This window comes from Alphaproteobacteria bacterium (genome assembly GCA_017302575.1).
GTDB lineage: Bacteria > Pseudomonadota > Alphaproteobacteria > Rickettsiales > UBA3002 > JAFLDD01.
This window is the reverse complement of sequence record JAFLDD010000001.1, coordinates 287,721-345,391: the sequence shown is the minus strand read 5'-3', so window position 1 is coordinate 345,391 and position 57,671 is coordinate 287,721. Positions and strand designations below refer to the sequence as shown.

Sequence of the window (57,671 nt, the reverse complement as noted above, 5' to 3'; positions counted from 1 at the left end):
CACTAGCCCATATGGCCCATCATCAGCATCAACCATTAATCGACTTATCCCCATAAATGGACGTTCGGATAATTCCAATAAACTATTTATATTATTAATTTTTATTGAAACATACTGAATGGACGTTTGGAAAGAAAACAGCTCCATTTCACCCGAGGAACGCACCAGTAAATACGAAAGCAAAAGCGGGTTAAACGGAATATCCGAACCGCGAATATTCAGTAGCCAGCAGACCGCGTCTGGCTGCGTGATTAACAATCCATCCGCACCCACTTCTTTGATGCTTGTCACAATAGCATTTAATTTCTCATTTGTGCTTTGCCCCGCCAATGTCAACGGATGCGCGCACACTTTACCCTGTGGCGGCAATGGCCTATCCGTCCAAGCGGTATCGATAACGTTTGCAGGCACAAAGGTAACCCCAGCAAGTGCCGCTTTCTGCCATGCGCGAATCTGCCGCGCTGTGTGCAGCCACGGGTCAAACCCAACGCGCAGCGGTGATGCGGCATGAGGTTTCAGCCACGTGCTGAATGGTGTATCGCCACTATTGATGACATCAATGGCTTGCGTATCCACTTCCTGCAGGGCTTGAAGCGTGTAACGCCCATCAACAAATAAGGTGTGTTTCTTGGAAGGTTCCGCCCAAAATGCGCCCATGCCCGCCGAACCTGAAAAACCACACAGCCATGGCAATCGTTGGGCATAAGCTGCGACATATTCGCCCTGAAACTCGTCCGCGACAGGCTGCAGCCACATATCCAGTTGCTGCGCGCGCATTACCGCCTGTAATGCCGCCACCCGCTTTCCATGTTCATGCTTATTCATAATTTCTTGCGAATCTGTGTTCTGTCGCTATGGTGCATCGCTAAAACCATAGAAGCAAGCATCGAATGACGCACAGAATAGTAAGTTTGCTCACCTGCATGATTCTTTGTATCACGGCCACAACACCAGCGTGGGCGAAAGACGGCTTTGCGGCGAGTAAAGAAAAGAATTTCAAGCCAGCACTCATTTACGTATTGGGTGACAAAGACTCTGACCGCGCCTTTGTCGATGCGGCACGCGCAGGCGCTGAGCGCGCCGAAGATGAGTTGGGCGTTACCTTCACACAATATCGTATGCACGCGGGCGAGGATGTAACCGCACGTATCAAAACAGCTGCCGATAGCGGCGCCAACCCGATCATCGCCGTTGGCTTTCAAAACGTCATGCCCGTGCTGAGCTTGGCAGAGCGTTACCCCAACACACATTTCACCGTGATTGACGGGCTAGTGCCACCACTTTTCCCCAATGTTCAGTCGGTGATCTTCAAAGACCATGAAGGCGCGTTTCTCGTTGGCATCATCGCGGCTATCACCAGTAAAACCAAACATATCGGATTTATCGGTGGCATGGACGTTCCCATCATCCGCAACTTCGCGCTTGGCTTTGCGCAAGGCGTTCGCCACGCCGACCCACAAGCCAAAGTGGATATTGAAATGATCGGCAACACCACCAAAGCATGGAGCGACCCTGGCAAAGCGCGTGAGATTGCCTTGACCCAATACGCCTCTGGCATCGACGTAATATTTGCTGCCGCTGGTGGTTCTGGCGTCGGCGCACTCGAAGCCGCTAAAGAGACCGACAATTTTGCCATCGGTGTAGACATTAATCAGAACGCGCTATTTCCAGGCAACGTTCTAACATCACTCATCAAGCGCGTAGACATCGCCGTCTATGATGCGCTCAAAACCTCCAAGGACGGCAAATGGAGCCCAGGCATCAAATATCTTGGCTTGAAAGAGGGTGCGCTAGATTATGCGGTCGACGAGTATAATCGTCACCTCATGAACGAAGAAATGATTGATAAAGTGGCTACCGCCAAGGAGCGCATCATCAACGGCCTCATCACCGTTCAGATGTATAGCCCTAAGTAACTATCGCCTTCGCCAGATCTTTTGCCGCGTAGGTCAAAATCCCAGTCGCACCCGCACGCTTGAACGCTATCATCGTTTCCATAAGCGCCGCTTGCTCGTCGAGCATACCCGCCTCTGCGGCGGCTTTGAGCATCGCATACTCTCCGCTCACATGATAGGCAAACACTGGCACATTACATTCAGCACGCACCCGCGCAATGATATCGAGATACAGCGTGCCTGGCTTCACCATCACCATATCGGCACCCTCAGCGATATCTTGCGCGACTTCACGCAATGCTTCGTCGGAATTGGCAGGGTTCATTTGATAGGTGCGCTTGTCCGCCTTGCCGAGATTGGATTTAGAACCAACCGCCTCACGGAACGGTCCATAGAATGCCGAGGCATATTTCGCCGCATAAGCCAGAATAGGCGTATGTGGCAACTCAGTGCGGATCGCTTTCACTCGACCATCCATCATGTCCGACGGCGCCAGCACATCACACCCCGCCGAAGCCAAGGTGAGGGCTTGTTTTACCAGCTTTTCGACCGTCGCATCATTATCGACATCACCCGCCTTATTCAGAACACCATCATGGCCATGGGTGGTGTAGGGATCGAGCGCCACATCCGCAATCACACCGATTTCTGGAACCGCACTTTTCACTTCTTCAATCGCACGACACACCAGATTTTTTTTGTTCCACGCTTCACGACCATCTGCGGTTTTGAGTTTCGGGTCCGTCACAGGGAATAGCGCAATAGCTGGAATACCAAGCTTCGCCGCCTCTTTCGCTTCTTTGACGAGTTGGTCGATGGAAAGGCGCTCCACCCCCGCCAGCCCCTTCACAGAAGTGCGCTTATTTTTACCTTCTTGCACAAAGAGCGGCCAAATCAAATCGGATGCATGCAAGCGATGCTCCTGCACCATATCGCGCAGCCACGCAGACGAACGCAAACGGCGCAAACGAACATCAGGAAATGTGCCTTGAATTTTCATGGCGCGGAACTTAGCGGGATTTAAGGGATTTGCAAGCTTCAGGCAGCAACGCCGCCATGGCCTTTTTCTTTTTCATTTAGCCGAGCAAGCAGCTTTGCATGATTATTGGATTGAGCTTCATTAAGCGGTGTTGGTTCTTTTTTGTTAAATTGCTCAAAAAATTTATCGTACCACGTGCCCCATGAGTCCGTAGACATCCACAATGCACCAAACATTGCCGTTGCAGCACCTTCACGCCAAGCATTGGTAACGAATGTTTGAAATTGTTTACCAGCACCCATATTGGCAATTTCATGAGTGATCGGCTTCATTTGCCCACCCGCCATCACATAACCCGCGCGTTTAAGTACAGCATAAGCAGAAATACCAACCGCTACTGGTAAAACGCGTCGGAATATCAGGCGCGGCAATCCTGGATCATGCGTAAAGAATTCTGTGGCCTTGTTATCTTCTTTTTTCTGAAAGGATTCCTTTTCCTTGATGGGCGGCTCGCCAGTCGATTGATTAGGCGTATTCAGCAAACTATTGGAGGGGCCTTTCCACGTACCTTGACGCAGCTTCACATCTTTCTGAATACGCTCATCCACTTCAAAGAAAGCACTATAAGAAAGCGCCCAGATCGCACAGTTCTGCAATAATTTCGACGGGCCGCTCCATACGCGTCCAAAAGCCTGACCCAGCCCTTCTTTTGCACCAGTCGTTGCATCAGCAATGCGCATGTAAGGCGTTGATTGCTTGAAATTTGCGCCAATAAACCCAAGGGTAATAGCAGCCCAGAATGTCCCTACAGCCTCTGCCTTCCAGTTGACATTGGAAAGGTCGGTCACTGTGCTCCACCAGTTTTTCGTTTCCCGCTCAGTGTCTGCCGCACTGTTGTTTTCATCCATAATTTTGTCGCGCGTGCCTTTAATAAGGCTGCCGACAAATCGGAACATCGAGAACGCCAAGCCAATCTGCAATGCTGCGTTGAGCGGCGAATTCGCAACGCGAATCATATTGCGCCCAAGCTTACCTTTCCATCCTGCTTTGTGGAAATCGTGCGCAGCATCGCCAGTTTTATCAACGACATCGGTGATGGCTTTCGCAAAGCCACCCTTCATGCCTTCTTTGGCACCAGAAAGAGGATTATTAACGGGCGTATCAAAGGCAGCCTTGAATGCCTTGTTGCCTTCTTCGGTAAGACCTAAATCTTGCCCTTTCGCGCTCACCCAACCAAAAAGATGGTGAATCGCAGCCATGCCAAAACCGTAAGGAATGGTAGCCATCGCTGAGCGGAAAAATTGGTATGCAGTGTAACTGACGGGTTCTTTGGTGAACCAGCGATTGCGATGGAACCAATTACCTTGTGATGGCGACGCAGCTTGCTGCTGTGCCGACACACTGGTGCTGTCGTGCTGTTCCTGCTCAGATTGCATTGGTCGTTGGTTCATGGTTTTTCTCACCTTGAAATCTATCACAAAGCGACCTTTCCAAATGTGACAGTTCCATGAATTTGCTCGATTTTATTGCGGTGCAAAAAAGCGTGACAAATGGCAAAACCTCCGCCAAAACAACCCCACAAGAGGACATCATGACCACACAGCGCGTTTTCTCGGGCGTACAGCCCACTGGCAACCTTCACCTTGGTAACTATTTGGGTGCCATCAAGAATTGGGTGAAGATGCAGGACGAAATGGAATGCATTTTTGGCATCATGAATTTGCATGCCATCACCGTGCCGCAAGACCCCGCAGCTCTGCGCCAATCAACGCGTGAAGTGACTGCGGCGCTCATCGCTAGTGGCATCGACCCGAATAAATCGATTATCATGGTGCAATCCACCGTTAGCGCCCATGCAGAACTTGCGTGGATTTTAAACTGCCACACGCCCCTCGGCTGGCTCAACCGCATGACGCAATTTAAGGAAAAAGCAGGCACGCAAAAAGACAATGCGGTGTTGGGTCTTTACGCCTATCCCGTGCTCATGGCCGCAGATATTTTGGCCTATAAGGCAACGCATGTTCCCGTGGGTGAAGACCAGAAACAGCACCTTGAGTTAGCGCGTGATATTGCGGGCGCGTTCAACCGCTTCGTGGGCGAGGAATTCTTCCCACTTCCTGAGCCTAAAATCATGCCGCAAGCCGCACGTATCATGAGCTTGAACGACGGCACGCGTAAAATGAGCAAGTCTGAAGAATCCGAATATTCACGCATTAATTTGACCGACGATGCAGACGCCATCGCCAATAAATTCAAAAAAGCACAGACCGATTCGGAAGCTTCGCTCTCCTACGACAAAGAAAACCGCCCATCCGTATCGAACCTGATCACGATTTACGCCGCACTCGCTGATACAACGCCAGAAAAGGTCGTCGAACAATTTTCGACGCTCAAAACCGGTCAATTCAAAGCACAACTGGCTGACCTCGCCGTTGCCAAACTCTCGCCCATCACCGCGCGTATGCGTGAATTGATGAAAGAGGAAGCAGAGCTCGACGCGCTACTAAAGCGTGGCACCGAAAGCGCAGCCGCGATTGCTCAACCTATCCTCAAGCAAACCATGGAGAAGATTGGGTTGCTGGCGAGTTAGTCACCCGCTAAACTTGCCCAATGATTATCTTTCGCATCATCCGCAACTTGATTCGTTTAGCGCTGAATTTGCTGTGGCTGCCGTTTAGTCTGATTGGCCGCAACTTGTTTGGGTTGATATTGCTGGTAAGCGTCATCGCGTTCTTTGTCATGCTGAATAACGATAATTCTGGCGACACGAACCAGATAAACGTGCCCGCAGGTACGGTGCAAACGGGCGCAGTGAAAGTGCAGCCACCTGCCCCACCCACCCTCGATAAGAACGCGCCACCTGTGCTGCTCGAACCTGTTCGCAAAGTGGAGGACGGCAATAGCAGTTTCGCCCAAGACCTCATGAAAATGATGACGGACGATGAGCGCGCCTATTACAGCCAAATGTTCTATTGGACGATGAATAACGCCAGCGCAGGCAAAACGACCCATTGGAAAAACGCTAATACCTATGGCAGCATTTCACCACAGGCCATTTTCTTGAATAGCAAAGGCCATGCCTGCCGCAAATTCACGGAAGTGCTCAAGGTAAAAGACATTAAGCAGAATATTCGTGGGCTAGCATGTCAGCGTGGCGGCGGCGCGTGGTGCAAGCTCTCCCCCAATGCCACACCTTCGTGCGGCTTAGGGCAAGAGCCTTCCCTTTTACGGAATTTGGGTCGCTCAATCGGCTTCTAGTGCACCGACACCATCGTATCGACGGCATTGAGCGCACTTTCACGCAGGTGCTCACCCTGCGTGAAAAGCTGCCGTGCGAGGAGCTCGCTGCGTTGTGCTTCGCGCACATACGGCTCGGTACCCGAGCGGGCAAGCGTTTCTTTCGCATTACCCAGCGATGCTTCTATTTCTTTCACATATGCCATACGCTGTGCAGCAGCCTTCATTTCATTACTGGCAATCCACGTCGCACGCTTCCAGTGGGCAATGCCTAGCAGCACCTCTGGTGGCAATTCGCTGACCGTACCGTCTTGGCACAGCAACTTACCCGTGACACGAAAATCCTTGTAATCAATATGGCCCATAATCGTATGGCCTGCTGGAGTCATCAGCGTAAACTGATCGTCACCCTGCTTGTCATACCATTGCGTTGTCATATGCATCTCCTGTTTCCCTAGGCTCAGAATAGCAAACACGCTTTAATGATTTATTAAGGATTAACGGCCTTTAGCGAAAATTGTAGCTATTGTGCGCAGTGATTAATGAATTCTTAATTTCCTCAACATATCATCAAAAAATAGCCAAAAAACTACAGGGGTCGGTATGGGTGAAGCTGAAGATAGACAAAGAGCAGCAAACGAAGAGGCCTTGCGGGCATTAGGCATAGACACCGAAAGCTTGACACCAGAGGCTTCTCGTGCGCGGCTTAATGCAGAAAATGAAGTACAGGTAGCACGAGAAAGCCGCATGTACGAAGCATGGCGAGATGCGCCTTCGGTAACAGCGCCCTATCCTCAAAATGAAGTAGAATTGAATATTATGCCACCAGGTCGTTTGCCTGGTGGGTTTCAAGTGAGTGCAACCAATACAGTACGATTTGGAAACATTGACGGCACAATAACTGGTGGGCTAGCGAGTATTACTGTAGTTAATGGTGATACGGGCGTACCGACATCAAGCAATCTTGGGGTTGGTTTTAGACTTACAGCACGCATAAGAGTTCCTGGAGAATAATTAGACGCTAACGTTTCACGCGCTCCGTTAACTTCAGCACACTTTATTAACCATCGCCTATGTCAGGCGGCCTTTAGCGAAAATTGTAGCTATTGTGCGGGTGCGCAATCTTTTTTAGAACTCGGCCATAATCAATATTCTGTTCTTAATAATATATTAAGGACTGCTATAGTAATGTGTCGTTATGACAGGCACAACTACAGACACAGTTAAAGCCAACGACGATACTTCGTATGCGGACATCTTATCCAACGATAGTGGCGTCGCTACGATTGTTCCAAATCTGTTAGCACCAATAGGCCCAGCCACTCAAGACCGCGGTGATGTCGTTGTCGTGAGAGCGCCTAAATCACTAGGATCAACGTCATATGTACCAGATTACCGTTCTCCTGCCTTGGGCGGTATATTTGCTGCGATCGATAAAGATAATGCGACATACGACCGCCAACAAGCCCAACTTGCCTCATGGCGTGATGGCAATGACGACCCTTCCAATGGCCTGCCAAGTTACGGCGCCACAGCAAGCGTGACGCATGATTTGATACCCGATTCCGTGAAAGCAGCTTTGGCCGTAAGCGGCGTAACACTCTCGGCTGGCCTAGGAAATATCGACCAGTTCTCGTTAGATGGTCAGGGCAATAAAATTCAGAACGAGACCGACCGCGCCGCTGTTATCACGGGCGGCGTTACCTTCTAAAGCGTTGCCTTTATTACCATCAACACCTCATCGAACATTGCCTGCGTTAAGCGGCCTGTTGAAATATTGTAACGCGACGTATGGTAACTATCGGCAAGGATAATGCCGTTGGGCAAGCGGTGAACTGCTCCATGCGCAAATTTATAATCCACTTGTCTGCCACCCAAATTCTTCACTACGCTTTGGTGCGAAGTGAGCCCTAAACTCAGAATCACTTTTAAATTCGGCATCGCCGCCAATTCTTGTTTCAAAAAATTCCCACACATTTTCACTTCTGCGGGCGTTGGTTTATTTTCAGGCGGTACACAGCGCGCCGAATTGGTGATGCGCACACCCTTCAACGTCAATCCATCGTCTGGTCGCTCTTCATACGCGCCTTCGGCCAGCCCAACATTCAAAAGCCCACGATATAATATGAGCCCCGCATAATCCCCTGTGAATGGCCTGCCCGTTCGGTTCGCCCCTTTAAGCCCAGGCGCCAAACCCACCACTAAAAGTGAAGCCGAAAGCTCACCAAACGAGGGCACAGCCCCATTATAAAAAGAAGGGTAAGCGGCTTGATTTGCCTCACGAAAAGCAACAAGCCGTGGGCATAAGTTGCACGTGGGAGGCGGTGGAGTAAAAGCAGATGTCGTCATGGATTGGAACGTAGCGGCGCGGCTATCCATAGGCAAGTTGCATTCCTTCGCACAGGCTCGGGATGTTAAAATTTACCAACCACCCCTTGACGCGGGAACATAACCCCCCTATATCCCACCAGCAATCACGGTGAACCCCGCAGAATCACTGGGGTTTTCTGAAATGATTAGAAAAATTCTAAGGAGAGCATTATGACCAATATTCGTCCCCTACATGATCGCGTCATTGTACGTCGTATCGAACAAGAAGAAAAAACCGCAGGTGGAATCATCATTCCTGATACCGCGAAAGAAAAACCTATCCAAGGCGAAGTCATTGCAGTTGGCCCAGGCGTTCGCGATGAGAACGGCAAACAACACGCGCTCGACGTGAAAGTGGGTGATGTAGTGTTGTTCGGCAAATGGGGTGGCACGGAAGTGAAGCTCGATGGCGAGGACTTCCTCGTGCTGAAAGAAACCGACATCATCGGTGTCGTTGAAGGTAAATCGGCGAAGAAAAAAGCCGCATAACTGAAATCTAATTGAAGGAGATTACTATGGGTAAAATGATTAGCTTCAGCAGCAATGCTCGCGAAGAAATCCTCAAAGGCGCAGATATCCTCGCCAATGCGGTAAAAGTAACCTTGGGCCCTAAAGGCCGCAACGTGGTGATTGAAAAATCCTACGGCGCTCCACGCATCACCAAAGACGGTGTGTCAGTTGCAAAAGAAATTAACCTCAGCAACAAGTTCCAGAACATGGGCGCACAGATGCTTCGTGAAGTAGCATCACGCACCAATGACATGGCTGGTGACGGCACGACAACGGCAACTGTTCTCGCACAAGCAATCGTGCGTGAAGGTAGCAAAGCGGTTGCTGCTGGCCTCAACCCAATGGACCTCAAGCGCGGCATCGACAAAGCAGTGGATGCAGTGGTTGAAGCTGTAAAAGCAAAATCGAAGACTATCAAAAGCCAAGCTGAGATTGCTCAAGTTGGTACCATTTCAGCAAACGGTGACAAAGAAATCGGCACCAAAATCGCTGAAGCAATGGAGAAAGTTGGTAAAGAAGGCGTTATCACCGTTGAAGAAGCAAAAGGCTTCGACTTCGAACTCGACGTGGTAGAAGGTATGAACTTCGACCGTGGTTACCTCTCACCTTATTTCGTAACCAACGCTGAGAAAATGTCAGTTGAGCTTGATAACCCACTCATCCTGATTTTTGAAAAGAAACTCTCAAGCCTTCAGCCTCTGCTGCCAGTGCTTGAAGCAGTAGTTCAGTCACAACGCCCACTCCTCATCATCGCAGAAGATGTTGAAGGTGAAGCACTCGCAACCCTCGTGGTGAACAAACTGCGTGGTGGCTTGAAAGTGGCTGCTGTTAAGGCTCCTGGCTTCGGTGACCGCCGCAAGTCGATGCTCGAAGATATCGCTATCCTCACCAAAGGTGAAGTCATCAGCGAAGATCTCGGCATTAAACTTGAGACCGTGAACCTTGAAATGCTGGGTCGTGCGAAGAAAGTGACCATCACCAAAGACGATACGACCATCGTTGACGGTGCAGGTGACAAGAAAGCAATCGAAGCACGTTGCGCTCAGATTAAAGCACAAGTCGAAGAAACCACCTCGGACTACGATAAAGAGAAACTGCAGGAGCGCCTCGCGAAATTGAGCGGCGGCGTTGCTGTTCTCAAAGTAGGCGGTGCTTCGGAAGTAGAAGTAAAAGAGCGCAAAGACCGCGTTGATGATGCGTTGCATGCAACCCGTGCAGCCGTTGAAGAAGGTATCGTACCAGGCGGTGGCGTAACCTTGCTCTACGCTTCACGCGCACTCGATAAAGTGAAATCAGTGAACGACGATGAGCGTGCGGGTATCAACATCATCCGCCGTGCATTGCAGGCTCCAATTCGCCAAATCGTTGAGAACTCAGGTCTCGACGGTGCAGTAGTTGCGGGCAAACTGCTTGAGTCTGACGACACTAACCATGGCTTCGATGCTCAGAACCTCGAGTACACCGACATGATTAAAGCGGGTATCATCGACCCAACGAAAGTGGTTCGTACTGCATTGCAGGACGCAGCATCGGTCGCTGGCCTGATGATCACCACCGAAGCCCTCATTGCTGACGAACCAGAAGACGCAAAACCTGCGGCTGCTGGTGGCGGCATGGGTGGTATGGGCGGCATGGGCGACATGGGCTTCTAAGCCACTGTTACTTAAGCTTAAACAACCAAGGGCGCTGAGCAATCAGCGCCCTTTTTTGCACCCGCGAAAGGAATGGGAAAAAACCGTTCAATAACAGGCATATCTTCATAAAACCGTCACATTAGTCATAGGCAGTCTGTGGTATTCTCTCAAGTGGAGGATACCGTCTCTTGAACGTCGAAGAAGAACAGAAAACGAATAAAAATGGTTTAGCCCCCGCGGATTTCAAAACCCACGGCGAGAAGACGCATCACGCGATTTTCAATTCTGCGCTTAATTTCTGGCTCAATCTTACTGCATCGGCTGCCTTCTCTTATTGGGCGGCACATTCGCACAACAAGATCAAATTGAATATCGGCCCAATCAAGCCCATCAATTTTAAGGGCCTGAATGTTAACCACAGCCCATCTGAAATTCAGACAAATCTGGGTAACTGGCTACTGACGAAGACACCTTTATTCAAAGGGCTCTCCAATAAAAATTATGAGGAAGCCCGCAAGCGCTCACACGCGGTTGCGGAAGTTGTAACACTTCTGATGCCTGGATTTGCCATCATGGTTCCCTCGGTGTGGTTGGGCGAAAAATACAAATCATCGATCGTGCGCTACTTCGATAAACAGAAATACGGCGAACATCCCGAAGATAATCCCGTTATCGCCGAACGCTATGCAATCCTAGACGCTCAAAAAAGACCAACGCTTTTAGGTGCTGTGACTGCACGCTTTGGTACAATGGCACTGACTATGGGCACAAGCCGACTCATCGGCAGTGAAGGCAATTTTATTCATGGCTTTGGTAAAGCGATTAAGGCTGGCGATATAAAGCCTTTAGCGGGCAGCAAAGCAGCAAATTATGTGGGTAACGCATTAGAACAGTTCCCCGGCGTTAATCCGATTGCAGGCAACATCGGTACAGAAATAGGCACTGTCATCAATAGAATGCTTCCGCAATCTTGGAGCAAAGGCATTGTCAAATTCTTCTCGAAGCATGATTACAGTTGGTCAAATGACCAAATGAAACGCGCTGCGCACGATCTCGCAGATACTAACCTAGTCGCCAAAGCTCAAGCTGGGAGTGAGTCAGCTAAAGCAACGCTAGTGGAAGCGGAAAAGACCTTAATTGGCAAACCATTCCTCGAGGCAGCGAAACACGGAAAACCTAGCAAGGACGTTATCAACAATTACGATCAACCCCTGCAGAACTTTTCAAAATACATCTCGATGGATGTACTTTACACCCTCATCACGGCAACCGCCGTTCACCCCGTGCTAAACTTATTAGGCTTCATTCCAGGGATGAAATACACCCCCAAAAATGCTGAGCCACACCCAGAAATCGAGAAAAAGCGCATTCCGCGCGTCAATTATGGCTATGACAAGGCCGAGATGCCTGCTGAACGCCAGAATGAGCCAAGCACACGCATTGAACAAGCTTCGTATCACGACCGCGTTGCCGCCCATGAATTACGGGCAGCGCGCTCTAACTAGTGGCTTAAATCTCCGTTCATAAAACGGGGCTAAACCACTCAAAACCTTCACACAACCTTCACATTCGCACTTGCAAAAACATGGTAAATTCAAGGCTGGAGACGTGCGTGTTGCGCGTGGCCGAAAGTAATGGACTGAATGAAAGAAGTAGAAAAAACAACGCAAGATAAGCAGACAGACGCTGACGCGCACGAGAGCGCGCGCACGTCGAATGAAAAGCTTGTCGTGCCATCTACTCGCAACGAATATAATTTCGTTGCGCGCGGCCCCATCACGCATGATGCAGACGGTAAACGCCGCAAAACCAAAGGTGAGAAAACATTCGATTGGTTGACCTATGGCGGCTTTGGTTGGATCGCGAATGAATTTGTTTCTGGTGAAATCGCTGATCAGATGCTTGAGAAAGGCGGAAAACTAAACCGCTTATACGAACCTACTGTCAGAAAGCTGCACGAAACATTCAACGTTGCGCAGAAAAATATCAAAGGTAAATCATCGTGGATTACAACCGCAGCCACAATGTTCGTGATGACGTTGGGCGGACACACGATGGTCGGCCCTATTCGCTATCTCGAAGACCGTAAAGCTAAAGTCGTGCGTGGGCTAGACGTCATGATTGATGGTAGCCAAGCACTCGATAACCCAGAGACATCCGCCAAGCACGCTGCGATGGATAAAGAGCCACAACAATCATGGGGCTCACTGTGGCAAGGCCGCCTGGTAACTGTGATATCCGCCATCGCTATGCATTTTGCGATTGGTGAAAAAGACGCGTGGAGCACCAAGCTATTCTCCAAAGGCAACCCACTCAATAATTGGTCAAGCCTTGAGCGCATCAACACCAGCGTCTTCAGGAAGCTTGCTGTCTTCTCCGAAAATGTTTTGAAATATGATGTTGGCGCAGGGGAACGCATTGCTGCCGCAAAAGCATTCGAGACAGTGGATGATGTCGGTAACACCTACAAGCCATATGAATTCGATGTACTGAGCTCGAATGCTGTAAAACGAGGCCATGGCTACGGATTACAGCATGAAGGAAAAATCGCCAGCTTTGGTAAGAAATACGGCCTGATCTTCATGGTAAGCGGCGTGCTGGCAGGACTATTCTACGTAACATCCAAAGTATTTGCGAGCGACCGTGATAAGCAAAATCCCGATGCCCCTCGCCCATCGCACCATCCCGCTAATCCTGTATTGCCAGAGCGCTACAATGACCAACTGGATGCAGCACCTGAAGCAGAAACAGAAAAACCAAAGAACCGCGTTGAAAATGTTCAACCATATGCACGCTTAGAACAACAGCAGTCGGAGGTCGCACACGTCTAATGGCTGAGAACGCAACAGTGAAAAGCCGCATTGAATCAGAAGCCGAGAAAGAGGTTTCCAAGGCTCGTGAACGCGCGCTCAAAAAGGCGAAAGAGCGTAACGCTGTAAGCGAAGGCTTCAAAACCCACACTAAAGGCGAAAAACTATTCAATGACCTGACCTACACAGGCTTGGGCTACTTCGGCGTCACGGGCCTTAGCGTCTTCATGACATGGCTCATCCGCGACACTAAGCCGCTCAGCAACTACTTTGATAAAGCCGTCGAAGCCGTCTCAAAACTACCATACATGAAGAATGGTGCTCGCTCGATATTGAATATCGGCACGCTATTCCTTGGTGGATCGTTGATGACGGTGACGGGTGTCAAGATACTTGAGGATAATAAAGCACCCATCGTAAAATACTTGGATGCCAACATCTATTATGGGAAAGATGCGGTTGAGCATGATCCCGAAATAGTCGAAGCGCATAAAATTATCGACTCACAACCTAAGCAGACATGGGCTTCCGTGGGCTATAGCCGAGTGGTTGCGTTTGTTGCCACGATTTCGTCGTGGTTGCTGATTGGGCAAAACAAGGGATGGATATCCCAAAAGCTGAATACTTCAATTGATACCATGGGCACTATGTTTGGCCGTTGGAGTAGCCGCACACTCAAGCCAAGCCTAACCGAAAGCGTTGATAACGCAGTTGCATTAGACAAACAAATTGCCAAGGAAAAAGGCCTCGGCAATAACATGCGCGACCTCAATACCGAGGATAAACACTGGTCAACACGTGTGCTATCTTACCTCGGAACAGACGCTATCTACACCGTCATCACTTCGGTAGGCCTCTTTATTTCGACGCGTGTTTTAGCGCCTATATTTGATAAGCAAGGCACTGAGAAACTCACGGCAGCAGCCTATGAGAAAGAAGCACCTAAAGCCCTAGCACAGCAAACCGCTACACTTACCAGCGATGTACAGCGCGAGGACGAGCCCAAACTTCCGCGCGTCAAGGTCGAGAGCGTCTCAAGCGTTGAGCGTTTAAGCACACAGGCCGCAGAACAAACCGTATTACGCCCAGCCAATTAACGTCGGGCTTGGCATAACCACCTAAAAAACCTATAGATAGCTCATGCTAGGCATTCGTACACAACCTTCGCTACATCGCGACTTTACGCTGCTATCGCTATTCATTGTCTTTATTTTTATTCTAGTTTCGGCGTGGGTAGCCTACGAGACCTTCGAAGAACATGTCGAAAAAACAGCGCAGGAGCTGGAAAGCGAAGCACTCCGCATTGATCGCGCCTTGATTGTAGAAATCGAGAATGGCTCCTACATTCTTGAATCCATGGCACGGCAGATTTTAGCAAATGACGCAGAAAGCCTTGAAGCCATCAACCAGCTATTTAGCTCATTTGGTAAGCGCGGCTACACACGCAACAACGTCTTCAGTTGGGCGGATGATACGCAGGGCATGCGCGTCTCCAGCAATTTGGGCATACTCAAAAAAGCAATCGACGTCTCCGACCGCGATTACATTAAAAAAGCGATTTCGGAACCTTGGAAAGTCCATGTCGGAAGGCCTGTTGAAGGGCGCGTCTCACAAAAATGGGTGCTGCCATTAAGTATCGGCATTACCAATCAGACTGGCGAATTCATGGGCACAGTCACCCTCGCGCTGGACGTAAAACAACTTACCCACTCCGTTAGCAGTGCCGTACGCGTTGCCAGCATTGAATACGCGATTACCAATCTCACGCTATCCCTCATTACCCAAGTATCAGACGACGAGGCATTCTTCAGCAAGCGCTTCGATCTGGAAAAACTCACGCACATTGACTTCAAGAATGAAAAAAGTGGGCTGCTTTCGCGCCCAACCCTCATGGATTCAGGCACGCCATTTCGTTATTTCGAGGTTTCCAGCCAATTCCCGTTCATTATTTTTCTATCACAGAATCCTGAGGCAAAAGGCGGCATTTGGGGCGTAGTGCTACCCCGTTTGACGCAGTTGCTGGTCATCGCATTATTCTTACTATTCGTTCTCTACACTGTGCGTAAACGCGTTATTCAGCCCGTCATTCAATTAACTGAAGATACAGCAAGCATCGTTCGTGGTGAGGCTTTCAGCGCAGAATTACAATCTGGGCCTCTGGAGATTTACCAACTCGCCCTCGAGATCAAGCGTATGCACGACTACATCGAAGAACGTAAGCGCATCGAAAGCGAGCTGCGCCTTAAGAATCTTGAGCTCATCAAAATCAAGGAATCAGCGACACTAACCAATCAAGTGAAAGCCGACTTCTTCTCGCATGTTGGCCAAGAATTGAGCGAACCAGTGCAACTGATTCTGGAAGAAATCGAAACCATCAAAGACCAGCATTTTGGCCCTATCAACAACCCTCGCTACCAGCAGCACGCCGCCGATATTTACGAGCAAGCCCAGCAGTTATTGGCCATGTTGCAGGATATTAAAGCCATCTCCGAAGCAGAGACAGGGCTTATCGCGCTTAACGAAGCAGAGATTGATATCCAATTTGCCCTTCAAAAATGCGTGCGTATCTTCAAAGAGCGCAGCACCTACGGTATCGACGCAACGATCGATATCAACAATGTGCTCCCCAAAATCCGCGCCGATGAATTGCGCATCAAGCAGCTTATCTTAAACATTCTGAATTTCGCAGCACCACAACTAAGCTCAGGCGATGTGATTCGCATCAGCACCACCATGAAGGGTGGCGATATGCTGGTCGTACTTGCGTATTCCTCAAATGCCCGTGAGCGCCGCAAGAACCGCGCGGCCAGCAGCTTCATCCCAATTGATGCAACACCTCAGAACACACAATTAGGCCTTGGCATGGCCTTGGCGCGACTTTTGATTGCACTTCACCAAGGAACGATGGAAATTAAGACATTGCCTGACCAGACCACCACTATCACTGTGCGTTTCCCTGGTTCGCGCATAGCCTAATAGGAGATGTTATGCCACTTACCCTTCCCGTTCGCGTTGTATCACCGCAAGGTACTGCCGAAAAAGGCACCATCATCATCGACCCGCGCATTTTAAGCGCGATTGAGTCTGTTCAAGATAAGTTTCGCGCTAATGGTTTGGAAGAAGTGGTCATCAGCAACGATAATGTATTGCCCTATACCGACGCCTACACCTTCGACGCGATTGAGATTCATCTAAACCCGTCTGACCCACGCGCAGGCGCGCTACGCATGGCGATTTACGAATTGGCCGAAACGGTATCAGGATTTGATGGCGCAGCTAATTTGGTAACGTCAGGCAATCACTATTCGATTCGCATGTCGAAAGACGCCGTCACCGTTCAAGCAGCTTAACCAAAAACCGACGCATCGAAGCCCGTTGAGGGCGTAAGCCTCAGCGGCGCTTGAGCGAACTCAATTATTCTCCGAAGGAGTTACTACGCGGAAACCCCGTTGGCGGAATTTTGCCTTGGCCTGCGCGTTGTGCCAACCATGGCTTCATGTTTGATTCTGAATATTCACGCTTACCAGATTGCCAGCTTAGGCCTTCCTTCATGGTGAATACTTTCGCGTCACTCAGCTTCGAGCCTTTATATTTCTGAAGTGCCACACCCTGCCCGCGCTTCATCACTGGCACTTGATCAAGCGGGAATACCAGCATTTTGCGGTTCGTGCCGATAACAGCAACATGGTCGCCTTTGGCTTCGGCACATACAATCGCCTTCGAACCATCCGGTAACTGCATGACGGACTTACCACCGCGCGTTTGTGCTAGCATGTCTTTTTCTTCGACCAAGAAGCCCTTACCAATATCCGAAGCCAGCAACAGCTTACGCTCTGGCTCATGCACCATCATGGTGACGATATCTTGATTTGCTTCCAAATCCACCATCAGGCGCACAGGCTCGCCATGGCCTTTGCCACCTGGCAGATTGTTGCAGCCGAGCGTGTAGAACTTACCATCGGTTGCGAAGATGAGCAGCTTGTCGGTGGTTTTAGCCTTCAGCTCAAAACGTGCCTCATCGCCCTCTTTGAATTTCACTTCGCCCAGATCATCGTGGCCTTTGAATGCGCGGATCCAGCCCAGCTTCGAGCACACGATCGTGATTGGCTCTTTTTCGATGAATGCTTCGACCGAAATCACGGCAGCCGAAGGTGGCGCGGTGAATTCCGAACGGCGACCAGCGAGCTTTTTGTCCGAAGCAAAACGCTTCTTAAGCGCTTTCACTTCGTCGCCAATGGTCTGCCAGCGCAAATCTTCGTCTTTCAAGAGCGCTTTTAAGCTGCGCTGTTCTTCCTTCAGCGCTTTGTGCTCTTTCTTGATTTCGATTTCTTCAAGCTTACGCAGTTGGCGCAGACGCATGTTCAGAATCGATTCAGCCTGTAACTCCGTAAGGTCGAATTTCTTCATCAGCACAGGCTTAGGTTCGTCTTCCTCGCGGATAATTTTGATAACCTTGTCGAGGTTCAGGTAACAAATCAGCAAGCCTTCGAGAATCTCAAGACGGCGCGAAATCTGGTCGAGGCGGAACTCGCTCTTGCGCACCAATACTTCATGGCGATGGTCAAGATAGGCCTGCAACAGCTCGCGCAGGTTCATCACCTTCGGCACACCGTCTTTGGTAATGACGTTCAGGTTCAGACCATAACGAATCTCTAAATCGGTCACACGATAAAGCGACTCCATGAGCAATGCTGGGTCGATGTTTTTTGATTTCGGCTCCAATACAATGCGCACCGTATCGGTCGATTCATCTTGGATATTACCAAGCAGAGGCAGCTTCTTCTCGCGGAACAAATCAGCGATTTTCTCTATGAGCTTCGATTTCTGAACCTGATACGGAATCTCGGTAATCACGACCTGCCATAACCCATGGCTCAGCACTTCCTTGTTCCACTTCGCCCTTACGCGCAGCGAACCACGACCTGTGTTATAGGCATTGGCAATGGTTTCTGTCGCTTCAGCAATCCAACCGCCTGTTGGGAAATCAGGGCCTTGAATATGCTTGAGCAGCGTTTCAATCCGCGCTTCAGGGCTTTTGATAAGGTGCGAGAGCGCGTCACAAATTTCCAAGATATTATGTGGCGGAATGGATGTCGCCATACCCACGGCAATACCCTCAGCACCGTTGGCAAGCAGGTTAGGGAAGCCCGCAGGCATCACGATGGGTTCTTTATCCTCACCATCATAAGTCGGGCGGAAATCAACGGTGTCCGAATCCAGATCTTCCATCAGCGCGATGGCAACATCGGTCATGCGCGCTTCGGTATAACGCATTGCGGCCGCATTATCGCCGTCGATCGAACCAAAGTTCCCCTGACCATCGACGAGCGGATAGCGCACGCTGAATGTCTGCGCCAAGCGCACCATGGTGTCATAGACAGCCGTGTCACCATGCGGGTGGTATTTACCAATCACATCACCCACCACACGGGCGCATTTTTTATAGCCTTGCGAAGGGTCGAGGCGTAGCTGCATCATCGCGTAAAGCAGGCGGCGGTGAACAGGCTTCAGGCCGTCACGCACATCCGGCAGCGAACGTGCCGTAATCGTCGAAAGCGCATAGGCAAGGTAACGCTCGCCAAGCGCGTCTTTGAATTCGACATTCTCGATATGTTCAGGTGTTTGCGGTTTCGCCATAGGGGCGGGAAACTAGCGGAAATCCTAGTGAATGCAAGAAAAACTATCGTTAAGTTTGTACAACTGTATTGCCAATTTCGGTCACAGAACGCACTAAAGCTAACCGAGTTGGGCCTTCAGGCAGAGGGGCCTCTAGGCCCTCCGTGACAGGGGTATCTGGCCGTGCGTCACGTGCACGTTCCAATGCTTCAATGCTTGGTGCAGCTAGGGCTGCCGCAATTTGGGCATTATCTACGCGTGGGGGCACACCACCTGATGACGCAGAAACACTAGGGGAACCGCTATCACCGTCCCTACCCCAATCTCTGCCCATGTTAGCGCCCATGAAAAAGCCCAAAATTGCCAGTGGCCACTGGGCAAACTGCCCCATAGGACCGAACGCACCCGCGACAAAAAACAGTAACGCACCAATAACGCCACCACCCGCGATCGAGCCCATGTTCAGCCCTTCGCCGTCTTCACCACTGAACATGCCAGTGATGCTTTCCCATATACCACCAAAGAACTCAGAAATGCCCTGCAAGATGTCGTTGTTTTGCGATGGGGTATTAGCTGGCGGATTAGGTGGCGAACCACCAGTAAGACCCGCAATCGCGCTGCCAGCACTATCAATGAGGCCACGGCTAGTGGGGCCAAAACCTTGGATACCTGCAAGCAAATTATTCGTAAATTGGTTAGCCGCAACTTCTGAATTCGTGCGCTCGGCGCGCAGTCTGAGTACAGTCTCATTGTTACGTGTGCCGTCTGTTACTGTGAGGCTATTGACGGTTTGGAACAGCTTAATCGCATCCGTGAGATTCGCGCTCGTAACCGTAAATGCATCCAATGAACCAAGATTAAGACGCGCAAGTACTTCAGTAATTTGGCCACTTAATACGCTATTCGCAGGTAATTTTGCTCTAGTGATCCAGCCATTCAAAATGGCAATTGCGTCGGCATCTGGTATCGTCTCCGATGACAATTCGTGCAAACGCTCTGCCGCGAGAACCATATGGTTACGCTCAACGTTGGCCGAGTCATAGGTACCAATGCGATCACCAGGGGTAACAATTGCACCCTCAAGATTCAGAATTCGCTCACGTGCGTTGGCGCTCAATACTGAAATAATCGTTTCAGCCGAATCAGGATTCGCCGTTTCAAGCGCTGCTTCTGCAGCAACCAAATCGCGGCGCGCTCTAATCACATTATTCAACGCTTGAAGCTCTGTCATCGGTGGATTTACAAGTAGTTTGCCAGCAAATTCTGGCGGAACTTCTGTTAAATCAGCCGAACCAGCAGGCAACGTATAATTGTCTAAGACACCATCTAGGGCATCAAACATCTGACGGTTAGCAACGTCTCTAGCTGGATTATCAGCAGTATTCGTAATGGTAGCTGCCACCTCAGGAGAATTGACATAAACAGCACGGTTATATGCCATTAAGGCATCTACATAAGCCTCAATAGCGCTTGGCGCTGCTGACTCTGTAGTTGTTGGTGCTGGTTCAGTCATAAAACGTAATTTTCCCTACCCTCATCATAGCAAAAACTACGCTTAGGAATGTGACAGTCTTATGAAGATTATGCCTCAGTAAGGCGCGCCACCTGCTGCCCCAGACGGGCGCGGACAGGGGATAAGGGCTTATCCACCGCACTCAGCAGCCAGTGCTCAATAAAATGGCCGCTCAGCCGCAATCCGTCAGCCACTTCTGCCCAGCTAGACCCCGTCATTTCGTCCTTCAGGAACTCGGGCAAGGGCAATAATTTATCTACATAAGGGGCGGCAGCAGTGGCACTTACTGCCCTGCCCGATTTGGGCGATACATGGGTCAAATCCTCGCGCACCCCCGTTGCCGCACATTCGGATAAGTCGAGGCCAAACCCCAACTCCTCCAACAAGCGCACTTCCAACGCTATATAATGCGAAAGCCATTCAAACGGCTCAGCAGCTTCGGCCATGTGATTTAAGAATCCCTCGACCGCATCATAGAGTTGCGGGTGCGGGTCATGTTCAGGCAGCGTCGATTTCAATAACGAGCAAAGCGCACCAAGCGTAGTGAGTTTGAGCCTATCGGCCATCACCCGCGCCACAATCGCTGTTTCGATGTGTAGCTGCAACTTGCCCAGATGCTCCTGCAAACGCGCATTCCAATGCACCTCGGCGATATTCCCGCACTCCATATCCGCACGGTTACGCTTACTGAGCGCACCTTTGCAGATACCTTTATAAATACCATGTGTGCGCGAGAGCACCGTTACAATCGCGTCGTTATCAGCGAATTTCACTGCCTCTAATACAATTGCTCTGTCACGCCATTCAACCATGACTCAGGCCTAATAATCGGTAGGTTTCAGGATTGTCTTTCCAGTCCTCGCGCACCTTCACAAACAGGAAGAGATGCACCTTCTGCTCCAATGCTCTGCTGATTTGCTGACGCGCTGCCGCGCCGATTTCTTTTATCTGCGCACCACCTTTGCCCAACACAATCATCTTTTGCCGTTCATTCTGCACCACGATGATCTGGCGAATCTCCACCGAACCATCGGCACGCTCTTTATATTCCTCTGTATCCACAAACAACGTATAGGGCAGCTCTTCACGCAGACGCAGGAAGCACTGCTCACGCGTAAATTCCGCCGCCATGAAGCGCACGGGAATATCGGTCAACTCGTCCTCAGGGAACAGCCACGGGCCAACGGGCACCTCGCGCGCCATGACCTCTAGCACATCAATAATGCCGTCTTTTTTCAGCGCCGATATCATAAAAATATCTTTGAACGGCGCGCGCGCATTAAACCACGTGCCAAGTTCCAAAAGCTTCGCCTTATCTTCCAGAATATCGACCTTATTCAGCACCAGATAAAGCGGCTTGCCAGAGTTTTTCACCTGCTCCAACATTTGCTCGGTCTCATCATCGGGCGGGCGCTTCACGTCATGCATGAACAGGACAATGTCCGACTCCCCTGCGCTGCCCCATGCGCGCTCTACCATCGCTTTTTCAAGCTTCTGCTTGGCGCGGAACACTCCCGGAACATCGACGAGAATTAATTGCGCGTTGTTATGAATGCACACACCCGTGATGCGCGAACGCGTCGTCTGCGCCTTGGGCGTGACGATAGAGATTTTCGCACCAACAAGCGTGTTGAGCAGTGTTGATTTACCGGCATTTGGCGCGCCAATCAGCGCCACAAATCCGCATCGTGTTTCTGGTTTCATACGCCAACTATAAGGGAATTGCCCACATCGGCAACGTAAATGCTTGTAATTGAGGCTCATACACCTATGTTTGATGCGCAACTGATGTAATCTTCACAGGAGGTAGGCCATCGTAACGAAGCCATGGGAGCATATGTGGGACGTCGTCTCCCCACTCATGCAGAAATTCTCAACCAAGACAGACGAGATCAGTTTCATCAGTAACGGCATACTGACCTTGGGAGTCGAAATAGAACTCCAACTGATTGACCCAACCACGCATAATCTCTCTTCCCGTGCCGAGGAATTACTGACCGCTACGGCGGCAATCAAGAAGGTGAAGCCTGAATTTTATCTTAGCACGATTGAGATAAACACCGACAAGTGCAACGACGTTCATGAAGCTGAAGAAGATTTACGCGATACGCTGCGACAGCTCGTACCGATTGCAGAAAGCATGGGCATCCATCTTTCAAGCACTGGCTCGCACCCTTTTGCGAAATATTCCGATTGTATCATTGCGGCTGGGGAGCGCTATCAAAGCCTGATTGACCGCAACCAATGGCTTACCCGCCGTATGACGGTCTACGGCCTGCACGTGCATATTGGCATGGAATCAGGGGATGATTGTATCCGCTACAATAATTTCTTCATGAATTTCCTACCGCACTTATTGGCGCTTTCTGCCAGTTCTCCCTTCTGGCAAGGCACCGATACGGGCTTGGCAAGCTGCCGCCCCACGACCTACGAAGCATTGCCGACGGCTGGCCAACCCTATCACGTACGCAATTGGCGCGAATTCGAACATCTCTATCATACACTCAAGGCGTGCGGCTCCATCGAATCGATGAAGGATTTGTGGTGGGACATGCGCCCTAGCCCGAATTTTGGAACACTCGAGATTCGCGTATGCGACGGCCCCGCCACCTTGCGTGAAGCCCTAGCGATTGTAGCGTTCATCCATAGCCTTTCTCACTGGTTTAAAGATAACGGCAGCTGGCTGGAGTCGGTGAATTACCCGCCGCGCTGGCTAAGCCGTGAAAATAAATGGCGCGTCATGCGCCACGGGCTCGAGGCACAGCTTGTAATGAATAGCGAAGGTAAATTGAAACACGTGCGCGAAGACATCGCTGAGTGGGTCGAGCGCGTAAAACCCTACGCTGAAAAGCTCGGCTATGAGGAGTATCTGAAAGACGTTCTGGCCATCAGCCAGCACGGCAACAGTTCTTCGCGTCAGCGTAAGAAATTCCAAGAGACCCAATTGCTTGAAGAAGTGGTCAAGCTCACGGTAGATGAATTTATGAACCGCCAACCCCCATGGACAGACACATGATTACTCGTTTTGCACCCAACGTTTTACGCGAATTCCTGAAACTCGAATCCGCAGGTGGCATCATCATGCTCGCCGCGACCGCACTGGCACTGTTCTCGGCCAATAGCTTCCTCGCCGAGGGCTACCAAGGCCTCATCCATTACCACATCAACATCGGGTATGACTGGCCGCTCAGCCATTGGGTCAGCGAAGTGTTGATGGTGATATTCTTCCTCGTTGTCGGGTTGGAACTGAAACGCGAAATGGCCGAGGGGTTTTTGAGCAAACGCGAGCAAATCGCCCTGCCCCTGCTCGCTGCATTGGGCGGCATGGCAATCCCCGCCCTGATTTTCGTTGGCATCAATGCGGGCACCCCCGAAAATCTACATGGCTGGGCAATCCCCGCCGCCACCGATATTGCCTTCGCCATCTGCGTACTCACGCTCGTGGGGCGCGGCGTGCCGCCTTCGGTCAAAATCTTCCTGCTCGCCATTGCGATATTTGACGATCTGGGCGCGATTCTGATTATCGCCTTTTTCTATAGCGGCATTAAAAGTGTGGTGGCGCTCGGCCTCGTCGCGCTTGGTATTGCTATTCTCGCGCTACTCAACCGCGCCAAGGTCAACGCCATTGCGCCCTATATCCTCACCTGCGTTTATCTCTGGTTCTGTTTGCATGAAGCAGGGGTGCACACCACCATCGCAGGCGTGCTGACGGGTCTATTCATGCCCACCAAGGGGGCGGAGGGGAAATCCGCAGTCGATACGTTGCTCCACACGCTCCACCCCTATGTCGCCTTTGGCATCATGCCGCTTTTCGCATTCGTCAGTGCGGGTGTTGCGCTGCAAGGCCTGTCGCTGCAAGACGCACTCTCGCCCTTACCGCTTGGCATTGCGGCGGGGTTATTCTTCGGCAAACAGATTGGTATTTTCGGCGTCACATGGCTGGTGATTAAAAGCGGCCTAGCATCCATGCCAGAAGGCGCTACGTGGAAACATATTTACGGCGTGTCGATATTAGCGGGCATTGGTTTCACCATGAGCCTGTTCATCGGCCTGCTCGCCTTCACCGACCCCACGCTGCAAGACGAAGTGAAAATCGGTGTTCTCACCGGCTCGCTGCTTTCAACCATTTGGGGTGCTGTGGTGCTCAAATGGGCGCGGGGATAGTTGGGGGTTGTTATAGTTTCTTTCGCCGACTTACGGGCGACCGAGGAAGCCTCTTAGGTTTGCCCCTCTTACTTTTCTTCTTTGCTAAATTAGGAAAGAAACTTTCTGCGATTTGTTTGTATTCATCAAAATCTATAATAAAACATTCTTTAAAATCTCTATGATGATAAGACCTTTTCAGAAAATCGTCCCAAGTTACATTATTAGTCTTATTGAATTCTTCTTTAGTGAGACCAGCGTTAAGAAGACCTCCCCACCCCAAGCTTTGAAAAACATAATTTCTAGTTATAACCTTAATGGCCGCAGCACCAGAAACACCATTAGCATTACTCACCAGCAACCTTAAAATATGCCGTAATAATCTTTGATTTTCGTCAGTCCTGTCTTCTACTTCGCTCAAAGTTCTAAATGTTATATCATTATCGTAATTTGGAGTTGGTTGACTCTCAACGGTGCTTTGTACATCAAGAAGACTGGCAATGATTTCCTCGGTTGCTGTGGTTTGTTCATCAATAATTGCATGAGCAGTGTTTAAAATTTCCTGATTTAATGCTACAACTTGCTCTGACAGAGATTGCGTTGCTGCCTGAAAGTTAGAGAGAAATTTTGATTGCTCCTGCGCAAGAAAAATTAATAGCAATTCAGAAGGATCTAGACCTCTTGTAATAATGCCATCTCTAACCACGTACTCACCGCTTGGAGCGCTGTGAGGTCTTTTTGAACTTGGTGGAATGGTTATTTTAATTACAGCCTCACCAGCAGTATTCTCAAAGCTAATATCCAAATCAATCGCAGGTTTTGCTTCTTTTGCTTTATTGCGCAATGATTCTTCTGGCTGATTCCCAAGATTACAACCAACAACTTTTCCTACTTTTAAGCCGTCTTTATCTACTTCATCTACTCCAACTAATATTGTACCGCCCGCGGGAGTGTTTGCTATGGCTGTTAGGGTTCTAACCTTTACTGCTTCTAAGTTACGCTTGAACTCAACAGTCTGTGATTCGCCCTCCGCAAGTAAGCGTTTTGTTTCTACTGTTAGGGTCTGACTTCGTTTTATCATGGGCGATAAATTAATTTGTTTTTATGCGTAAAGCAACCGCCTCGGCTACTTTAATCCCATCCACGCCTGCGCTGAGAATTCCGCCTGCATAGCCTGCGCCTTCGCCTGCGGGATAAAGGCCGCGCGTGTTGATGCTTTGATAGGTTTCATGATCGCGCTTAATGCGTATCGGCGCGCTGGTGCGGGTTTCCACGCCTGTCAAAACCGCGTCCGCCATATCGTAGCCCTTTATCTGGCGGCCAAACACGGGCAGCGCTTCGCGAAATGCCTCCATCACAAAATCGGGCAGGCATTTTGCCAAATCCGTGGGCGTAACGGCGGGTTTATAAGACGGTATCACTTCACCAAGCTTCGTCGAAGCTCGCCCTGCGAGCAAATCACCCACCAATTGCGCGGGCGCGTTGTAATTACTGCCACCGGCGACAAACGCCGCCGACTCCCACTTGCGCTGGAAGTCGATACCCGCGAGGGGGTGGTCGGGGTAGTCCACCTCCGGCGTAATGCCCACCACGAGGCCGGAGTTTGCATTGCGCTCATTGCGTGAATACTGGCTCATGCCGTTGGTCACTACGCGCCCCTCCTCACTCGTCGCCGCGACCACGGTTCCGCCAGGGCACATGCAAAAACTATACACATCGCGGCCATTTTTGGCGTGGTGCACCAGCTTATAATCCGCCGCACCCAATATCGGGTTGCCCTTGCACGCACCATAGCGCGCTTCATCAATAATACTTTGCGGGTGCTCAATCCGCACGCCGATGCTGAAAGGCTTCGCCTCGACATACACACCGCGATCATACAGCATCTGGAACGTGTCGCGCGAGCTATGGCCAATCGCCAGCACTACATGGTTTGCAGCAATACGTTCACCATTCTCTAGAATCACCGCCTGCACTTGGCGCTGCGCATCTATCTCGATATCCGTGACTTTGCTCTGCCAGCGATATTCGCCGCCCAGTTCCTCAATCGTTGCGCGCATATTCTCGACCATTTTCACCAAACGGAACGTGCCGATATGCGGGTGCGCTTCGTACAGAATATCTTCGGGCGCTTCGGCCTTGACGAACTCATGCAACACTTTGCGCCCCAAATAGCGCGGGTCTTTGATTTGGCTGTAGAGCTTGCCGTCGCTGAAGGTGCCTGCCCCGCCCTCGCCGAACTGCACGTTGGATTCAGTGGTGAGCACCGATTTGCGCCACAGCCCCCATGTGTCCTTCGTGCGCTCGCGCACGACTTTGCCGCGCTCCAATATAATCGGCTTGAAACCCATTTGCGCCAATATCAGCGCGGCGAATAATCCGCATGGCCCCGCGCCAATCACAATCGGGCGCAGCTTCAGATTTTCGGGCGCTTTGGTGACATGGCGATATTCCATGTCGGGCGTGGGTTTTACGTTCTGGTCTTTGGCGAACTTTTTGAGCAGCGCGGCTTCGTTCTTCACTTCGCAATCGAGCGTGTAGACGAGCAAAATATTCGGCTTCTTGCGCGCGTCATTGCCGCGCTTGAACATGGTGAAGGAAAGCAAATCCGATTTCGCAATACCCAGCTTCGCCAGAATGGCTTTTTCAATAGCCTCGGGCGGGTGGTCGAGCGGCAGCTTTATCTCGGTCAGACGAATCATGCCTGTTTATAGTGGCAATCTTTTGGCAGAATCAATGTTCTTCACGCGGGCGACGCGAAATCCATGGTGCGTGTGCTAAGTCTGGCACTTTACTTATTGTTCCAGCTTACGTAACATCACCAAAGAAAGTAGGTGCTTCATGATTCAACTCGACAGCCACGCCTTCAAAGGTTTTGACGAATCCCTCCATAAGCTGGTGGACTTGTTATCCAACATGTCGAAGCAGGTGGAATCACTGATTACACTATTGCCCGCAGGCCTTGAAGCCGCCGATAGCCGCGCACATGCGGAAGCAAAGAATATCGATAAGCTGATTAATGACGCTGAAATCAACACCGACAAAGCGGTGGCTGAGATTGTCGGCAAGTTTAATCTCGTAGGTGAAGAATTGCGCTTCGTACTTGGCTCCGTAAAAGCCGCAGGTGCATTGGAACGCCTCGCTGATCGCATGAAAAATTGTAGCAAGCGCCTCGCGAAGATTCCTCACCCGATGGACGATGAGATCAAGCATATCCTCAGCAAAAGCATCAGCTCACTTAAAGCGATGATTCCATTAAGCCTGCAGCAGCTTTTTGATTACAAGCCTGAGGTCAGCAAAGAGCTGCTCAATCTAGGTGCTGAAGTGCAGCGCGCCTATCGCCATACCTTGCTGCGCCTGAACGCGCTTAAGCTTACCGCAGAGGATACGCACCATATTCTGCTGGTCGCGAAAAACCTTGACCAAGCCTCCGATATGGCGATTGAGATCATGAAAATCGGCCACTATGTGAATCTCGGCACGAAGTACGAGAAAGCTTCGTAAAATCAGAGCGTTCTAGAAAATCCTTGTCACTCGCGGGCATTCTGGTAATCAGCGCACTTCAATGGTGCGGACAGGTGACCGAGTGGTTGAAGGTACCAGTCTCGAAAACTGGCATAGGGGCAACTCTATCGAGGGTTCGAATCCCTCTCTGTCCGCCATTCATTAGAAGCGTCATCAGCACACCTCGCACAAGGCGGCTTTCATGCAATCATCGCGCTCTTTCAAACTGATTCTTGCACTTTTTGTAGTGATGCTGGGTGGGTTCTTGCTTCACCAAAAATACAATGCACAGCGCGATGACGCGACCAGTCTATGGTTTCAGCAGCCAGAATCTCAGCAGGCAACCAATCTTGCTAGCACGCCAGTCAAAGAATGGCGCGTAACCGTTGAAAACACCCCGCACCCTGATGAACCTCGCGGCACGATGTTCGAATGGAAGAGCAAGGACGGCGCGCTGAAGTGCGCTGCAGGGTTTGTGTACAGCATTGGCAGCCATGCGTTCTCTAACCAGAATCAGTTGGAATTCTGGTGCCGTGATGCCAAACTCAAACCACTTACATTCACTGCACTCGCTCGCCCTAAATCTGATTTTCCACAAAGCTATATCGGCAATATTAACGGTGAACTTTATGATTACACCACCTATCGCGTGTATGATTTTGATTGGAATGTCTGGCGCGAAATCAGCGACCGTGATTGGGCAGATCTAGGCGGCGCATTGCCTGACATCTTCCAATACACCAATGATACGCCAGTGGTGATTACCACGGATTACAAACACTGTGCAGGCGTATCACTATTCTCGCCAAAGGGCTATCTAGGCACCGTTGATACTGGCAGTAACATTAATAGCGTTTTTATCTGGCGCGGCGCCGTGTATCTTAACGCTAATCGCCAAGTGTGGCGCGCTACGCTACCACAGCAAGTACAAGTAGGTGATGGCACATGCCAAAAGCTGGATTACGAAGTGGTAAGCGACCACTCTGATTGGATTTATACATTTTTCCCATTTGCCGATTCGCTCTATTACGGCGGATCGTTGGATTTCAGCGCCGATGTTAGCGATAAAAACTGCGCACAACTCTATCGCTGGGATGATACGCAGGGCCGTTTTGTTGGTAATAGCATCGCGCATCTAGATGGATCATGCGGCAACCACAATATCACGGAAATTTACAGCTTTACGCCTGCCAACCAGAAAGCGTGGGTCGGTAATTTCCCACACGCAGGAATCGTGGAGCTTAACGAGGCAAATGCCACGCTAACCAATATCGCCGCCCCCACCAAAGACGATTACGGCTTCAAACAAGGGCAGAACTTCTACCGCGAATCACAAACCGTAAGCTCAAGTTACGGCCAGTTATTCATAGGCATGTTCCCGTGGGCAGAGTTTTATCAAATCAATCCAAAGACTGGCGAGGAGCTCATTCAACGCCTCATCGCTCACCCTAAAAAAGAACCTATTGAATCGCCTTATAATAAAGACGGCATCACAGAAGGTAGTGAAACCGATCACACGCATTGGGGCCAACGCATCACGCGTATTGCTGTACTGAATGGTAAGCTATGCGCAGGAACAGGCAATAAACGTGGCAAGCGTTACAGTGCCGCCGACTTCCCCAATCTTGATGAGAAAGATACGCTGGATTACGGCAAAGTATTCTGTGCGAATTTACCGAACCACACCATGGCCGCGCACCAGATTGCGCCCAAGGCAGAGCTACGCTTTGTCATCAGCGACAAGGAAATGCTCATCCTCGCGGATGGTGTGGTGATCGCACGCAGCCCGCATTCATTGTCAGCCGCAGAAGTAGCGAAACTCGCTGATGATGGCCAGCAAACATGGGGCAAGGGTGATTACGGCACGGCACAGGGCGAATTGAAGTTTTGATTGCCTGAACCTAGTGCGCCACCTACATTGACGCGATGATAGCAACGCCCGCCCAGATTCTTTTCATCGCCCCTACCCGTATCGGCGACGCAGTGCTGGCAACGTCACTGCTTGAACATATCCGCACCACCAATCCCAATGCGCAAGTCACCATTATTGCTAGCCCATTTTCGGCACCGCTCTTTAGTGGATACCCCAATCTAGAGGCTTTGCACATTATCGATAAGCAATCCTTCAGCCGACACTGGCTACGCATCTGGAAAATTGCGATTACCAAACAATGGGCTGAAGTGTGGGATATGCGGGGCTCAACACTTGCTTATCTGTGCGCTGCGCGTAAACGCCACATATTCAAATCATCCCCACAGCCGATGCCCAAGCACGAGCAATATCGCGTACAATTAGGTCTATCATCACTAGCTTACCCAACACTCTGGCCGCAAGCAGCCGATAATAGCAAAGCCGAACAACTCATCGGCAGCCATGATAAGATCATCGCGCTTGCGCCGTGCGCAAATTGGATTCCGAAGGAATGGCCTATCGCACATTTTATCGAGCTAAGCAGACGCTTGTTCAGTGAGTTATTCAAAGGCTATCGCCCACTCATAGTGTGCGCAGCCCATGAACGCGAACGCGCCTTACCTTTGCTCAATGCTTTGAAAGATTTTCACCCCATCGACGCCACAACGGGTGATTTGCCATTGCTTGCGGTATATGCCGCATTCTGCAAAGCACATGGCTTTATTGGCAATGACTCGGGGCTCATGCACATGGCGGCTGCTGCATCTATTCCAACACTGGGCTTGTTTGGTCCGACGGATGATGTCACCTACCAACCATGCGGCAGCAAGGTGGCCTATGTTGTTGCACCAGAGCGCGACTTGAAGAAGCTTCAACCCAAAATAGCATTAGAGAAATTTGTTACACTTGTAAGTAGAGAAGAGTCGCACTAAGCATGAGTCATGCGCCTTCTCTTTCTATTGAGCACCGCACTTGCTTTGATTGCCAACCAAGCGTGGGCTTTGCCAAAATCTATCAGCATCGTGGCCGATGCGTGGTGTCCCTATAACTGCGACGCTGAAGGGGATAAAAAAGGCTATGTTGTCGACATCGCCAAAGCGATTTTCGAACCCGAAGGCATCAGCGTTCATTACGAAATAATGCCATGGACACGGGCGATTCGCCTCACCCGCAACGGCACCCACACCGCAGTGATTGCCGCCACAACGAACGAGGCCAAAAAATTTGTATTTCCTCAAGAAATAATTGGCATATCAGACTATCGTTTTTATACGCTCGCAGATCACAAATGGCGATTTAATGGCGATATGCAATCCATACACCCCATATCTCTCGGTGTCGTGGACGGTTATAGCTATGACATTAGAATGGACGCATTCATCAGCAAACATAGGAATCACAGAGAGCATATCCAAGTAGTTGGCGGTAGCAACGCCAGCAAACAGAACATCAAAAAATTAATCGCCAAGCGGATTGAAGTTATGCTCGAAGACCCTAATGTTCTAGCCTACAAAATGAACGAGATGGGTGTCACAACATCATTGCGTGATGCTGGTGCACTAGATACAACCATCGAGCAGGATGAATTATTGTACTTGGCATTTTCACCAAAACACCCAGATGCAAAATCACTTGCCACTCTTTTCGACAAAGGCTTGCGCAAATTGCGTAAAACGGGAAAACTCAATAGCATCTTAGAACGTTACGGAATAAAAGACTGGAAATAACATGCCTATATTTCCGAATTTTCAGCTTAAAACCCGCATCGCGCTTGTCAGCGCGCTTGGCATCGTCTTGGTGGCAGCAAGCTTACTGTTTTATACTGAGCAAAATACAGAAAAGCAGATGATTCAAGCCGCGCGCGCACGTGCGGAGTTAATTACCGAAACAAACGCTAACGCGCTCAGCATTCCCATGTGGGATTTCGACCAAGACCACATTACAAGCGTAATGAGCAACATGGCGCGCGATCTGGATTTTCAATATGGCCGCATCATCAGTGAAAGTGGTGAGTTGGTTATTGAAATGGGCGTTCGCGTGGAAGCAAGCCCAGACATCATTCAAGCTGATGCACCGATTGTTTACCAGCATGCCAACAAAAAGCATGAATTAGGTATTTTAACCATTCAAATGAATACCTACCAATATGCGCAAAGCATACGTGAACATCTTGTCGTTACGGCAACCGTCTATTCACTGGTAGTGCTTGGCATTTCTATTTTGATTTATCGCCTGCTTTCTCACGCACTAAGCCCTCTTTCATCACTCTCACGGGTGATGCACGACTATTCACAAGGCAATCGCGCCACAGAGCTAAGAGTGGGCAATGCTACGCCTGAGATTCAGGCACTGGTCGAAACGTTCGATGAAATGCGTCACAAGGTGGATAATTACCAAACACACCTTGAACACGAGGTCGAAGTCCGTACACGTGAACTAGAAAGCGCACGCCAAGCGGCAGAGGCAGGAAGCCGCGCAAAATCAGCGTTCCTCGCAACCATGGGACATGAAATCCGCACGCCACTTAATGGTATTATCGGCATGGCTGATTTGCTATCACGGCGCAACTTGGGTGAAAAAGAAAACCAATTCGTCAAAGTAATTTTGCGAAGCGGGCAGACACTGCTGCTGATGATCAATGAAATTCTTGATTTCTCCAAAGCAGAAGTTGGCAAGCTAGTGATGAATATCGGCTCGGTAAACCTGAACGAGATCGCCCAAGACAGCGTAGCGCTTATGCAACCATTAGCGGAAGAGAAAAACCTAAAACTCACCACCGATATTCGTGATGATGTAGTCGCATCAGGTGATGCCCAATACGTGAAGCAAACTTTGCTGAACCTTGTTAATAACGCCATCAAGTTCACCAAGGAAGGCAGCGTTACCATTCGCTTGGAGTATCGTGATGACAAAGCAATTGTCAGTATTATCGATACGGGGATTGGTATCAGCCCTGAGGATCAGAATCGTTTGTTTCAGGCCTTCTCACAAGTCGATGATGGTAGCGACAGACGCTATGAAGGAACAGGGCTAGGTCTCGCCATATGCCGCCGCTTCATCGAGCAGATGGGCGGCAGCATAGGCGTGGAAAGTGAAGCAGGAAGAGGTTCACGCTTTTGGTTCGCGCTTCCTACGCACTCGGTTTGTCCCATCCCCCATCGAGCGAATAGCTAGAACCTTCACCGTGAATTGCACGATCAAGCCCCTCACCCTCCGCCATTTCATCAACGCGAATCGCTGCGAATAACCCTACCACTTTGACGATAACGACTGTCGCCACCATGGAGAACAGCGCCACCACGAATACGCCATGCAGATTGGCATTGAATAATGTTGGGTCACCTGAAATCAGGAAGCCTTCATTAGCAATGGATGGGTTCACCGCTTTACTAGCGTAAAGCCCTGTCATCACCGCGCCGACAACACCACCGATCCCATGCGATGCGAATACGTCCAGCGCGTCGTCGAGATGGGTGATTTTGTTAAGGGCTTGAATGCTAAGGTTGCTGATAATTGCCGCCACGCCACCAATGACGAACGAAGCAGAAATATCAACATATCCAGCCGCAGGCGTGATGGCCACCAACCCTACCACCAAACCGATCGACGAGCTCACCGCTGAAGGCTTGCCATGGAAAATCCAGTCCATCGCCATCCACGTAATAAACGCAGCAGCCGCACCAATAAAGGTGTTGATGAACGCATAGGAAGCAAGCGCCCCTGAAGTAATCGCCGAACCAGCATTGAAGCCGAACCAGCCGAACCATAGCAACGCTGCACCCAGCATGATCATTGGTACATTATGAGGTGGTGCTGGGTCATGCGCCGTTGAGCGTTTACCAAACAGCAACGCCGCAACCAAACCCGAGAAACCCGCCGTAATATGAACGACCAAGCCACCCGCAAAGTCCAGCGCGCCTTTTGCACCTAGCCAGCCTGAAGGCCCCCATACCCAGTGCGCCACTGGCACATAAACCACCAAGCTCCAGATCGCCATGATGAAGATCCAAGCCTTGAAGTTAACACGCTCAGCGAATGCACCCGTAATAAGCGCGGGCGTGATGATTGCAAACATCATCTGGAATGCAACGAAGGCTAATATTGGCACGCCCGTTTCACCATAAAACTGCGTGTCGAGGCCTTTGAGCATGACGAAGTCATAGCCACCAATGTAAGGCGTACCCTCACCAAACGCGAGGCTGTACCCAACAATTACCCAGAGAAGGCCTACAATCGCGAGCGCTACATAGTTTTGCAGCAAGGTTGAAACGACGTTTTTCTTGCTGACCATGCCGCCATAGAAAAAGGCAAGGCCTGGCGTCATCAGCATGACGAGCGCCGCGCATATCAGCAACCATGTTGTATTACCTGTATCCGCAACGGGCGAAGCCAGTGCGGAAGACGAAAAGCCAGCAGCACATAATGCGACAGGCAGGAGACGCTTAATCATAACTTCCTCGTGTTGATATTGTTGATGGTTTTATTTGCCCTGCAACACGAATACTTCATGCAGTTGTAATGCACTGCAACATGCGGTCAAGAAAAATTCTTAAATTGTGGATGCGAATGGTTTTCTTATTGCACATTCATCAGCCACTGCTTCTATGGGTACATGGAAAAAATTGGCGCCAAACTGCTCGACGCATTGAGTGCATGGGTCATGAACATCGCGGATGTGATTCACCACGCTAGCGATGTCGAAAAAATAAGCGCCGTACTACTACCCATTATCGCCATATTGGCCTCCGAATGGCTCAACGCCCGTATTGACCGCATCTCCCGTAAAAGCTGGGTCACACGCATTATCGATTTTAGCGGGCCACTCCTTGCTCCCATATTGGCCATTCTCTTCACAGCATCATTGGTGTTTTCGTTCGTCATCACCGAGGAATCCCACCAGCTTCTCAATTTCTTATTCAAATTAGCGATTGCATGGCTGGCTATCCGCGCGGTGGTGCTCATGTCATCACGCAAAGCGGCGGGCTGGATGATTGCACTGGTTGTCATGCCGATTACGATGTTACAGCTCTTTGGCTTGTGGAAGCCTGTAACCACCGCGCTCAAGGAAATTGATTTCGCGATTGGGGATTTCAAATTTACCGCATTCACCATCCTTCAATCACTATTGGCTATCATCATCTTGTTCTGGATTGCTGGTTTCATCGTCAGTGCCGTTGATAATCGCCTGAAGCGCATTCGTGGCATTCATGTCAGCAACAAAGCGCTGATGAGCAAGTTATTCCAGATTTTTGTCTATTTCGTGGTGTTCATCATCATCATGCAAATTTTGGGCATTAGCCTTACCGCACTCAGCGTATTCGGCGGCGCACTCGGTGTCGGTCTCGGATTTGGTTTGCAAAAAATCGCCAGCAATTTCATTAGTGGTATTATCCTGCTTTTTGAAAAATCGTCCCAAGTGGGCGACGTTATCGAGCTCGCGGACGGCACCGTAGGCACCATTTTACAAACCAGCGCGCGCTATACCCTGCTCGAAACGGTAGATGGTCGTGAAGTGCTGATACCGAATGAAGACTTCATCACGCAGCGCATGGTGAATTGGACCTACAGCAACAAACGCGCACGTGCTGAAATTAAAATCTCCGTTGATTATAAGACAGATTTGGAATTGGCTAAGAACCTAGTGCTTGCGGCTGCCCGCGCCCATCCCAAATGCCTAAGCGACCCTGCGCCCGCATGCTTCTGTACAGACTTTGGTGATAGCGGCATCCTCATGGTACTTTATTTCTGGATCGACGATATTAGCGATGGCAGGCTTGGGCCGCGCAGTGACATCATCATGGCTATTCACAAAGCGTTTAAAGAGAATGACATCATCATCCCCTTTCCACATCAAGTGCACATTGATGGAGGTAAAGGCTAATGTCGATTGTAACCCCACATCAGCGCAAAGACCCCGACTTTCATGATGGCGACCCCGAGATCGTATTTGCCTATGCATTGAACGGTAAAGGTGGCGTCACCGAACTATCGCAAGAGGACGCTCGAAACGGCAACCTCACTGAAAGCTATTGGATCCATTTGCACGGCGACCACCCCAACACATGGGAGTGGATGGAAAAGCATAGCGCCATTGACCCGCAAGCCATGGAAGCATTGATGGCAGCCGAAACCCGCCCACGCATGACAGAGTATGACGAGGGCGCGGTGGTCATTCTGCGCGGCGTAAACCTAAACGCCAACGAAGAACCAGAGGACATGGTGTCCGTTCGCGTTTATGTCGATAAGCGCCGTATCATCAGCGTGCGTAAACGTAAATTGAAAGCCGTTCACGAGGTGCGCGTGGCGTATGAGCGTGGACAAGGCCCCAAAAATACAGGCGAGTTCATCGCTCAACTGGCGGACGGTTTATGTACCCACATGGAACCAACACTGAATTTGCTGAACGACCAGATTGATTGCGCGGAAGAATTGGTTCTCACCAAGCCAGATGCGCGGCTGCGCAATGAAATCGTCGATATTCGCAAGCAGGCGATTATTTTTCATCGCTACCTCGCTCCACAACGTGACGCGCTGGCCCGCATGAAGTTATCAGAGCAAAAATGGCTGCACATTGCGGATAAGCGGCTGCTGCAAGAATGTTATGACCGCATGACGCGTTACGTCGAGGATTTGGACGCCGTACGTGACCGTGCCCAAATCGTACACGATGAGCTTGTTTTCTCGCTCAATGATAAACTCAATAAGAACACATTTTTGCTTTCAACTATCTCCGCCATTTTCCTCCCACTCACCTTCTTTACGGGGTTGTTGGGCATGAACGTTAAGGGCATTCCGATTGCCGATAATCCCATGGCCTTCTGGTACTTCGTTGCATTCATTTGCATCTGCACTGGCATACAAATCATCTTCTTTAAAATCTCGCGGTGGTGGTGATGAAACAACTGCATATTGGTGATTTCCAATTTTACCCAGGCGAACGTAAGCAAATTTTGCTAACCGCCGCTAAGCTGTATGACTTCACCGACATGAAAATCCCTGTCGCTGTCGTTCGCGGCAACGAGGACGGGCCAACGCTTTTCATATCTGCCGCCATTCATGGTGACGAAATTAATGGCGTCGATATCGTACGCCGCCTGCTGCGCCACAAAGCACTCAAGCAGCTACGCGGTACGCTCATTACTATTCCGATCGTCAACGTATTTGGCTTCAACGACAAGTCGCGTTACCTGCCCGACCGCCGCGATCTAAACCGCTCATTCCCTGGTGAAGAGCATGGTTCGCTGGCATCACAGATCGCCTATATCTTCCGCACCGAGATTGTCGAAAAATGTACGCACGGCATTGATTTACATACGGGTGCGATTCATCGTCGCAACTTGCCACAAATTCGCGCCGACCTTACCAACCCGCAAAATTTGATTCTTGCAAAAGCTTTCGGCACACCAGTCATGCTTAATGCCAGCCCACGCGACGGCTCACTTCGCGAGATGGTGCGCGAAAAGCAAATCCCCATGCTGCTCTATGAAGCAGGGACTGCTCTACGCTTTGATGCAAAGGCAGCTAAAACAGGTGTTGAAGGTATTCTGAACGTCATGCGCACCATTGGTATGTTGCCCGAAGCACCACTGTCACAACCCCAAGAAGTATTCATTGCCAAATCGAGCCATTGGGTGCGTGCACCCATCAGTGGTATTTTCCTAGCGCGCAAAAAGTTAGGTGAGCATGTAAAGCGCGGCGATGTGCTGGGCATCATCACCAACCCATTTGGCGATCATGAGCATCTCATTACTTCGCCGTATGAAGGCATCATCATCGGTAATTCGTTGCTTCCGCTAGCAAACGAGGGCGATGCACTCTTCCACATTGCTGTGTTTGAGCAAGACGCCAGTGAAGTGCACGAGGAACTTTACCCCTACATTGATCCAGAACTGCAATAGTTGCCGCGCGGCAAATTGCTTTACCGTTTCTGGCTGGTTTAGGTGTGAATTTGAGAAGAGCCCATCTATTGAGTCTAAGCCATTGTATTATATAATTTTGACTCATTACGAGTAGGCATTATTTGCCTATATTGAGAATAAATTACCCATTATAGGCATTTTTTGCCTATATAATCACTAAATCCAACCTTTCCCAAGCGCTTGAAACATAAGCAAATCCGCTTTTGGCACGGTCTATGCATATTCTTTAGGCATAAAGCACGCAGGAAGCGCGCTAACCAAAGGGAGAGCAACAATGACCAAGCAACAGAGAGAAGTACATGCAACGATTCAGTCGATGGCGGAGGAACAAGTACTGTTCCTGAAAAACCGTTACAAGATGGATCCAGACGAAATCATCTCACTCTATACGGGTGAGCGCCAAAACAACGCGACTTACGGTGATGCGATTCGTTCTATCATGCTTTTCAACTTACAGAACGCACGTAAGCACGGCTTCATCGCGTCGTAATCGAATTTTTCTCTCGCACGCTCGGCAAGCGCCACGAGAGATACGAGTTTCTAGTACACCATCCTCAACTGGGGGCCCGTTAAACGGCCCCCTTTCTTTTGTAAAACAAATCCGTTAGTAAGCGCCTAAAGGGAGATCTTATGGCCAAACATTTAAATGCTAGTCGCGTTCGCGATTCACGCCTTGTTGTCATCATCGCTTTAGCAATCATATTATTCACAAAACCCTATATCGCCGACGAAAGCGAGGCGCACGAGCTATTGGAATATATTGGCTATTTTATGGTGGCCATCTGCGTTATTGGACGCGTCTATTGTACTGCATTTTTGGGCGGGCATAAGAATGCGTCACTCATCACCTACGGCCCCTTCTCGGTCTGCCGCAATCCGCTTTATGCTTTTTCATTCTTGGGGGCGACAGGCATCGCCTTCATCAGCAATCATCCTATTCTGATTGTTACCATCCCTACGGTCATTTTGATCGTATATATTTCTCTCATTAAGCGCGAAGAAGCCTTCCTAAAGCAAGAGTTCGGGACAGCATTTGATGCTTACTGTGCACGCGTACCGCGCTTAATACCCAAACTCTCTCTCTATGAAGTGCCGGAAACCATCCCTATGAATCCACGCTTCTTGCTACGCGCCATTCAAGACGGAATCTGGTGGTTCGCAGCCTTCCCGCTCATTGAATTCATTGAATATCTGCATGAAACAGGCAGGCTTTTGGCGGTTTTTTAAAGAATAATTAACCTCCTTTTGTCATTCTACTATGGCAAAGGAGCGCCCCGTGACCTTCGATTGGAGAAACCACATCACCATCAGCGATGAGTCAGAATGGCTTTCTGCTGGCTATTCTGCTGCTGAATATAGACAAGTCATAGGCCAACTAAACTCACTCTCAAGACGCGCAGACTTCCGAGAGTTGGTAGTAGATGCCGCAACAGCAAGCGGCGGAAGATTTACCCTTCTGCCTTCCGATTCTAGCGATAGAGTTTCCAGTGCTGATCAAACAACAAACCGCATTTATATTGGCCGAGAAAGCTTTGATCATAGAAGTCACTATTACAGCGCAGAAACTGGTCGCTTCGAGCCATTAACCTTAGAAAATATTATTGTGCACGAAATAGGCCATTTAACAGCCTTTAACAGATCGCTAACAACTGGAGAAGCAAGAGAAGCAAACGCTATGTCAATTACCAACAGCGTTTTACCTCAAGCGCCAGAGGGATTTCATCATGACACGGGAATGGAATTCGATAGTGTCGGCATGATATTGCCAGAAAATTATGATTTGGATGGAGTAGGCACTTTGCTATTGATTCCGCTTTTGAATTACATAGTCGCCCATGATACCAACCCTGGCGGAGACCTAAGAGACCCTACGGATATTAGTCGAAATTTTGAAATTGGGGCCATAGTGAACGATGGCAGTACATTAACAGGCGGCGCGATTGATTCGAATGACCTTATCAATGCGCTAACAACATTACCACCAGAGCTTTATGAAGCCCTTAGAGAACATAGGGTTGTCCATTATACATCAGAATCAGGTGCGCGAGGAACCATCGACTTACGCTCGCGCAACCTAGCTACGCTGAATAGAGAAATTATCGAACTCGGTACAGTTATTGATAGCGAAGAAGACGAATCATGGCACGTAGCACCAAGAGGCCCAATCATCGCGCGCTCAAACAGTGATGAGATAGAACGCTAAAGAATCGTTGGATTTGGCGCGTCACCATAAACCTTTTTAGGATCGAACATCTTCTTGTCCTCGCGGAATTCGAGCGTGTGCGCTTTATCACCCAATGGCACTGCACGATAGAAGCAGCTACGGTAACCCACGTGGCAGCTCGCATCGCCGGGGATATCCACCGCGATCCACACCGCGTCTTGGTCGTCATCGATACGCATTTCGGTAATCTTCTGCACGAGGCCAGACGTTGCGCCCTTATGCCATAGCACTTTGCGGGAACGGCTGTAATAATGCGCCTCGCCTGTTTCAATCGTTTTGCGCAGTGCTTCTTCATTCATATAGCCGAGCATCAATACCTCGCCCGTCTTGGCGCTGGTGGTAACGCAGGCAATCAAACCATTCTCATCAAATTTAGGAGCAAGCTCATTGCCCTCTTCGACTTGTTCAATCGTTACGCGTTTCTCAAACATAATTTCCTCTAGAATGGGCTGAATTCTTTTGCTTTTTCGTATGTAGTCTTTTCTGGTTCTGGCAAAATGCGCATCGGCATACGCTCATTATAAACACAGACGATATCAGGACCACGACGCAAGGTGAAGCGCGGCGCCACTTGCTCAACGACAATGTAATTACCGCGCGTACGGAAGTTGATAAGTGCCTCATTACCCGTTGGATCCACCAAGAAGAAGGCAGGCACTTCCGTATTCATGTCGCGGAACTCAAAATACGTAAATTCGCCGTCATCAAAAATACGAATGGGCGAAATATATTCGGAACCACGCAGCGTGTAGTTGAAATTGAATTTCTCTGGTTGGCGCTCAATATCTGGCATTGGTTCGAACTGTGTGAAATCGACTGCCCCCTGATCATTCTGCGGATAAATGAATCGCAGCACAAAGGTCAAATTCTCATCACGAATTGAATCCGTCTCCGCCGCGTGCAACTCAAATAGGTACGAACGCTTATCCGTAATCACCGTCATGTTAGTGAGGGCGTTTTGCTCGATCGGCTTCAGGAACAGGCGATTGCCAGATGGATTCAACATCCACGCCAGCGAGTCACCCACCGAAACAGTCAGCACTTTCTCGTCCTGCTCAAACTCAATCGCAGACTGATATCCGTAATGGCCAATGAATTGGTAAACCTCGTTCGGGCTGTAGCGGACCGTACGGATACGACTATCCGTTGCAAGCGGACGCGGCTCTTGCGCAGCCTGCACCACTGAAGGTGCTGCCAGAAGCGTAACTAACACTAGGTTAGCGATTGCGAACAACTGAGTACGAAACAACATTGAATGCAGGATCCACAATTTTAAGTCGTGATTTGCCGGTCGATGGATTGACCACCTCCGTCAGTGAAACTTTGGTATAATAGAAGCTAAGGGTTGCTGTCCATGCTGTTCGCGATCCACCCGTCACATTTTTGAAATCGGTGACAAATTGTACGGTCGCAATAGGCGGCTGGACTTTGTTATTGATGCTTACACCCGTTATCTCCACCGTACGCTCACCGACCGCCCCTAAGCGCACAGCGTAACTATCGGGATTTTCGGGGCCTTGCGTTTCAAGAAAATACTGCAACGTCGCCGGATCGCTATGCGCTTCTACAAATGCGAGGTTCTTTGCATAATCTGCTGCCCGATAACGCTCACGCATATAGACATAACTCGCGGCATAAAATTGTTTCAGCGATACGTTGGTCGATTTTCCTTGTGCTCGCAGAGGAGAAATAGATGTTTTGGTTTCGTCCATACGCTGGTTAGTGATGATGATGCGATCACGAGCCACAATCGGCAACAAGTCCATAAAACCAAGTGCACCAAATAGCAGCACTAGCGCAGCGAACCCAGACATTAGCAGGAACACACCGCGCTCAGCAATTGGGGATATATAGAGCGCAGAGTACCATTCACGCGCATCGCGATAATACTCGCCGCTAGCTATTTTCTGCGCGACATCTTGCTGCTCTGCTGGTTCCACACGACTCCTTATGCAATCAAGCCCATCCGACTATGCTATGAACCAATTGTCAATTCACGCCTATTTATCCACAAACATCCTGTTTTTAAGCATTTTTATTGCAGTTTTGATATTTTAGGCGCATCGTAACACCCCTAATTTATTGCATGCATTTAGCGAAAAGTTGTGTTAAATTGTTAAGATTATAGCTCTAAAATTTCGCTAATAAAAGTAAACAAGAGCCTGAGGTGATGGTGCCAGTAACGCCTAGAAACAGCTCTCTGAACCGCCAATATATTGGTTTGCGCCTTGCTGCGCTCGCAGCAGTTTCGCTATTATACAGCTCAGTTGCAACCGCGCAGTCCACAGCAGGAACAAGTCCTGACCCTTCATCGTCGTCCTCTTCATCGTCGTCGTCCTCTTCATCATCATCTTCTTCCTCATCGGGAGGAAACAATGGTCTGCCTCAAATTAGGATCCCCACAATCAGGGATCCTGGGGTCTCTGGGCAAGTCAGAGATGTACTCTCTACTGTCCAAGGATTGCCTCAAACAATTCGAGCGGGCGGTGAAAGAATCAATGTACGCTCTATTGCTAATAACGCAGTTAGGGGAGCAATACGTGACTCTGTTGGTTCACTGAACAACCCCACTGTGAGTGGCGGATCAGGCGGTGGATTAGGCGGCTTATTAGGTGGCGCAGGCGGCTTGTTGGGTGGCAGTAGTAGTGGTGGCGGTGGTAGTGGTGGCGGTAGTGAACCTCCAGGCGCAGCAGGCCCAACTGCAAATCACCTGTGTCAGAATGTCAAAACCTGCGATGGCGCAGTAACAGGCTCCAGCTACGACGGCGACGGTTGTGATGTGCGCTACCGTAACGTCGATCTAAAATACGAAGCAGGCGCATGCGAAAAGAAAATCGCCGAAGATGGCGGGCGATGCAGTGGCGCGTCCTGCGACGAAATGAATTTACGCTCCATCGAGGGCAGACCAGCATTTGAGGATGAGCCACTACCACATATTACGACCCCACGCGCATCCTTTATGACGAACTATTCGCCCTTTCTTTTCTACAATCATGGGCTCAAGAATTTGGATGATAATCAGAAGCTAATACTGGGCGACCTGTATCGCGGGGCAAATAATAGTACCTACACAAACTACAGCCTCATCAAACCACAAACCGATACCCCACCCGCAAGGGGCGTTGATGCCAGTAACCAGAGGTTCGCCGCTTGCGTAGATCAAATTCGTGTGCCGCAGGAACCTGACGAAGGCACTTCCCCCGAAGAATGGGCACGCATCATGCGCCTGAAGGTAGATAATTGCGCAAACCAATTCATTCTTAATGGCGCATTGATAGTCAACTATAAGCAAGACCAAGGCCGCCTAGCCTATACGGGTGAAAACCCAAATAATCGCGCTGAGAAGCACAGCATCCATTCATTATGCCAACCACTTAAAATCAAAACCTCGTTCGAGGATAATGATTACCATGCTAGCGAATACATTTTGGGTGCGTGGAAGAAGCTGCTTTATGACCCCAATTTCCGGATAAACTCTAGGGCACGCGGCGAGCCACGCTTACCACAAGGTGTAACATTAGAAAATGCCGTTGCACCCCCTGCTCAGATTCCCGATGTTCGACTCAGCATGCTGGCCAATACGCCTTATGAGGAGATTATCGACCCCTCACACCCCTTCTCGCCACGCTGGGACTATGAAACCAATGACCGCGCAAAATTTGCAGCATCACCTAGCCCTGTATTCTGCGCTGGAGATAAAGAAGATAAAATTATCCCCGTCGATATCTTGCGCTTCCGTGACGAAGCTACGAATTTTACTGAGAACATGCAAAAGCGCATTGATTTCAATAAAAACTGCTTAGCGAACTCTGGCTTACAAAAAGACCCGTGCTGCGTGCCTGTTATCTTACCGCCACCTGCCGTTTCACTCTGTATTCCCATGCCATGCTCAATATGCTACGCGGCACTCACAGCAGAAATGCCAGCTTGCGGCACGAACTATAAAACCACGCTTGATCGCCACCCGTTGATCCCGCCAATGATTCCGCTCAATCCAGCTAGAGCGGCCATGCAGATGATTCAAAATCTCCAATCAAGCATGCAAAACCTCGACCTCAACAATCTTCCAGATAGCCTACAAGATTTGGATCCTGAGCAACTAAAAGGTGTCATCGACGCAAACAGAGACCTCATCTCTACGTTTGCACCTGACTTCCCAATCGACCAAATGACGGGCCTGCTTGAAGCGGGTGCAAACCTCAGCAGCAGGCTGCCAAACCTCATGCAAGGCGGTATGAACCTTGATCTAAACGCAGCGTTCATGAATGCACAAGGCAGCATCATGGAGGCCATGAAAGACTTTAATCCCGAGCAAATTGGCCAATTCATGCAAGGCCAGATTGGTATGTTACAGAACTTCACTGCTGGTGATCTGAACCGCTATGCTAGCGCCCTTAACATCCCAACAGGATTACTATCACAACTTCCCTCAGACTTAACCGTTGCTGGTGCGGGCAATATGCTTCGTGAAGGCGCCAACATGATGGGTAGTTTCAACCCCTCAGCCGCAGGACAAAACATTTCAAGCGCTCTCGCCAATGCGCGCAGTTCCATTGCCAACTTCCCTGATAGCCAACTTTTTAACAGTATCAGTGGCAGCGCCAGCATGAATATTCCAGGCATCGGCAATATCTCTGGTAGCACAACAGTGGGTGAAGTTCGCCAATTCTTAGCTGCGCAAAGCGCTGCATCCCCTGATGCTACGGTAGGTGCCATAACTAGCCAACTTGGAAGGGCTCAGGATTCTCTCGCAGGCTTGGCAGATAGCACGTTGGTGAATAACCTAAGCATCGGCGCACGCGCCAACATACCGGGTATCGGCAGTATTGGCGGCAACACCACGGTCGGTGAACTTCGCCAGCTACTCAGCGCACAGCAAAATGGCTTGGGACAAATCAACCCTCAAGAATTGATGCGTGATATCGGCCCCGCCGTTCAGCAACAATTCGTCAACATCGCACAAAATATACCTGGCGTTGCCCAAGCAGCCGAGGCTGCGAGATTCTTGCAAAGCCAAGCAGCAAACCTTGGCCAAATTTCACAGCAGTTTGGCAATATCAATATGCAAACCTTGTCTGCTAACTTGAGCACGCAGTGGGGTTCGATTAGCGCCTCGGTGCGCAACTTTAATCCTCAGCAAATCGGCACGATGATGCAAGGATTCGGCAATAGCATACAAGGTATGGCGGGTCGCGGCATGGCATCGATTCAACAAGCGATGCAAGGTAATTACCAAAACCTCATGTCTGCCGCAGGATCAATTGGTGGAGCAGCCGCAACGGCGGGCCAAGTTGCCGCAGCGCTAGGCATTCAGTCCGAGGCGTTGAACCAAGCAATACAAATTGGCGGCACGGTCCAAAGCGCTGCTAATGCGATTAGCACAGTGAATAGTGCAATGAATGCAGCGAGCGGCGCCGCATCCGCCGCCGGAACCATGACATTACCAGAAGCAATGATGTGGTTGTGGCCACCACGCGCCATTGCGGCGTGCGATCCGATGGAGCCTAGAATCAATACCTCCACAGTCGCTTCTATGTGCGAAAAATTGCGTGCGCCAGTAACCCCACTCAACAAGCTCAAATTACGTTACTATGACCCTGCACATCAGGAAGAAAGCGAGCTTCCTTCTGGCGTGCCAGAGGGTCTGACCTTCGCTGAATATTTTGGTGGCAACATGCCTTATATGCGACTGCATGATACTGGCCGCCCTATTCAGACTTCGACAGACACCAAACAAGACCCGATGGACGATAAGGGACAGTATGCAGCTATCGTTGGTGTTGGTCGCGAAGCGATTGCGGGTGATGCTGAGTTTAAAGACCAGCGCTGCCTACTTGGTGGTTGGGGCGAACCAGCGTCGTTTGGCGGCACTGGTATCAGTCGATTACCCGACCCTGTCACCAGTTGGACAGAGCTGAAGCTTTACCAAATGCGCTCCATTCGCGACAAACAGGTGTATTGCATTGGCCGTCATGAAAAACTCTTCAAGCCGACGGGTACTGAAGAAATTCTGCTCTATTTAGCAGGTGGCCAGAACGATACTTTCGTAGGAGCAACAGCTTCACCACTAACATGGCGCGGCTATATATATGACCTTGAAGAAAGCCGTCGTTTCCCGAATTTCCCAGATCAAGAACCAGAGCGCATTGCAGGGCTTGATGAAGCGCAAGTGAAAGACATTGTGATTCTACCAGTGAATGGCGGCGAAGATGATGACGGTCTGCGCGGTTTGCCTCGCCTTGGTATTGTCGAAGAAGTAAACACCAATGACGATAACTGGTACATCAAAGTTAAAATGGCGGACGATGGCGACGCACCCGATACCTGCGGTACGACTGATGCATCAGGTAACCCGCCCGTATCACGCTATTTCTACAAACCTGGCCATCACGATGCTCTGGACGAATCGCTCTATGAAGAAATCGGTTCAGACATGGATTGCGCCGATCAAAACCTTAAACGCTGCGTCATGGCGGACTGGGACGATATAGAACTTTATCGTGCACGTGACCATCTGCGCATCAGTTCGGGAAGCTAGGGGCACATATGAAACTAACTGGCCGTATATTCGTGATGTCGCTGATTGCGCTATTACCCGTCACTTCCTATGCATTTGATTGTGGTTCTATCGGCTCCATGAATCGTGCGCAGCGCACGAGACTAATGCAAGAGCAACCAGAACAAGTGGAGCGCTGTCGTCTATTTTCTGATCCTGCGCCTGAGCTTCTTCCAAGAGGCCGTCGCATGCCAGACGCGCCAGGCACCAGTGGTAACCTCATTCAAGGTCGTCGTGCACCCGAAGAAACACCAGATACGACTGGTGCAGCACCTTCTGTAAGTAATGGTGCATGGCAACGTTCTTTAAGTTTACCACCATGGCAAGGCTTTCCCTGCCAGCTTCCTGGCGGAATTAGCGTGTGTGGTGGCGGCAGTGGCGGTGGGAGCGGTGGTGCTTCCGGCGGCGGCGCATCGGGTGGTGGTGCGTCAAGTGGCGGTGCTGTAGGTGGCGCTGGTTGCCCCGTACGTGACGATACTACAGGTGTATTTGGTCAAAAAATTCCTGTCCAAGGCACTAGCACACAAGCACTCACATGCGGCGGAACGGTATCACTTGGCACGACACAATACAGCATCGTACCAGGTGCGAATCGCGTAGCGATTATTGACGCTGGTCAATATAGCATGAATCTTTACGCACTGCGCGATGTAGCCGTACCAAATGAAAACGGCACTACCAGCACGGTGCGCCGCTTCGAGCTTGAAGCCACCCAACCACTCCCTACCCAATTATGTATGCCTGCTGGTGCTGCAGGCGCAATGCAGAAATCAGTCGATTTGCGCGCACCTATGGCACAAATCTTTGCCTACACGAGCAGCACACCGCGCCTCGTCGTTAGACTAACACCTGACTCGAACAATCCAGCGTTTGATCCCTTTGCGCCTATACCAACTGCACCCCCCGAGAAATTCTTAATCGTGCCATTGGTCAATGGCATGCCTCAAGATCTCGTGACGAATTGCGCGAAAGAGACCGATCATTACATCGCTAACCCGCCCGCTACTGCGGATATCGATATCTTTCCAGTTGCCATTCAGAACTGTGACGTGAACACGCTCTATCCGAGACATGCAAGCTGCCCTAACAAGATGCTCGCCGTGGTGACAGACGATCCACAACTCGTGCATGAGCCAGCAGTGACGGCAACCTTTATGCCAATCAGTGACAAACCATACAGCATGGCCTTCACTACCAAAGACAGTATGCTGATGATGCAAAATCAGTCTGTCATACGCATTGGTGCGTCGGGCTTGAAATTTACACTGCCAAATGGCGGCGTATTGCCACTCAAAGACGGAACCTTCCTGCGTATGGGTAATGGCGCAGAAATCAACGGCACCAGTCGCAGCGTATTGCTCAAAGGTGGTGGCAAAATTGAAGATGCCGCAGGTACTGAAAAATCAGCATTCAATGCCAATACAACCGTTACGCCGAATGCAGACTTACCGTACTATATTCGCGTCGAGAAACGCGTGACGCTACCTGAAGGCCTGATGGTTCCAACCAAAGCGAATGGTTCGATCCGTTTACCCGTTGATCAATAATCAGCGCGTTTGAAGGTAAGCTTCTGCTGCGTCACGTCCTGCAATGTCACCAACATTCAGCCATGTTCCATCGAACGCGACAGCCTTAATGCGCTGATGCCAACCATCTGCACCTTCACAACGTTTCCATAGCATGTTGAGCGAGAACGGGCCTTGAGGGCAATCCACAAATACACGCGGATGAATAATTTCGACACCTGTAAAAATATAAGGCGCATCTTCACCCGCTTGCGGACGACGAATCTGCCCTGCCGCGTTCATGATAAAATCACCATTACCACTCCAGCCAATCGCCGTTGCTTTAGGCTGCAACAGCATGACGTAATCAGTCGTATCATCCCAAACATCGAGCATGTGCTGAATTGGGTGAGTCAATCCGTTGCGATAAATATTATCACTATTCATCACAAGGAATGGCGCATCACCCATAATGGGCAAGGCCTTCAGAATCCCGCCTCCCGTCTCAAGTGGCACTGGCTCTTCGCGCGAAATGTGAATCTCAGGGCTGCTGCGCCTGTCTAAATACCGCTCGATCTGCTCCGCCAAATAGGAAGTATTCACCACAACATGGCGAATGCCACCTTGCTCTAACCAATCTAAACACCAATCAATCAACGGTTTTCCTGCCACGGGTATAAGTGGCTTAGGCATGGTGAGTGACAATGGGCGCATACGCGTACCCAAGCCTGCGGCAAGAATCATCGCGTGATTTATTTTCATGCCCACCCACCAATCTCTGGATTGGCCTTAAATGCACCGCGCCATTCGGACGCGACATAAGTATCAACAAATTGACGAATGGGTGTAAGTGTTGGGTGGGAAATATCATGCATGAAATGCCCCCACACGCGCGGCAAATAATCAAGATAATGCGGCTTGCCATCTCGCACGCAAAGCCGCGTGAAAATACCGATAATCTTAGCATTACGCTGCGCACCCAGCACTGCATAGCGCGTTGCAAACGCTGTTTTATCAACGCCAGACTGCGTAACAAAATGATCATAACAAACACGCACTGTATCGGGCGAAACATCGCGCCGCGCGTCTTCGAGCAGCGAGACTAAATCGTAGGCGGCATCCCCCAGCAGCGCATCCTGATAGTCAAGCATCCCCACACGAGCATGCGACTGTCGCTCAGGTAGCCACAATAAATTATCCGCATGGTAATCACGATGCACCACCACCGATTGCTCAAGACCCGAATTCACAATGATAGGCAGCCACAATGACAGCCACTCTTCGCGCAACGCCTTAGCGCGCTCCAATCCATGAATTTGCGGCAGAAACCATTCAGCAAATAAGCCCAATTCGCGCAAATACACGGCCACATCATAAGGCGGTAAGGCAGGGTGCGGAGTACGCTGAATGGTAAGGAGCGCATCAATCGCACCACGATATAGTTCGTGTTCTTGCGATGGGTTGGTTTTGAGAAGCTTGGTAAAAATACCATCCCCCAAATCTTCGAGTAGCAGAAATCCCTCATTCTCATCGGCGGCTAGAATTTCAGGAACCGACGCACCAGAAGCTTGCAAAAGCTTGGTAACATGCATGAACGGTGAGACATTTTCCCATGGTGGCGGCGCATCCATCAACACCATAACGTGGCCCGCATGGGTAACACGCTCATAACGACGAAACGAAGCATCCCCCGCCAGCATCGCGCGGGTGGCGCCCTCATAACCATGCTCGATTAAAAACCGATCTATTTCTTCGCTACGATCCGGACGTCTCATGCAAGCTGCTCCATGTGCCAGAAGCATCGCCTGTTGCTGTGACAGTCGCAAGTCTCCCCTCACCTTGGCCTGTCAGTTTCAGCGTGATGGTGACATGCTGCGGCGGCAAGGCATCACCCAAACGCTCAGGCCACTCGATTAGGCTGATCCCATGCTCAAACGCCTCATCCATCCCCAATTCTGCAAGCTCCGAAGGGTGCTCAACACGATATAAATCATAGTGCCAAAGCTCACACTCACCATCCGCCAGCATAACGGGGTAGGTCTGCAATAACGTGAAGGTTGGGCTGGTGACCTCCACCGGCTGCTGCGACAATGCGCGAATAATTCCCTGCGCAAGCGTGGTTTTTCCAGCGCCCAAATCCCCTTTTAGCAGCAACACATCGGTGCGTTTAAGCTTCTTGGCAATCCGCACTGCGAATTGTTGCGTTGCTTGCAGACTATCAAGCGCAGTTGGCACTAGTCGCGCTCCTCAATCCACGCCATTTGAATGGCTTCCAAAATTTTTTCGTTGCAGCCATTAGGGTCGTCCTTGAAGTTTGGCAACGCAGTGACCCACGCACGCAGATCCGTAAAGCGCAGGTTAATGTTATCGGCGTCGGGGTGCGCTTCTTCCAGCTCGATTGCAATTTCGTTTACATCTGTCCAACGCATGATTATATTCCTTCCCACTGAATTAACACGTTATTAACAGTTTCGCGATAAAGATGAAACGGTTTCGATAAACAAGGAAGAACTTATGCCCGTTAGTAAACAAATGCCCATCCTCATCGTTGATGACTATAAAACCATGCTACGCATCGTCCGTGGCTTGCTGAACCAGATCGGCTTTAGCAATATCGATGAAGCAACCGATGGCACCATGGCTCACACCATGATTCAGCAAAAGCAATATGGCCTAATCATCTCGGATTGGAACATGGAGCCTATGTCGGGCTATGAATTACTCAAAAAAGTCCGCACCGATAAAAAAACCAAAGCACTCCCCTTCATCATGGTCACTGCCGAAAGCAAGACTGAGAACGTAATCGCGGCGAAGCAAGCGGGCGTTAGCAACTATATCGTGAAGCCATTCAACGCAGAAACACTCAAAGGAAAGATGGAAGCGGTTTTTGGCCCATTCTAATACACAATAATAATACCAATAAATATTGCAGGAGAGGTTATGCCAGACACCATTAAGGCAGAAGTTGTTGAGAAGGAATTACGCAAACTTGCGGAGTTCATCGTCGCTGCGCGCCGTGAACTACTTTCCATCAATGCCGAAAAAGGCGAAAACAAAGAAAAGAATCTCGCCCTTGCTTCCATGGAATTGAGCGAAGTTGTGCGCCATACCGAAGAGGCTACCAACAAAATCATGGACGAAACCGACGCCATTCAAAAGCTTTGCGCGGTTTTTACCGAGCAGGACGTTGCCAAGGCAATATCAACTCACGCCTTCACCATTCTTGAAACCTGCAGCTTCCAAGACATTACTGGCCAACGCATCAAGAAAGTGATGCGCACACTCGAAGAAATCGAGATTCGTGTTGGTAAAATGGTGGCGCTATTTGGCGGTGATTTGCCAGAAGGCATGTATATTGAATCCATCAAAACTGGCCGCGAGCGCCCAGATGAACATTTGATGGAAGGCCCGCAAATGGCTGGAAAAGCCAAGTCCCAAGCTGAAGTGGATAAGCTGTTTAACGAGTCGTAGGCGTACCAACCCCTCACTAAAAACCGACGCTTCATACCCAAAAAAGCTAGTATTTATTGCTCTGCGTAGCGCCGAAGCTGCGCGAGCCGCGAAGCGGCGGAGGGAGTCACGAGGGAACGAAGCGTTCCCTCGCACTTAAAACTAGCTGCGGATAAGTCGGAATTCCGCTTGCAACCTGTTGGTTTTACACGATGATTGAGCATGGAAAATTCCATGCAAAACCGACGTACAGTTGTCTTTGTTTTTTGCGTTGCCATGTTGCTCACACCATGGGTGAGCGCGGCTGCTACGCTTACAACTGCGCAAACCACTCCTGAATATAGCCGCGTACTGTTCACTGGCTCCTCTCCTCAAACCATGCGCGTGGAGAGCCGAGGCAACGCCGTTATTCTAAATCTGGGCGAAGCAACGGGTGATGTGAGCGTGCTTCAAAGCAAACTCAAACCGCATGTGGTGAGTGTCGAGCGCTCGGCTGACGGCAAAGTAGTAACGCTCAACCTTGATAAATCCTACCGCGTGCGCCAATTTGTAAGCGGCAATAGCGTTGGTTTGGATATTATCACATCAACCCCAGCACCAATCTCGCCCTTCACCACCAAAGTTGCGACTGCGCCACCCACCGCCTCCTCCATTCTTTCGACTAAAGAACCTGCGGCCGCGCCGCAACCACAGGCCATTGAAACCCAACCTGTTGCGCCTGAACCAGTGAAACCAAAAGCTGCAGAAGCTGCACCCGTTTTACCTGAACCAGCACCTGCACCCAAGCCGCAGCCCGCCAAACCCGTTTTGAGCACGAAGCAAATTGAAGCTCCTAAGGTTGGAACGTTCACTACGAAAGAAGCGCCAGCTAAACCTAAACCAATAAATGAGCCCGCAAAACCTGTTGCTCGACCCATTGCACCACCCAAACCTGCGATGAGCGATGACGAGATCCAAAAAGCCTTTGTCGCAGACAGCCAACAAACCGATAAGAAACCACAAGCCACCGCCCCAGAGCCAATACCCGAAGTGATTGCACCTACGACGCAGTCATTCGTGCCTGAAGACATCATTGTTGGTGTGCGTAATGAGAAGGATGGGTTTGCAATCGATTTCCCATGGAGCGAGCGCGTTGCCACAGCCGTTTTCCAACGTAGCCGCGACATTTGGATTGTATTCAACAAGGAGTCACGCATCGACACCGCGCGCCTGCGCACAGTCCTTCCAACAAGCATCACGAACATCACGCGCTATAAAATGCCAGGCAACACCGTTATTAAGCTCGAAACGAATGGTAGCATTTTTCCTGCGGTGGAAAGCAAAAAAGGCACGTATCATTGGAGCGTGCATTTATTGCCAAGCGCAAGCCCTGCCCTAAAAGATGCGGCTATGGCCAGCAATGCCGACGCGCCAAAGCCACATTTGCTGTTCCAGGTATTTGATGTCGCCAATCCATTTAGTTTCTATGACCCATCGATTGGTGATCGCTGGTTGGTGGCACCACTTTACGAACCAGGCGTTGGCGTATCTAACCCACGTCGCTTCCCAGCATTTGATATTGTGCCATCCTCGCAAGGTATCGCGATCCTAACCCAGCGCCCTGAAATTGAATTCGAAAAAACTCGCTTAGGACTTAAGTTGGGAAGTGAAAAAGGCCTCAACATCTCGCGCGAACTTCCGTATGTCGCGGGCACGTCGCCGGTCAAAGGGTCATCAAGCACCACGAATGTGCTTCTGCCTTATGATCGTTGGTACGTTGAGCCTGGCAAGTTCCTTGATGCACGACGCAATATCATGGAACGCCTCCGAGACGCACCACGTGACATGCGTCCAGCCATTTTAACGGAGCTTGCCACCCTCTATCTAGGCCAAGGATTTGGCTTAGAAGCCGCAAGCATACTTGACGTTGTTGAGCGCCTATCTCCCACTTATTACGTGGATAAGAAACTCGCCGTTGTCAGGGCAGCAGCACATTTCATGGCAGGCCATATGGAGGATGCTGCCAAAGCCATCAAGTCCCCCGAGTTGGTGGGCGTTAAAGAAGCCGAATTGTGGAAAGACGCTATCGGACTGTTCATCCCCATGGAAGTTCGTGTCAGTGGTGCAGAAGTGACCGCGATTGAACCAACCATGGACCCCAACGCACCACTCACCCAGTCGGAGCAGGAAAAACTCGCCAACGAACAACTGAAGCAAATCGCGCTGAATGCAGCCATTGCCGCCAAGGGTTTTGATTATGTCGGCTACAATAACGATTACATTCGATACTATCCACCATCGACTCGCCAACGCTTGGGTATCATTGCTGCCAATGCCTATCTTGAACGCAGCAAGTATGGCAATGCCGTTAAAATATTTGATATCTTGAATAAAGAAGGGCTGCTTGAGCCTATCCAAACCGAGGCGGAATATGTACTGGGCGTCATCGCCGCCGAGCGCGATAAAATAGACGAAGCCCGCGCCACATGGGAACGTCTTGCAGATCAGGAGAAGAATCCGAAGATTCGCTTCAAAGCAGCTTATGATCTCATCAAACTCGATTTTGCCGAGGGTAAAATCGATCTTCCAGAAACCATTGAAAAAATAGAATCGCTGCGCATAACCTGGCGTGGTGATGCGCAAGAGCGCGACTTGCTCGAATATCTGGGCCAACTCTACGTCGATAATAAACAATACGACATGGCGCTGCGGATTTGGCGCGAGTTGACCAACTACTTCCCGACCGATCCAGAGGTGGTGGATATTACCACTCGCACTGCCGAACTATTCGAGCGCTTGTTCTATGACGGTCTGGCGGATGAACTGCCACCACTCAAATCCTTGGCGCTGTTTTATGAATTCCGCGAGCTAACGCCTATTGGTGAGAAGGGAAATGCCATTATTCAAAAGCTGGCTGACCGCTTGGCGGCCGTTGACCTGATTGATCGCGCCGCGCAATTGCTGGAGCACCAAATTAAATTCCGACTCGATGGAGAGGAACGCGCCCGTGTCGGCGCGCGCTTAGCCCTGCTCTACCTCATCGACCGTGAACCTCAAAAAGCGCTCGATACGTTGGAAATTACACATTACGGTGACATGCCAGATAATCTACGCTTCCAACGGCTTCGTTTATCTGCGCAGGCGCTCGCATCACTCGATAGGCTGGAAGAAGCGCTCGCTATCATGCACGCAGACCGCACCAAAGAAGGTGAGACGCTGCGTCTGGAGATTTTATGGAAGATGAAAGATTGGGCAAATGTCATCAACCAAGCAGAAGATATGATGGCCGCGCGCAAAGATTTAACAGCACCACTCAACGATACCGAGACAGATATTCTATTGAAGCTTGCCCTTGCCTATAGCTTCGAGAAAGACTTAACCCAGCTCAATTACCTGCGCGATTATTATACAACCCTCATGGAAGAAAGCCCTTACAAGGATATCTTCAGCTACATCACCAACAACACAGCCCCAATCGACCCAGAGGACTTTGCACTAGTGACACAGCAAATCAGCCGTACTGAGAGTTTCATGAAGCAGTTCCGTGATAAAATCGCTAAGGGGCAACTAAGTGAAGCGGTTAAATAAGGCGAATGGTTACGCTGCGTAGGCCGAAGGCCGAGCCACGAGCGCAGCGACGTGAGGGGGGTATGGGCGGCGGTACGCCCCCATCAGCGCCATAGGCGCCACTTAATTCTTACGCTCTTCGATCCGCACATCGACGCGGCTATATTCCGCATCAATCACGCTATCATCTTTTGCCGCGCCATAGCTTGGACGTGGATTAACAATTTCCTTACGCACCAAATACGACCAAATACGCAAGCCCACATATCCCGCCAGCAATACGCTGAACAGCACGATAGCAAATATGGCTGAAAGCCAGAACGCCCCAACTAATATCAATACAAAGAGGGCAAACCCCAGCAAATTGAACAATGCATTAAACACTATAACCCACCAAACGAGCGCACCAAGCTGCCCGCCACCATGTACCAACCATCCACCAGCACGAAGAAAATGAGCTTGAATGGCAAAGAAATTACCACAGGCGGCAACATCATCATGCCCATCGCCATGAGGATGGAAGCCACCAAAAGGTCGATGATCAGGAATGGAATAAAGATCAAAAATCCGATTTCAAATGCGCGGCGCAACTCACTGATCATGAATGCTGGAATCAGCACTTCATACGGGGTCATTTCAGGTTTCTCGACCTTGGTTTTGCTGATCGACATGAATAGATTGAGGTCTTTTTCCCGCGCATGGAATAACATGAATTTATGGAATGGCTCGGCGGCTTTCTTCATCGCCTCTTCTTCGCTGATGCGCTCTTCAACAAGCGGCAAGATACCTTCTTCATAGGAAGTTTTGAATGTCGGCGCCATGATGAAGAAAGTTAAGAACATGGAAAGCGCAATCAGAACTTGGTTAGGCGGCGTCGTTGCCGTACCTAGCGCGGTGCGCACAAAGGAAAGAACAATAATAATACGGGTAAATGACGTCACCATCAGCAGCAATGATGGCGCAATCGACAGCATGGTGATGAGCGCGACAATCTGAATCATCCGTGCAGTGGCCGAGCCACCACCCTCGCCCATATCCAGCGAGAGCTGCTGCGCAAAGGCGGCTGCTGGCAATGCCAACAACACAGCACCCAATGCCATGATCCAACGTTTATTTATCATCGCTACTCTCACGTGTTTCGATACAGGTGGCAGAATCGCCGCTTAGCAGCAAGACATATTCGCGTGTCTTATGCTTCACCACCACCAGCTTACGTCGCGCATCCAAATAAAGTGTATCGGTGACAGAAAGCGCTCCCGAGATACTGCGTGAACCACTGAGTTTTTTATCCAAGCCCAAGCGCTTTACAATATAGCTGGTCAGCCAAATAAGGCCTAACACAACCGCGAGGGAGAAAACAACTTGCGCAATATAGAGTGCGTCCATTAGCCCCCCTTCGGCTTATAGGCTTTTGCGGCAGCAGCCTGCTTGGCGAGCGTATTAATCTCGGCACGAACATCTAGCTTGGCCGCTTCAATGCGCGCTTGCAAATCATTCATATCCGCCAGTAATTCATTGAGCTTTACACCGTATAGCTTGGCTTCATCGGGCGTTAGTTTCATGACGCGGCCACAGAGATAGTCGATAAAATCATCAAGCCCTTTAAGTTCTAGAAAATCACGGCGATCGATAATCCCGTGCACTTCGTCAATATAAGCAGCGACTTGCTGGAACAACTCGTCAGGCGTTTTGTTATCATCGGGAATGGGCGGTATCGTCATGTCACGCTGCGCTGTTTATAAGATGCATTTGCTTGATACACATAGGTGAGGATTTCTGCAACCGCCGCAAACGCTTCAAGCGGGATGGGCGAATCCACATCCACCAGCGACAGAATTTCTACCAACTCAGCATCCTCACGCACTTTGATATTATTCGCAAACGCTACGGCAAGGATTTGCTCGGCCACTGCACCCTTACCACTTGCGGTAATGCGTGGCGCATCATCGGTCGCGCGGTCATATTCCAGCGCAACCGCTTTGGTTGTCTTCACCGCATCGTTTGGTGCGGCAGCGCCTTCGAGAATATTGATTTCGGATTCGTTATCGCTCACTTTTTCCCCAACTCGTCGAATGCTGACATATCAAACTCCACTTCCGCGAAGTCACCCTCTATGTCCATCCCCGATTGGGCAGCCGCCATGTTCTCGGCCATGATCTTTTCGTAGATCTCTTTGCGAAGCACCGTCGCATCCGGCGGGAAATCAAATCCCAATTTTACTGTCTTGCCACGAACTTCTATTACGGTCAGTTCAATGGAGTTATTGATGATAATCGATTCACCAATCTTTCGAGAAAGATAAAGCATAATGCACCTACTGGTTGCGTTGACCTAACTGGTATTTCTCT

At 50.1% G+C, this 57,671-nt stretch carries 55 protein-coding genes and 1 tRNA gene (1 of these 56 only partly in view); 31 read left to right on the top strand and 25 right to left on the bottom strand.

Annotated elements, in window-relative coordinates; genetic code table 11:
* Positions 1 to 825: the beginning of an aminopeptidase P family protein gene (locus J0M34_01760; GenBank protein ID MBN8542972.1), read on the bottom strand. 936 nt of this gene lie to the left of the window's left edge; 825 of the gene's 1,761 nt are visible here — the first part of the coding sequence; the start codon lies at positions 823 to 825; its stop codon lies beyond the left edge, outside the window.
* A 65-nt stretch (positions 826 to 890) separates the two neighbouring features.
* On the opposite strand from J0M34_01760, the gene J0M34_01755 reads away from it, so the two are divergent.
* Positions 891 to 1,916, top strand: a complete 1,026-nt coding sequence (locus J0M34_01755) for a BMP family ABC transporter substrate-binding protein (GenBank protein MBN8542971.1) — start codon at positions 891 to 893, stop codon at positions 1,914 to 1,916.
* Here the strand turns inward: J0M34_01755 and hemB are convergent.
* Together hemB and J0M34_01745 are read right to left on the bottom strand one after the other, a co-directional pair.
* Complete coding sequence (gene hemB, locus J0M34_01750) at positions 1,909 to 2,895, bottom strand: porphobilinogen synthase (protein ID MBN8542970.1); 987 nt, start codon at positions 2,893 to 2,895, stop codon at positions 1,909 to 1,911. The genes J0M34_01755 and hemB overlap by 8 nt on opposite strands.
* 38 nt (positions 2,896 to 2,933) lie before the next feature.
* Positions 2,934 to 4,325: a hypothetical protein gene (locus J0M34_01745; GenBank protein ID MBN8542969.1), complete on the bottom strand. Its 1,392-nt coding sequence runs from the start codon at positions 4,323 to 4,325 to the stop codon at positions 2,934 to 2,936.
* A 140-nt stretch (positions 4,326 to 4,465) separates the two neighbouring features.
* Here J0M34_01745 and trpS point away from each other — a divergent pair, with 140 nt between their 5' ends.
* Together trpS and J0M34_01735 are read left to right on the top strand one after the other, a co-directional pair.
* On the top strand, positions 4,466 to 5,464 hold the full coding sequence (trpS, locus tag J0M34_01740) for a tryptophan--tRNA ligase (protein MBN8542968.1): 999 nt from the start codon (positions 4,466 to 4,468) through the stop codon (positions 5,462 to 5,464).
* 20 nt (positions 5,465 to 5,484) lie between these two features.
* Positions 5,485 to 6,132: a hypothetical protein gene (locus tag J0M34_01735; protein MBN8542967.1), complete on the top strand. Its 648-nt coding sequence runs from the start codon at positions 5,485 to 5,487 to the stop codon at positions 6,130 to 6,132.
* Here J0M34_01735 and J0M34_01730 read toward each other — a convergent pair.
* Positions 6,129 to 6,548, bottom strand: coding sequence for a hypothetical protein (locus J0M34_01730; GenBank protein MBN8542966.1), 420 nt, complete (start codon positions 6,546 to 6,548; stop codon positions 6,129 to 6,131). The two genes, J0M34_01735 and J0M34_01730, sit on opposite strands and share 4 nt — an antisense overlap.
* A gap of 166 nt (positions 6,549 to 6,714) precedes the next feature.
* Here J0M34_01730 and J0M34_01725 point away from each other — a divergent pair, with 166 nt between their 5' ends.
* Both J0M34_01725 and J0M34_01720 read left to right on the top strand, forming a co-directional pair.
* A complete protein-coding gene (locus J0M34_01725) occupies positions 6,715 to 7,125 on the top strand; it encodes a hypothetical protein (GenBank protein ID MBN8542965.1) in 411 nt (136 codons plus the stop codon).
* A 184-nt stretch (positions 7,126 to 7,309) separates the two neighbouring features.
* Positions 7,310 to 7,822, top strand: a complete 513-nt coding sequence (locus tag J0M34_01720) for a hypothetical protein (protein MBN8542964.1) — start codon at positions 7,310 to 7,312, stop codon at positions 7,820 to 7,822.
* On the opposite strand, the gene J0M34_01715 is transcribed toward J0M34_01720, so the two are convergent.
* On the bottom strand, positions 7,819 to 8,460 hold the full coding sequence (locus tag J0M34_01715) for a uracil-DNA glycosylase (GenBank protein MBN8542963.1): 642 nt from the start codon (positions 8,458 to 8,460) through the stop codon (positions 7,819 to 7,821). The two genes, J0M34_01720 and J0M34_01715, sit on opposite strands and share 4 nt — an antisense overlap.
* Before the next feature lie 192 nt (positions 8,461 to 8,652).
* On the opposite strand from J0M34_01715, the gene groES reads away from it, so the two are divergent.
* The 7 genes from groES (at position 8,653) to J0M34_01680 (ending at position 16,785) form a co-directional block, all read left to right on the top strand.
* Entirely contained in the window at positions 8,653 to 8,970 is a 318-nt protein-coding gene (gene groES, locus J0M34_01710; GenBank protein MBN8542962.1) for a co-chaperone GroES, read from the top strand.
* A gap of 26 nt (positions 8,971 to 8,996) precedes the next feature.
* Positions 8,997 to 10,643, top strand: coding sequence for a chaperonin GroEL (gene groL, locus J0M34_01705; GenBank protein ID MBN8542961.1), 1,647 nt, complete (start codon positions 8,997 to 8,999; stop codon positions 10,641 to 10,643).
* A 170-nt stretch (positions 10,644 to 10,813) separates the two neighbouring features.
* On the top strand, positions 10,814 to 12,130 hold the full coding sequence (locus J0M34_01700; GenBank protein MBN8542960.1) for a hypothetical protein: 1,317 nt from the start codon (positions 10,814 to 10,816) through the stop codon (positions 12,128 to 12,130).
* Positions 12,131 to 12,268: 138 nt separating this feature from the next.
* A complete protein-coding gene (locus J0M34_01695) occupies positions 12,269 to 13,456 on the top strand; it encodes a hypothetical protein (GenBank protein MBN8542959.1) in 1,188 nt (395 codons plus the stop codon).
* Entirely contained in the window at positions 13,456 to 14,532 is a 1,077-nt protein-coding gene (locus J0M34_01690) for a hypothetical protein (GenBank protein MBN8542958.1), read from the top strand. Before J0M34_01695 ends, J0M34_01690 begins: the two co-directional genes overlap by 1 nt.
* A 43-nt stretch (positions 14,533 to 14,575) precedes the next feature.
* Entirely contained in the window at positions 14,576 to 16,411 is a 1,836-nt protein-coding gene (locus J0M34_01685; GenBank protein ID MBN8542957.1) for a hypothetical protein, read from the top strand.
* Between the two features lie 11 nt (positions 16,412 to 16,422).
* Positions 16,423 to 16,785, top strand: coding sequence for a hypothetical protein (locus tag J0M34_01680; GenBank protein ID MBN8542956.1), 363 nt, complete (start codon positions 16,423 to 16,425; stop codon positions 16,783 to 16,785).
* Positions 16,786 to 16,849: 64 nt separating this feature from the next.
* Here J0M34_01680 and parC read toward each other — a convergent pair whose 3' ends face one another.
* The 4 genes from parC to era all read right to left on the bottom strand — a co-directional run bounded on the left by parC (position 16,850) and on the right by era (position 22,268).
* On the bottom strand, positions 16,850 to 19,072 hold the full coding sequence (parC, locus tag J0M34_01675; GenBank protein ID MBN8542955.1) for a DNA topoisomerase IV subunit A: 2,223 nt from the start codon (positions 19,070 to 19,072) through the stop codon (positions 16,850 to 16,852).
* 49 nt (positions 19,073 to 19,121) lie between these two features.
* Positions 19,122 to 20,564, bottom strand: a complete 1,443-nt coding sequence (locus J0M34_01670) for a hypothetical protein (protein MBN8542954.1) — start codon at positions 20,562 to 20,564, stop codon at positions 19,122 to 19,124.
* A 68-nt stretch (positions 20,565 to 20,632) separates the two neighbouring features.
* Positions 20,633 to 21,376 (bottom strand): DNA repair protein RecO, encoded by a 744-nt coding sequence (gene recO, locus J0M34_01665; GenBank protein MBN8542953.1) that lies wholly within the window; start codon positions 21,374 to 21,376, stop codon positions 20,633 to 20,635.
* Positions 21,369 to 22,268 carry a GTPase Era gene (era, locus tag J0M34_01660; protein MBN8542952.1) on the bottom strand — a complete coding sequence of 300 codons (900 nt, stop codon included), beginning with the start codon at positions 22,266 to 22,268 and terminating at the stop codon, positions 21,369 to 21,371. The genes recO and era overlap by 8 nt, the downstream gene beginning before the upstream one ends.
* 133 nt (positions 22,269 to 22,401) lie before the next feature.
* Between era and J0M34_01655 the strand changes: the two genes are divergently transcribed.
* Complete coding sequence (locus J0M34_01655; protein ID MBN8542951.1) at positions 22,402 to 23,580, top strand: YbdK family carboxylate-amine ligase; 1,179 nt, start codon at positions 22,402 to 22,404, stop codon at positions 23,578 to 23,580.
* Complete coding sequence (gene nhaA / locus J0M34_01650) at positions 23,577 to 24,728, top strand: Na+/H+ antiporter NhaA (GenBank protein ID MBN8542950.1); 1,152 nt, start codon at positions 23,577 to 23,579, stop codon at positions 24,726 to 24,728. The genes J0M34_01655 and nhaA overlap by 4 nt, the downstream gene beginning before the upstream one ends.
* A gap of 10 nt (positions 24,729 to 24,738) precedes the next feature.
* On the opposite strand, the gene J0M34_01645 is transcribed toward nhaA, so the two are convergent.
* Entirely contained in the window at positions 24,739 to 25,788 is a 1,050-nt protein-coding gene (locus J0M34_01645; protein ID MBN8542949.1) for an ATP-binding protein, read from the bottom strand.
* A gap of 10 nt (positions 25,789 to 25,798) precedes the next feature.
* Positions 25,799 to 27,409 (bottom strand): NAD(P)/FAD-dependent oxidoreductase, encoded by a 1,611-nt coding sequence (locus J0M34_01640; GenBank protein ID MBN8542948.1) that lies wholly within the window; start codon positions 27,407 to 27,409, stop codon positions 25,799 to 25,801.
* A gap of 139 nt (positions 27,410 to 27,548) precedes the next feature.
* Between J0M34_01640 and J0M34_01635 the strand changes: the two genes are divergently transcribed.
* The 6 genes from J0M34_01635 (at position 27,549) to J0M34_01610 (ending at position 33,297) form a co-directional block, all read left to right on the top strand.
* The gene (locus J0M34_01635) at positions 27,549 to 28,211 is read left to right on the top strand and encodes a phosphate uptake regulator PhoU (protein ID MBN8542947.1); all 663 of its coding nucleotides are present in this window, start codon (positions 27,549 to 27,551) and stop codon (positions 28,209 to 28,211) included.
* Between the two features lie 68 nt (positions 28,212 to 28,279).
* A tRNA-Ser gene (locus J0M34_01630) sits at positions 28,280 to 28,369 on the top strand.
* A 44-nt stretch (positions 28,370 to 28,413) separates the two neighbouring features.
* Positions 28,414 to 30,102 carry a hypothetical protein gene (locus J0M34_01625; protein ID MBN8542946.1) on the top strand — a complete coding sequence of 563 codons (1,689 nt, stop codon included), beginning with the start codon at positions 28,414 to 28,416 and terminating at the stop codon, positions 30,100 to 30,102.
* 35 nt (positions 30,103 to 30,137) lie between these two features.
* Positions 30,138 to 31,055 carry a glycosyltransferase family 9 protein gene (locus J0M34_01620; GenBank protein MBN8542945.1) on the top strand — a complete coding sequence of 306 codons (918 nt, stop codon included), beginning with the start codon at positions 30,138 to 30,140 and terminating at the stop codon, positions 31,053 to 31,055.
* Positions 31,056 to 31,064: 9 nt separating this feature from the next.
* Entirely contained in the window at positions 31,065 to 31,850 is a 786-nt protein-coding gene (locus tag J0M34_01615) for a transporter substrate-binding domain-containing protein (GenBank protein MBN8542944.1), read from the top strand.
* Between the two features lies 1 nt (position 31,851).
* The gene (locus J0M34_01610) at positions 31,852 to 33,297 is read left to right on the top strand and encodes a hypothetical protein (protein ID MBN8542943.1); all 1,446 of its coding nucleotides are present in this window, start codon (positions 31,852 to 31,854) and stop codon (positions 33,295 to 33,297) included.
* On the opposite strand, the gene J0M34_01605 is transcribed toward J0M34_01610, so the two are convergent.
* Positions 33,254 to 34,573: an ammonium transporter gene (locus tag J0M34_01605; GenBank protein MBN8542942.1), complete on the bottom strand. Its 1,320-nt coding sequence runs from the start codon at positions 34,571 to 34,573 to the stop codon at positions 33,254 to 33,256. The genes J0M34_01610 and J0M34_01605 overlap by 44 nt on opposite strands.
* A 162-nt stretch (positions 34,574 to 34,735) precedes the next feature.
* Between J0M34_01605 and J0M34_01600 the strand changes: the two genes are divergently transcribed.
* The 6 genes from J0M34_01600 to J0M34_01575 all read left to right on the top strand — a co-directional run bounded on the left by J0M34_01600 (position 34,736) and on the right by J0M34_01575 (position 40,245).
* Positions 34,736 to 36,004 (top strand): mechanosensitive ion channel, encoded by a 1,269-nt coding sequence (locus tag J0M34_01600; protein ID MBN8542941.1) that lies wholly within the window; start codon positions 34,736 to 34,738, stop codon positions 36,002 to 36,004.
* The gene (locus J0M34_01595) at positions 36,004 to 37,017 is read left to right on the top strand and encodes a zinc transporter ZntB (protein ID MBN8542940.1); all 1,014 of its coding nucleotides are present in this window, start codon (positions 36,004 to 36,006) and stop codon (positions 37,015 to 37,017) included. The genes J0M34_01600 and J0M34_01595 overlap by 1 nt, the downstream gene beginning before the upstream one ends.
* Positions 37,017 to 38,021 carry a succinylglutamate desuccinylase/aspartoacylase family protein gene (locus tag J0M34_01590; GenBank protein ID MBN8542939.1) on the top strand — a complete coding sequence of 335 codons (1,005 nt, stop codon included), beginning with the start codon at positions 37,017 to 37,019 and terminating at the stop codon, positions 38,019 to 38,021. The genes J0M34_01595 and J0M34_01590 overlap by 1 nt, the downstream gene beginning before the upstream one ends.
* Before the next feature lie 295 nt (positions 38,022 to 38,316).
* Positions 38,317 to 38,532: a hypothetical protein gene (locus J0M34_01585; protein MBN8542938.1), complete on the top strand. Its 216-nt coding sequence runs from the start codon at positions 38,317 to 38,319 to the stop codon at positions 38,530 to 38,532.
* A gap of 140 nt (positions 38,533 to 38,672) precedes the next feature.
* Positions 38,673 to 39,269 carry an isoprenylcysteine carboxylmethyltransferase family protein gene (locus J0M34_01580; GenBank protein MBN8542937.1) on the top strand — a complete coding sequence of 199 codons (597 nt, stop codon included), beginning with the start codon at positions 38,673 to 38,675 and terminating at the stop codon, positions 39,267 to 39,269.
* Positions 39,270 to 39,318: 49 nt separating this feature from the next.
* Positions 39,319 to 40,245 carry a hypothetical protein gene (locus J0M34_01575; protein MBN8542936.1) on the top strand — a complete coding sequence of 309 codons (927 nt, stop codon included), beginning with the start codon at positions 39,319 to 39,321 and terminating at the stop codon, positions 40,243 to 40,245.
* On the opposite strand, the gene hisI is transcribed toward J0M34_01575, so the two are convergent.
* Genes hisI through J0M34_01560 form a run of 3 tightly spaced genes read right to left on the bottom strand, consistent with a single transcriptional unit; the run spans position 40,242 to position 42,206 of the window.
* The gene (gene hisI, locus J0M34_01570; protein MBN8542935.1) at positions 40,242 to 40,697 is read right to left on the bottom strand and encodes a phosphoribosyl-AMP cyclohydrolase; all 456 of its coding nucleotides are present in this window, start codon (positions 40,695 to 40,697) and stop codon (positions 40,242 to 40,244) included. The genes J0M34_01575 and hisI overlap by 4 nt on opposite strands.
* Positions 40,698 to 40,705: 8 nt before the next feature.
* Complete coding sequence (gene virB9 / locus J0M34_01565; protein MBN8542934.1) at positions 40,706 to 41,479, bottom strand: P-type conjugative transfer protein VirB9; 774 nt, start codon at positions 41,477 to 41,479, stop codon at positions 40,706 to 40,708.
* A 4-nt stretch (positions 41,480 to 41,483) separates the two neighbouring features.
* Positions 41,484 to 42,206, bottom strand: a complete 723-nt coding sequence (locus J0M34_01560; GenBank protein MBN8542933.1) for a type IV secretion system protein — start codon at positions 42,204 to 42,206, stop codon at positions 41,484 to 41,486.
* A 632-nt stretch (positions 42,207 to 42,838) separates the two neighbouring features.
* On the opposite strand from J0M34_01560, the gene J0M34_01555 reads away from it, so the two are divergent.
* Together J0M34_01555 and J0M34_01550 are read left to right on the top strand one after the other, a co-directional pair.
* Complete coding sequence (locus J0M34_01555) at positions 42,839 to 46,804, top strand: hypothetical protein (protein ID MBN8542932.1); 3,966 nt, start codon at positions 42,839 to 42,841, stop codon at positions 46,802 to 46,804.
* An 8-nt stretch (positions 46,805 to 46,812) separates the two neighbouring features.
* Positions 46,813 to 48,369 (top strand): hypothetical protein, encoded by a 1,557-nt coding sequence (locus J0M34_01550; GenBank protein MBN8542931.1) that lies wholly within the window; start codon positions 46,813 to 46,815, stop codon positions 48,367 to 48,369.
* Here the strand turns inward: J0M34_01550 and J0M34_01545 are convergent, their stop codons facing one another.
* The 4 genes from J0M34_01545 to iscX are packed head-to-tail and all read right to left on the bottom strand — an operon-like array spanning position 48,370 to position 50,756.
* Positions 48,370 to 49,089: a nucleotidyltransferase family protein gene (locus J0M34_01545; GenBank protein ID MBN8542930.1), complete on the bottom strand. Its 720-nt coding sequence runs from the start codon at positions 49,087 to 49,089 to the stop codon at positions 48,370 to 48,372.
* Positions 49,086 to 50,102, bottom strand: a complete 1,017-nt coding sequence (locus tag J0M34_01540; GenBank protein MBN8542929.1) for a phosphotransferase — start codon at positions 50,100 to 50,102, stop codon at positions 49,086 to 49,088. Before J0M34_01540 ends, J0M34_01545 begins: the two co-directional genes overlap by 4 nt.
* A complete protein-coding gene (gene tsaE, locus J0M34_01535; protein MBN8542928.1) occupies positions 50,083 to 50,562 on the bottom strand; it encodes a tRNA (adenosine(37)-N6)-threonylcarbamoyltransferase complex ATPase subunit type 1 TsaE in 480 nt (159 codons plus the stop codon). The genes J0M34_01540 and tsaE overlap by 20 nt, the downstream gene beginning before the upstream one ends.
* The gene (gene iscX / locus J0M34_01530) at positions 50,562 to 50,756 is read right to left on the bottom strand and encodes a Fe-S cluster assembly protein IscX (GenBank protein MBN8542927.1); all 195 of its coding nucleotides are present in this window, start codon (positions 50,754 to 50,756) and stop codon (positions 50,562 to 50,564) included. The genes tsaE and iscX overlap by 1 nt, the downstream gene beginning before the upstream one ends.
* Positions 50,757 to 50,841: 85 nt before the next feature.
* On the opposite strand from iscX, the gene J0M34_01525 reads away from it, so the two are divergent.
* From J0M34_01525 to J0M34_01515, 3 genes are all read left to right on the top strand, one after another.
* Positions 50,842 to 51,228, top strand: a complete 387-nt coding sequence (locus tag J0M34_01525) for a response regulator (GenBank protein ID MBN8542926.1) — start codon at positions 50,842 to 50,844, stop codon at positions 51,226 to 51,228.
* A gap of 39 nt (positions 51,229 to 51,267) precedes the next feature.
* The gene (locus J0M34_01520) at positions 51,268 to 51,798 is read left to right on the top strand and encodes a protein phosphatase CheZ (GenBank protein ID MBN8542925.1); all 531 of its coding nucleotides are present in this window, start codon (positions 51,268 to 51,270) and stop codon (positions 51,796 to 51,798) included.
* 255 nt (positions 51,799 to 52,053) lie between these two features.
* Positions 52,054 to 55,344, top strand: a complete 3,291-nt coding sequence (locus J0M34_01515) for a hypothetical protein (protein MBN8542924.1) — start codon at positions 52,054 to 52,056, stop codon at positions 55,342 to 55,344.
* Between the two features lie 102 nt (positions 55,345 to 55,446).
* Here J0M34_01515 and J0M34_01510 read toward each other — a convergent pair whose 3' ends face one another.
* From J0M34_01510 to csrA, 6 genes are read right to left on the bottom strand one after another with little or no spacing between them, the layout of a single operon-like run.
* Complete coding sequence (locus tag J0M34_01510; protein MBN8542923.1) at positions 55,447 to 55,707, bottom strand: hypothetical protein; 261 nt, start codon at positions 55,705 to 55,707, stop codon at positions 55,447 to 55,449.
* Positions 55,707 to 56,444, bottom strand: a complete 738-nt coding sequence (gene fliP, locus J0M34_01505) for a flagellar type III secretion system pore protein FliP (protein MBN8542922.1) — start codon at positions 56,442 to 56,444, stop codon at positions 55,707 to 55,709. The genes J0M34_01510 and fliP overlap by 1 nt, the downstream gene beginning before the upstream one ends.
* Positions 56,434 to 56,709, bottom strand: coding sequence for a FliO/MopB family protein (locus J0M34_01500; protein ID MBN8542921.1), 276 nt, complete (start codon positions 56,707 to 56,709; stop codon positions 56,434 to 56,436). Before J0M34_01500 ends, fliP begins: the two co-directional genes overlap by 11 nt.
* The gene (locus J0M34_01495) at positions 56,709 to 57,044 is read right to left on the bottom strand and encodes a hypothetical protein (protein MBN8542920.1); all 336 of its coding nucleotides are present in this window, start codon (positions 57,042 to 57,044) and stop codon (positions 56,709 to 56,711) included. The genes J0M34_01500 and J0M34_01495 overlap by 1 nt, the downstream gene beginning before the upstream one ends.
* Positions 57,041 to 57,349, bottom strand: coding sequence for an EscU/YscU/HrcU family type III secretion system export apparatus switch protein (locus tag J0M34_01490; GenBank protein ID MBN8542919.1), 309 nt, complete (start codon positions 57,347 to 57,349; stop codon positions 57,041 to 57,043). The genes J0M34_01495 and J0M34_01490 overlap by 4 nt, the downstream gene beginning before the upstream one ends.
* Before the next feature lie 23 nt (positions 57,350 to 57,372).
* Positions 57,373 to 57,630, bottom strand: coding sequence for a carbon storage regulator CsrA (gene csrA, locus J0M34_01485; GenBank protein MBN8542918.1), 258 nt, complete (start codon positions 57,628 to 57,630; stop codon positions 57,373 to 57,375).
* Positions 57,631 to 57,671: the final 41 nt, after the last annotated feature.

Coding starts and splice junctions, on each gene's coding strand:
- J0M34_01500 (MBN8542921.1), bottom strand. CDS start 56,709: ATGGACGCACTCTATATTGCGCAAGTTGTTTTCTCCCTCGCGGTTGTG.
- J0M34_01610 (MBN8542943.1), top strand. CDS start 31,852: ATGCCTATATTTCCGAATTTTCAGCTTAAAACCCGCATCGCGCTTGTC.
- J0M34_01685 (MBN8542957.1), top strand. CDS start 14,576: ATGCTAGGCATTCGTACACAACCTTCGCTACATCGCGACTTTACGCTG.
- csrA (MBN8542918.1), bottom strand. CDS start 57,630: ATGCTTTATCTTTCTCGAAAGATTGGTGAATCGATTATCATCAATAAC.
- J0M34_01620 (MBN8542945.1), top strand. CDS start 30,138: ATGATAGCAACGCCCGCCCAGATTCTTTTCATCGCCCCTACCCGTATC.
- J0M34_01580 (MBN8542937.1), top strand. CDS start 38,673: ATGGCCAAACATTTAAATGCTAGTCGCGTTCGCGATTCACGCCTTGTT.
- J0M34_01615 (MBN8542944.1), top strand. CDS start 31,065: ATGCGCCTTCTCTTTCTATTGAGCACCGCACTTGCTTTGATTGCCAAC.
- J0M34_01730 (MBN8542966.1), bottom strand. CDS start 6,548: ATGACAACGCAATGGTATGACAAGCAGGGTGACGATCAGTTTACGCTG.
- J0M34_01495 (MBN8542920.1), bottom strand. CDS start 57,044: ATGACGATACCGCCCATTCCCGATGATAACAAAACGCCTGACGAGTTG.
- J0M34_01600 (MBN8542941.1), top strand. CDS start 34,736: ATGGAAAAAATTGGCGCCAAACTGCTCGACGCATTGAGTGCATGGGTC.
- J0M34_01635 (MBN8542947.1), top strand. CDS start 27,549: ATGATTCAACTCGACAGCCACGCCTTCAAAGGTTTTGACGAATCCCTC.
- J0M34_01715 (MBN8542963.1), bottom strand. CDS start 8,460: ATGACGACATCTGCTTTTACTCCACCGCCTCCCACGTGCAACTTATGC.
- J0M34_01695 (MBN8542959.1), top strand. CDS start 12,269: ATGAAAGAAGTAGAAAAAACAACGCAAGATAAGCAGACAGACGCTGAC.
- J0M34_01655 (MBN8542951.1), top strand. CDS start 22,402: ATGTGGGACGTCGTCTCCCCACTCATGCAGAAATTCTCAACCAAGACA.
- J0M34_01735 (MBN8542967.1), top strand. CDS start 5,485: ATGATTATCTTTCGCATCATCCGCAACTTGATTCGTTTAGCGCTGAAT.
- hisI (MBN8542935.1), bottom strand. CDS start 40,697: ATGTTTGAGAAACGCGTAACGATTGAACAAGTCGAAGAGGGCAATGAG.
- groES (MBN8542962.1), top strand. CDS start 8,653: ATGACCAATATTCGTCCCCTACATGATCGCGTCATTGTACGTCGTATC.
- era (MBN8542952.1), bottom strand. CDS start 22,268: ATGAAACCAGAAACACGATGCGGATTTGTGGCGCTGATTGGCGCGCCA.
- J0M34_01680 (MBN8542956.1), top strand. CDS start 16,423: ATGCCACTTACCCTTCCCGTTCGCGTTGTATCACCGCAAGGTACTGCC.
- J0M34_01725 (MBN8542965.1), top strand. CDS start 6,715: ATGGGTGAAGCTGAAGATAGACAAAGAGCAGCAAACGAAGAGGCCTTG.
- J0M34_01720 (MBN8542964.1), top strand. CDS start 7,310: ATGACAGGCACAACTACAGACACAGTTAAAGCCAACGACGATACTTCG.
- J0M34_01585 (MBN8542938.1), top strand. CDS start 38,317: ATGACCAAGCAACAGAGAGAAGTACATGCAACGATTCAGTCGATGGCG.
- J0M34_01520 (MBN8542925.1), top strand. CDS start 51,268: ATGCCAGACACCATTAAGGCAGAAGTTGTTGAGAAGGAATTACGCAAA.
- J0M34_01540 (MBN8542929.1), bottom strand. CDS start 50,102: ATGAGACGTCCGGATCGTAGCGAAGAAATAGATCGGTTTTTAATCGAG.
- J0M34_01595 (MBN8542940.1), top strand. CDS start 36,004: ATGTCGATTGTAACCCCACATCAGCGCAAAGACCCCGACTTTCATGAT.
- J0M34_01515 (MBN8542924.1), top strand. CDS start 52,054: ATGTTGCTCACACCATGGGTGAGCGCGGCTGCTACGCTTACAACTGCG.
- hemB (MBN8542970.1), bottom strand. CDS start 2,895: ATGAAAATTCAAGGCACATTTCCTGATGTTCGTTTGCGCCGTTTGCGT.
- nhaA (MBN8542950.1), top strand. CDS start 23,577: ATGATTACTCGTTTTGCACCCAACGTTTTACGCGAATTCCTGAAACTC.
- J0M34_01670 (MBN8542954.1), bottom strand. CDS start 20,564: ATGACTGAACCAGCACCAACAACTACAGAGTCAGCAGCGCCAAGCGCT.
- iscX (MBN8542927.1), bottom strand. CDS start 50,756: ATGCGTTGGACAGATGTAAACGAAATTGCAATCGAGCTGGAAGAAGCG.
- J0M34_01645 (MBN8542949.1), bottom strand. CDS start 25,788: ATGATAAAACGAAGTCAGACCCTAACAGTAGAAACAAAACGCTTACTT.
- J0M34_01545 (MBN8542930.1), bottom strand. CDS start 49,089: ATGAAAATAAATCACGCGATGATTCTTGCCGCAGGCTTGGGTACGCGT.
- J0M34_01550 (MBN8542931.1), top strand. CDS start 46,813: ATGAAACTAACTGGCCGTATATTCGTGATGTCGCTGATTGCGCTATTA.
- J0M34_01590 (MBN8542939.1), top strand. CDS start 37,017: ATGAAACAACTGCATATTGGTGATTTCCAATTTTACCCAGGCGAACGT.
- groL (MBN8542961.1), top strand. CDS start 8,997: ATGGGTAAAATGATTAGCTTCAGCAGCAATGCTCGCGAAGAAATCCTC.
- J0M34_01605 (MBN8542942.1), bottom strand. CDS start 34,573: ATGATTAAGCGTCTCCTGCCTGTCGCATTATGTGCTGCTGGCTTTTCG.
- recO (MBN8542953.1), bottom strand. CDS start 21,376: ATGGTTGAATGGCGTGACAGAGCAATTGTATTAGAGGCAGTGAAATTC.
- trpS (MBN8542968.1), top strand. CDS start 4,466: ATGACCACACAGCGCGTTTTCTCGGGCGTACAGCCCACTGGCAACCTT.
- J0M34_01755 (MBN8542971.1), top strand. CDS start 891: ATGACGCACAGAATAGTAAGTTTGCTCACCTGCATGATTCTTTGTATC.
- J0M34_01690 (MBN8542958.1), top strand. CDS start 13,456: ATGGCTGAGAACGCAACAGTGAAAAGCCGCATTGAATCAGAAGCCGAG.
- J0M34_01640 (MBN8542948.1), bottom strand. CDS start 27,409: ATGATTCGTCTGACCGAGATAAAGCTGCCGCTCGACCACCCGCCCGAG.
- J0M34_01525 (MBN8542926.1), top strand. CDS start 50,842: ATGCCCGTTAGTAAACAAATGCCCATCCTCATCGTTGATGACTATAAA.
- J0M34_01745 (MBN8542969.1), bottom strand. CDS start 4,325: ATGAACCAACGACCAATGCAATCTGAGCAGGAACAGCACGACAGCACC.
- fliP (MBN8542922.1), bottom strand. CDS start 56,444: ATGATAAATAAACGTTGGATCATGGCATTGGGTGCTGTGTTGTTGGCA.
- J0M34_01625 (MBN8542946.1), top strand. CDS start 28,414: ATGCAATCATCGCGCTCTTTCAAACTGATTCTTGCACTTTTTGTAGTG.
- parC (MBN8542955.1), bottom strand. CDS start 19,072: ATGGCGAAACCGCAAACACCTGAACATATCGAGAATGTCGAATTCAAA.